The organism is Pseudomonas sp. MWU16-30322 (assembly GCF_020515535.1).
GTDB classification, from domain to species: Bacteria; Pseudomonadota; Gammaproteobacteria; order Pseudomonadales; family Pseudomonadaceae; genus Aquipseudomonas; species Aquipseudomonas fluorescens_H.
The window spans coordinates 171,880-229,550 of the sequence record NZ_JAIWYL010000011.1; the positions used below are offsets into that span (position 1 = coordinate 171,880).

Annotated in this window: 48 protein-coding genes (2 of these 48 only partly in view); 16 read left to right on the forward strand and 32 right to left on the reverse strand. The window is 60.0% G+C overall.

From position 1 onward, the window contains the following. On the reverse strand, positions 1–1,490 hold the 5' portion of the coding sequence (locus LCH64_RS22700) for a sigma-54-dependent Fis family transcriptional regulator (protein ID WP_226501312.1). It extends 358 nt beyond the left edge of the window; only the first 1,490 of its 1,848 coding nucleotides appear in the window; the start codon lies at positions 1,488–1,490; its stop codon lies off the left edge, out of view. A gap of 383 nt (positions 1,491–1,873) precedes the next feature. On the opposite strand from LCH64_RS22700, the gene LCH64_RS22705 reads away from it, so the two are divergent. The 6 genes from LCH64_RS22705 to LCH64_RS22730 are packed head-to-tail and all read left to right on the forward strand — an operon-like array spanning position 1,874 to position 7,828. Further along, entirely contained in the window at positions 1,874–2,968 is a 1,095-nt protein-coding gene (locus LCH64_RS22705) for an ABC transporter ATP-binding protein (protein WP_226501313.1), read from the forward strand. Then, a complete protein-coding gene (locus LCH64_RS22710) occupies positions 2,968–4,083 on the forward strand; it encodes an ABC transporter ATP-binding protein (protein WP_226501314.1) in 1,116 nt (371 codons plus the stop codon). The genes LCH64_RS22705 and LCH64_RS22710 overlap by 1 nt, the downstream gene beginning before the upstream one ends. After that, positions 4,080–4,946, forward strand: coding sequence for a sugar ABC transporter permease (locus LCH64_RS22715; RefSeq protein WP_003223756.1), 867 nt, complete (start codon positions 4,080–4,082; stop codon positions 4,944–4,946). The genes LCH64_RS22710 and LCH64_RS22715 overlap by 4 nt, the downstream gene beginning before the upstream one ends. 10 nt (positions 4,947–4,956) lie before the next feature. Further along, a complete protein-coding gene (locus LCH64_RS22720; protein WP_103485335.1) occupies positions 4,957–5,757 on the forward strand; it encodes a carbohydrate ABC transporter permease in 801 nt (266 codons plus the stop codon). Between the two features lie 10 nt (positions 5,758–5,767). Next, complete coding sequence (locus tag LCH64_RS22725) at positions 5,768–6,040, forward strand: DUF2160 domain-containing protein (protein ID WP_103485334.1); 273 nt, start codon at positions 5,768–5,770, stop codon at positions 6,038–6,040. Positions 6,041–6,085: 45 nt separating this feature from the next. Continuing rightward, a complete protein-coding gene (locus LCH64_RS22730; protein WP_103485333.1) occupies positions 6,086–7,828 on the forward strand; it encodes an ABC transporter substrate-binding protein in 1,743 nt (580 codons plus the stop codon). A gap of 777 nt (positions 7,829–8,605) precedes the next feature. Here LCH64_RS22730 and LCH64_RS22735 read toward each other — a convergent pair. Both LCH64_RS22735 and LCH64_RS22740 read right to left on the reverse strand, forming a co-directional pair. After that, a complete protein-coding gene (locus LCH64_RS22735) occupies positions 8,606–10,039 on the reverse strand; it encodes a heavy metal sensor histidine kinase (protein ID WP_226501315.1) in 1,434 nt (477 codons plus the stop codon). Continuing rightward, positions 10,036–10,710 carry a heavy metal response regulator transcription factor gene (locus LCH64_RS22740; RefSeq protein WP_003223767.1) on the reverse strand — a complete coding sequence of 225 codons (675 nt, stop codon included), beginning with the start codon at positions 10,708–10,710 and terminating at the stop codon, positions 10,036–10,038. Before LCH64_RS22740 ends, LCH64_RS22735 begins: the two co-directional genes overlap by 4 nt. Positions 10,711–11,122: 412 nt before the next feature. Here LCH64_RS22740 and LCH64_RS22745 point away from each other — a divergent pair, with 412 nt between their 5' ends. From LCH64_RS22745 to LCH64_RS22765, 5 genes are all read left to right on the forward strand, one after another. After that, positions 11,123–12,370, forward strand: a complete 1,248-nt coding sequence (locus LCH64_RS22745; protein ID WP_226501316.1) for a TolC family protein — start codon at positions 11,123–11,125, stop codon at positions 12,368–12,370. A 47-nt stretch (positions 12,371–12,417) separates the two neighbouring features. Then, positions 12,418–13,611 (forward strand): efflux RND transporter periplasmic adaptor subunit, encoded by a 1,194-nt coding sequence (locus LCH64_RS22750; protein WP_226501317.1) that lies wholly within the window; start codon positions 12,418–12,420, stop codon positions 13,609–13,611. Between the two features lie 15 nt (positions 13,612–13,626). Then, on the forward strand, positions 13,627–16,776 hold the full coding sequence (locus LCH64_RS22755; RefSeq protein ID WP_226501318.1) for a CusA/CzcA family heavy metal efflux RND transporter: 3,150 nt from the start codon (positions 13,627–13,629) through the stop codon (positions 16,774–16,776). Positions 16,777–16,988: 212 nt separating this feature from the next. Continuing rightward, a complete protein-coding gene (locus tag LCH64_RS22760; RefSeq protein ID WP_003223774.1) occupies positions 16,989–17,192 on the forward strand; it encodes a co-regulatory protein PtrA N-terminal domain-containing protein in 204 nt (67 codons plus the stop codon). 80 nt (positions 17,193–17,272) lie between these two features. Next, positions 17,273–17,605: a DUF2790 domain-containing protein gene (locus tag LCH64_RS22765; RefSeq protein ID WP_003223776.1), complete on the forward strand. Its 333-nt coding sequence runs from the start codon at positions 17,273–17,275 to the stop codon at positions 17,603–17,605. 118 nt (positions 17,606–17,723) lie between these two features. Here LCH64_RS22765 and LCH64_RS22770 read toward each other — a convergent pair whose 3' ends face one another. Both LCH64_RS22770 and LCH64_RS22775 read right to left on the reverse strand, forming a co-directional pair. Then, positions 17,724–18,908, reverse strand: coding sequence for an acyltransferase (locus tag LCH64_RS22770; protein ID WP_226501319.1), 1,185 nt, complete (start codon positions 18,906–18,908; stop codon positions 17,724–17,726). Between the two features lie 179 nt (positions 18,909–19,087). After that, positions 19,088–20,413 carry an OprD family porin gene (locus tag LCH64_RS22775; RefSeq protein ID WP_226501320.1) on the reverse strand — a complete coding sequence of 442 codons (1,326 nt, stop codon included), beginning with the start codon at positions 20,411–20,413 and terminating at the stop codon, positions 19,088–19,090. Positions 20,414–21,331: 918 nt separating this feature from the next. On the opposite strand from LCH64_RS22775, the gene LCH64_RS22780 reads away from it, so the two are divergent. Next, complete coding sequence (locus LCH64_RS22780) at positions 21,332–21,796, forward strand: GNAT family N-acetyltransferase (RefSeq protein ID WP_226501321.1); 465 nt, start codon at positions 21,332–21,334, stop codon at positions 21,794–21,796. Positions 21,797–21,986: 190 nt separating this feature from the next. On the opposite strand, the gene nuoN is transcribed toward LCH64_RS22780, so the two are convergent. The 22 genes from nuoN to LCH64_RS22895 form a co-directional block, all read right to left on the reverse strand. Further along, positions 21,987–23,450, reverse strand: coding sequence for an NADH-quinone oxidoreductase subunit NuoN (nuoN, locus tag LCH64_RS22785; protein WP_103486072.1), 1,464 nt, complete (start codon positions 23,448–23,450; stop codon positions 21,987–21,989). Between the two features lie 7 nt (positions 23,451–23,457). Next, complete coding sequence (gene nuoM, locus LCH64_RS22790; protein WP_003223785.1) at positions 23,458–24,990, reverse strand: NADH-quinone oxidoreductase subunit M; 1,533 nt, start codon at positions 24,988–24,990, stop codon at positions 23,458–23,460. A 39-nt stretch (positions 24,991–25,029) separates the two neighbouring features. Continuing rightward, positions 25,030–26,883, reverse strand: coding sequence for an NADH-quinone oxidoreductase subunit L (nuoL, locus tag LCH64_RS22795; RefSeq protein WP_083366307.1), 1,854 nt, complete (start codon positions 26,881–26,883; stop codon positions 25,030–25,032). Further along, the gene (gene nuoK / locus LCH64_RS22800; protein ID WP_226501322.1) at positions 26,880–27,188 is read right to left on the reverse strand and encodes an NADH-quinone oxidoreductase subunit NuoK; all 309 of its coding nucleotides are present in this window, start codon (positions 27,186–27,188) and stop codon (positions 26,880–26,882) included. Before nuoK ends, nuoL begins: the two co-directional genes overlap by 4 nt. A 3-nt stretch (positions 27,189–27,191) precedes the next feature. Next, positions 27,192–27,692: an NADH-quinone oxidoreductase subunit J gene (gene nuoJ / locus LCH64_RS22805; protein WP_003223793.1), complete on the reverse strand. Its 501-nt coding sequence runs from the start codon at positions 27,690–27,692 to the stop codon at positions 27,192–27,194. A 9-nt stretch (positions 27,693–27,701) separates the two neighbouring features. Continuing rightward, entirely contained in the window at positions 27,702–28,250 is a 549-nt protein-coding gene (gene nuoI / locus LCH64_RS22810) for an NADH-quinone oxidoreductase subunit NuoI (protein ID WP_003223795.1), read from the reverse strand. Positions 28,251–28,261: 11 nt separating this feature from the next. Beyond that, positions 28,262–29,269 carry an NADH-quinone oxidoreductase subunit NuoH gene (gene nuoH, locus LCH64_RS22815; protein WP_003223797.1) on the reverse strand — a complete coding sequence of 336 codons (1,008 nt, stop codon included), beginning with the start codon at positions 29,267–29,269 and terminating at the stop codon, positions 28,262–28,264. Continuing rightward, complete coding sequence (nuoG, locus tag LCH64_RS22820) at positions 29,266–31,980, reverse strand: NADH-quinone oxidoreductase subunit NuoG (RefSeq protein ID WP_226501323.1); 2,715 nt, start codon at positions 31,978–31,980, stop codon at positions 29,266–29,268. The genes nuoH and nuoG overlap by 4 nt, the downstream gene beginning before the upstream one ends. Positions 31,981–32,115: 135 nt before the next feature. Then, positions 32,116–33,471: an NADH-quinone oxidoreductase subunit NuoF gene (gene nuoF / locus LCH64_RS22825; RefSeq protein ID WP_103520971.1), complete on the reverse strand. Its 1,356-nt coding sequence runs from the start codon at positions 33,469–33,471 to the stop codon at positions 32,116–32,118. Continuing rightward, positions 33,468–33,965: an NADH-quinone oxidoreductase subunit NuoE gene (gene nuoE, locus LCH64_RS22830; protein ID WP_003223804.1), complete on the reverse strand. Its 498-nt coding sequence runs from the start codon at positions 33,963–33,965 to the stop codon at positions 33,468–33,470. Before nuoE ends, nuoF begins: the two co-directional genes overlap by 4 nt. A gap of 2 nt (positions 33,966–33,967) precedes the next feature. Continuing rightward, complete coding sequence (gene nuoC, locus LCH64_RS22835) at positions 33,968–35,752, reverse strand: NADH-quinone oxidoreductase subunit C/D (RefSeq protein WP_003223807.1); 1,785 nt, start codon at positions 35,750–35,752, stop codon at positions 33,968–33,970. Between the two features lie 69 nt (positions 35,753–35,821). Then, positions 35,822–36,496 carry an NADH-quinone oxidoreductase subunit B gene (locus tag LCH64_RS22840; protein ID WP_003223809.1) on the reverse strand — a complete coding sequence of 225 codons (675 nt, stop codon included), beginning with the start codon at positions 36,494–36,496 and terminating at the stop codon, positions 35,822–35,824. A 10-nt stretch (positions 36,497–36,506) separates the two neighbouring features. Continuing rightward, entirely contained in the window at positions 36,507–36,920 is a 414-nt protein-coding gene (locus LCH64_RS22845) for an NADH-quinone oxidoreductase subunit A (protein WP_003223812.1), read from the reverse strand. Between the two features lie 646 nt (positions 36,921–37,566). Continuing rightward, on the reverse strand, positions 37,567–38,892 hold the full coding sequence (gene aceA, locus LCH64_RS22850) for an isocitrate lyase (protein WP_003223815.1): 1,326 nt from the start codon (positions 38,890–38,892) through the stop codon (positions 37,567–37,569). A gap of 473 nt (positions 38,893–39,365) precedes the next feature. Further along, positions 39,366–40,103, reverse strand: a complete 738-nt coding sequence (locus tag LCH64_RS22855) for a secretin N-terminal domain-containing protein (RefSeq protein ID WP_226501324.1) — start codon at positions 40,101–40,103, stop codon at positions 39,366–39,368. Positions 40,104–40,365: 262 nt separating this feature from the next. After that, complete coding sequence (locus tag LCH64_RS22860; protein WP_003223818.1) at positions 40,366–40,791, reverse strand: GNAT family N-acetyltransferase; 426 nt, start codon at positions 40,789–40,791, stop codon at positions 40,366–40,368. After that, positions 40,784–41,956 carry a cupin domain-containing protein gene (locus tag LCH64_RS22865; RefSeq protein ID WP_003223820.1) on the reverse strand — a complete coding sequence of 391 codons (1,173 nt, stop codon included), beginning with the start codon at positions 41,954–41,956 and terminating at the stop codon, positions 40,784–40,786. The genes LCH64_RS22860 and LCH64_RS22865 overlap by 8 nt, the downstream gene beginning before the upstream one ends. A gap of 86 nt (positions 41,957–42,042) precedes the next feature. Continuing rightward, complete coding sequence (gene purB, locus LCH64_RS22870) at positions 42,043–43,413, reverse strand: adenylosuccinate lyase (RefSeq protein ID WP_003223822.1); 1,371 nt, start codon at positions 43,411–43,413, stop codon at positions 42,043–42,045. A gap of 127 nt (positions 43,414–43,540) precedes the next feature. Beyond that, a complete protein-coding gene (gene hflD / locus LCH64_RS22875; RefSeq protein ID WP_003223824.1) occupies positions 43,541–44,164 on the reverse strand; it encodes a high frequency lysogenization protein HflD in 624 nt (207 codons plus the stop codon). Further along, positions 44,161–45,285 carry a tRNA 2-thiouridine(34) synthase MnmA gene (mnmA, locus tag LCH64_RS22880; protein WP_003223826.1) on the reverse strand — a complete coding sequence of 375 codons (1,125 nt, stop codon included), beginning with the start codon at positions 45,283–45,285 and terminating at the stop codon, positions 44,161–44,163. The genes hflD and mnmA overlap by 4 nt, the downstream gene beginning before the upstream one ends. Positions 45,286–45,344: 59 nt before the next feature. Then, complete coding sequence (locus LCH64_RS22885; protein ID WP_003223828.1) at positions 45,345–45,791, reverse strand: NUDIX hydrolase; 447 nt, start codon at positions 45,789–45,791, stop codon at positions 45,345–45,347. 196 nt (positions 45,792–45,987) lie between these two features. After that, the gene (locus tag LCH64_RS22895; RefSeq protein WP_103521215.1) at positions 45,988–48,213 is read right to left on the reverse strand and encodes an NADP-dependent isocitrate dehydrogenase; all 2,226 of its coding nucleotides are present in this window, start codon (positions 48,211–48,213) and stop codon (positions 45,988–45,990) included. Positions 48,214–48,694: 481 nt separating this feature from the next. Between LCH64_RS22895 and icd the strand changes: the two genes are divergently transcribed. Next, positions 48,695–49,951: an NADP-dependent isocitrate dehydrogenase gene (gene icd, locus LCH64_RS22900; RefSeq protein WP_003223831.1), complete on the forward strand. Its 1,257-nt coding sequence runs from the start codon at positions 48,695–48,697 to the stop codon at positions 49,949–49,951. 61 nt (positions 49,952–50,012) lie between these two features. Here icd and LCH64_RS22905 read toward each other — a convergent pair whose 3' ends face one another. Then, positions 50,013–50,294 carry a cold shock domain-containing protein gene (locus LCH64_RS22905; RefSeq protein WP_226501326.1) on the reverse strand — a complete coding sequence of 94 codons (282 nt, stop codon included), beginning with the start codon at positions 50,292–50,294 and terminating at the stop codon, positions 50,013–50,015. A 224-nt stretch (positions 50,295–50,518) separates the two neighbouring features. Here LCH64_RS22905 and clpS point away from each other — a divergent pair, with 224 nt between their 5' ends. Next, positions 50,519–50,902 carry an ATP-dependent Clp protease adapter ClpS gene (gene clpS, locus LCH64_RS22910; protein WP_027614670.1) on the forward strand — a complete coding sequence of 128 codons (384 nt, stop codon included), beginning with the start codon at positions 50,519–50,521 and terminating at the stop codon, positions 50,900–50,902. Between the two features lie 30 nt (positions 50,903–50,932). Further along, positions 50,933–53,203 carry an ATP-dependent Clp protease ATP-binding subunit ClpA gene (gene clpA, locus LCH64_RS22915; RefSeq protein WP_003223837.1) on the forward strand — a complete coding sequence of 757 codons (2,271 nt, stop codon included), beginning with the start codon at positions 50,933–50,935 and terminating at the stop codon, positions 53,201–53,203. Between the two features lie 993 nt (positions 53,204–54,196). Here the strand turns inward: clpA and infA are convergent. The 4 genes from infA to trxB all read right to left on the reverse strand — a co-directional run bounded on the left by infA (position 54,197) and on the right by trxB (position 56,995). Continuing rightward, positions 54,197–54,415: a translation initiation factor IF-1 gene (gene infA / locus LCH64_RS22920; RefSeq protein WP_002553999.1), complete on the reverse strand. Its 219-nt coding sequence runs from the start codon at positions 54,413–54,415 to the stop codon at positions 54,197–54,199. Between the two features lie 112 nt (positions 54,416–54,527). Then, positions 54,528–55,235, reverse strand: coding sequence for an arginyltransferase (locus tag LCH64_RS22925; RefSeq protein WP_226501327.1), 708 nt, complete (start codon positions 55,233–55,235; stop codon positions 54,528–54,530). Between the two features lie 57 nt (positions 55,236–55,292). Further along, positions 55,293–55,973, reverse strand: a complete 681-nt coding sequence (gene aat / locus LCH64_RS22930) for a leucyl/phenylalanyl-tRNA--protein transferase (protein WP_045122387.1) — start codon at positions 55,971–55,973, stop codon at positions 55,293–55,295. A gap of 62 nt (positions 55,974–56,035) precedes the next feature. Then, positions 56,036–56,995 carry a thioredoxin-disulfide reductase gene (gene trxB, locus LCH64_RS22935; protein ID WP_226501328.1) on the reverse strand — a complete coding sequence of 320 codons (960 nt, stop codon included), beginning with the start codon at positions 56,993–56,995 and terminating at the stop codon, positions 56,036–56,038. Between the two features lie 309 nt (positions 56,996–57,304). Between trxB and LCH64_RS22940 the strand changes: the two genes are divergently transcribed. After that, on the forward strand, positions 57,305–57,671 hold the beginning of the coding sequence (locus LCH64_RS22940; RefSeq protein ID WP_103486101.1) for a DNA translocase FtsK. Its footprint extends 2,042 nt past the window's final position; the window shows 367 of its 2,409 coding nt (coding positions 1–367); its start codon is at positions 57,305–57,307; the stop codon falls past the right edge of the window.

A 57,671-nucleotide genomic window follows, 5' to 3' on the forward strand; every position in this document is an offset into this window, starting at 1 on the left:
TTGAACAGCGCCTCCTTATCGCTGCGCTCGCGCAACGGTGGCAGTTCCAGGGTCAGCCCACCGATACGGTAATAAAGATCTTCGCGGAACCGCCCCAGCTGCACCTGCTCCCTGAGCGAACGGTTAGTCGCCGAGATAATTCGCAAGTCCACCGCGAACAACTCGCTGCTGCCCACCGGTTGCACGCAGCGCTCCTGCAATACCCGCAGCAACCGCGCCTGAGTGGGCAATGGCATGTCGCCGATTTCATCGAGGAACAGGGTGCCTTTGTCAGCCTTGCGGATCAGGCCGATGCTGCCTTTCTGATTGGCGCCGGTGAACGCACCTTTTTCATAGCCGAACAGTTCCGACTCCACCAGTTCGGCCGGGATCGCCGCGCAGTTGACGGCGATGAATGCTTGTTTGCTGCGTGAGCTGGCCTGATGCAGGGCTTTGACGAAGACTTCCTTGCCGACCCCGGTTTCGCCGTGGATCAGCAACGGGATGTCTTTCTCCAGCAAGCGTTCGGCCTGGCGCACGGCTTTCTCGACGCGGCTGTCACCAAAATGCAGAGAGTTGAGGCTGATCGTTCCCGGCACTTTGATCGGCGCTGCGGCGGGCTTGGGTTCGGCAAATACCCGAGGCTGAATCGGTGCCTGTTGCGGTCGCTTCAGCAAGCACTGGAAGCGGTTGCGCCCGGTGGTCTGCAGGGCGAACGGCAAGCCGTCAGGCTGATTCAACAGCTCCAATAGCGACACGTTGAACAGGCTCTCGACACTGACCCGCGACAGGCGCACGCCGAGCAGATTGTCCGCCCGCCGGTTGGCCGACAGTACCTGGCCGCTCTCATCGAAGATCAGCAAACCGGCCCACTGACTGTCGAGGTTGCTCAACCCGGTGTTGAAGGTCAGTTGAAAGTGCTGGCCGTGGAACAGGTTGAGGATCAGCCGGTTCTCCACGGTCTGGCTCATCATCTTGACCATGCCCAGGGTGTGCGAGGGCGGCAGGTAGCTGTCGCTGGACACATCGAGCACGGCGATGACCTTGCGCTCGGCGTCGAAAATCGGCGCGGCGGAGCCGGTCATGAAGCGATTGGCCTTAAGGAAGTGTTCATCGTGTTCGATGTGCACCGCTTGTTCGCAGGCCAGCGCGGTGCCGATCGCATTGGTGCCGCTTGAACGCTCCATCCAGCTCGCTCCGGCGCTAAACCCACGGGCGAGGTTTGGCTCGATAAAGCGCTGAGTGCCCCACGATGTCAGCACTTGGCCCTGATGGTCGGCGAGCATGATCAGGCAATTGGAGTTGCTGAGGATGTTTTCGTAATAGGGCAGGACTTCCTGGTGGGTGGTCTGCACCAGTGAATGATGACGGTCGAGTAAATGCGCGATGCCGGAGGCGGGCAATTGATCGAACGCCGGGCTGCTTTGGTGGCTGAGGCCGAACGCGCGGCACCGTTGCCAGGAGCTCTGGACGATCGCGTCGTGGGACAGTGGCGGGGTAGGTGCGGCCATGGTGGTGGGCCTCTGAAGGGCATTTTTATTGTTGTTATGGCACTGCTTTCAAAACCAACACAGATCAAAACTGTGGGAGCGGGCTTGCTCGCGAAAGCGGTATATCAGACACATTTACATCGACTGACACACCGCCTTCGCGAGCAAGCCCGCTCCCACATTGGAGCTCCGGTGTTCACGAAATCTGGGCAAAAAGCGTTCACAGAGTGTTGTTCACGATTGTTCATTGTCAATCGCCAGACTGTTCAAATCTGTTCAGTCATGAACACCCATTTCCCACGTTTTCGGTGCTTTTCACGACAAATCAACCACTTGCCATTTCTGGCACGAATGTCGCTCTGCTGCACAGGTCGCTTGACTCCAATAATAAAAAAGGCCGAGCCATGTCACTCACCCTGGAGCACGTCTGCCGTACCGTCGAGGGCCAGACCTGGATCGACGATGCCAGCCTGACATTCGAACCCGGATCCTTCAACGTTCTGCTCGGCCGCACGCTGTCCGGCAAAACCAGTCTGATGCGCCTGATGGCCGGTCTGGACAAGCCTGACAGCGGCCGGATCCTGATGAACGGCGTCGATGTCACCCAGCGCCCGGTGCGCCTGCGCAATGTGTCGATGGTCTATCAGCAGTTCATCAACTACCCGACCATGACCGTGTTCGAGAACATTGCCTCGCCGTTGCGTCAGGCCGGTGTTGCCAAGGACATCATCCACAGTAAGGTGCAGGAAACCGCACGGATGCTGCGCATCGAGAAGTTTCTGCAGCGCTATCCGCTGGAGCTGTCCGGCGGCCAGCAGCAGCGCACGGCGATGGCCCGGGCGCTGGTCAAGGATGCCGAGTTGATCCTGTTCGACGAGCCGCTGGTCAACCTTGATTACAAGCTGCGCGAAGAGCTGCGCCAGGAAATGCGCGAGCTGTTCAAGCTACGCCACACCATCGCGATCTACGCCACCACTGAACCCAACGAAGCGTTGGCGCTGGGCGGCACCGCGACGATTTTGCACGAGGGCCGGGTGATCCAGAGCGGCCCATCGACCTCGGTCTACCACCAGCCGCAAACCGTGCTGGCGGCGGAGTTGTTCTCCGAGCCGCCGATCAACCTGATGCCCGGGCGCATCGCCGGCAACGAAGTCAGCTTCGCCAACTTCGTGCACTTCCCGTTGAACGTCGACCTGCGCCCGGTGGGTGAGGGCGAGTTCCGCTTTGGCGTGCGCCCCAGCCATATCTCGCTGGTGCCGAGCAATGATGACGACCTGGAACTGGCGGTCACCGTCGAAGTGGCGGAGATCAGCGGCTCGGAAACCTTCCTCCACGTGCGCAACGAGCATTTCCTGCTGGTGCTGCACCTGCCGGGGGTTCACGAATACGACGTCGATGCGCCGATCCGCATTTACATCCCGACCCACAAACTGTTCGTGTTCGATGCGCAGGGCCGTCTGGTGCAGGCACCGGGCCGGCGTGTCGCGAGGGTAGCGTGATGGCCGAAATCCGTTTGCAGTACCTCGCCCACAGCTACAGCAAAACCCCGAGCGGGCCAGAGGACTACGCGATCCGCGAGATGGATCACATCTGGGCGCAGGGCGGCGCCTATGCCTTGCTCGGCCCTTCGGGTTGCGGCAAATCGACCTTGCTCAACATCATTTCCGGCCTGCTCAGCCCCTCGCAGGGGCATGTGTTGTTCGACGGCAAAGCGGTCAACGACCTGACCCCGGAGAAGCGCAACATCGCCCAGGTGTTCCAGTTCCCGGTGGTCTACGACACCATGACCGTGTTCGACAACCTCGCCTTCCCCCTGCGAAATCAGGGCATGGCCGAGGCGAAAGTGCACAGCAAGGTGCAGGAAATCGCCGAAGTCCTCGACCTGCAAAACCTGCTGGGCAAGAAGGCGCGTAACCTCACCGCCGACGAAAAACAGAAAGTCTCCATGGGCCGTGGCCTGGTGCGCGACGACGTCTCGGCGATTCTCTTCGACGAGCCGCTGACGGTGATCGACCCGCACCTGAAGTGGAAGCTGCGACGCAAGCTCAAGCAGATCCACGAGCAGTTCAACATCACCATGGTCTATGTGACCCACGATCAGCTCGAAGCCTCAACCTTCGCCGACAAGATCGCGGTGATGTACGGCGGGCAGATCGTGCAGTTCGGCACGCCCCGGGAATTGTTCGAGCGGCCGAGCCACACCTTCGTCGGCTACTTCATCGGCAGCCCGGGGATGAACCTGATCGAGGTGCAGCCGCAACCGGGCGGGGTCGGTTTCGCCTCGACGCACCTGCCGTTGTCCGACGCCTTGCAACGACATATCGAACACGGTCAGTGGAAAAATCTGAAGGTCGGCATCCGCCCCGAGTTCATCCATGTCTGGGACGAGCCGTTTGACGAGGCGCTGCAGGCGCGGGTGGTCCACGTCGAAGACCTCGGCACCTACAAGATCCTCACCCTCGACCTCGATGGCGCGCCGTTGAAGGTGCGTCTGGCCGAAGACAAACCGGTGCCCCAGGGCACGGCATACATCAGTTTTCCGGCGCAGTGGCTGATGGTCTACGCCGACGAATTCCTCCTGGACGACACCGACCTTACCGAGGTGCAGCCATGAACAAGGTGCAGAACAACAAGGCCTGGTGGCTGGTGTTGCCGGTGTTTCTGCTGGTGGCGTTCAGTGCGGTGATCCCGATGATGACCGTGGTCAACTACTCGGTGCAGGACATCTTCGACCAGTCCAGCCGCTACTTCGTCGGTGCCGACTGGTATCGCCAGGTGCTGCTCGATCCACGTCTGCACGACTCATTGCTGCGTCAGTTCATCTACTCGGCCTGCGTGCTGCTGATCGAAATCCCGCTGGGCATCGCCATCGCCCTGACCATGCCGACCAAGGGTCGCTGGTCGTCGGTGGTGCTGATCATTCTGGCGATTCCACTGCTGATTCCGTGGAACGTGGTCGGCACCATCTGGCAGATCTTCGGCCGCGCCGACATTGGCTTGCTCGGGTCGAGCCTGAACGCGCTGGGCATCAGCTACAACTACGCGGCCAACACCATGGACGCCTGGGTCACGGTGCTGGTGATGGACGTCTGGCACTGGACCTCGCTGGTGGCGCTGTTGTGTTTCTCCGGGTTGCGGGCGATTCCCGACGTGTATTACCAGGCGGCGCGGATCGATCGGGCTTCGGCGTGGGCAGTGTTCCGCCACATCCAGTTGCCCAAGCTGAAAAGCGTACTGCTGATCGCGGTGATGCTGCGCTTCATGGACAGTTTCATGATTTACACCGAGCCGTTCGTGCTCACCGGCGGCGGGCCGGGCAATGCCACGACTTTCTTGAGTCAGACCTTGACCCAGATGGCCGTAGGCCAATTCGATCTGGGGCCGGCGGCGGCGTTTTCGCTGGTGTACTTCCTGATCATCCTGCTGGTCTCGTGGCTGTTCTACACCGCCATGACCCATTCCGACGCCAACCGCTGAGGGCCCGGCCATGAGCAAGACAAAGCTTGTTCCGCTGCTGATCTACATCCTGTTCGTGCTGGTGCCGATCTACTGGCTGCTGAACATGTCCTTCAAGAGCAACACCGAAATACTCGGTGGCCTGACGCTTTTCCCACAGAACTTCACGCTGGCGAACTACAAGGTGATTTTCACCGATCCGAGCTGGTACAGCGGTTACATCAACTCGGCGTACTACGTGACACTCAACACCGTCATCTCCCTGAGTGTGGCGTTGCCGGCGGCGTACGCGTTTTCGCGCTATCGCTTTCTGGGCGACAAGCACTTGTTTTTCTGGCTGCTGACCAACCGCATGGCGCCGCCGGCGGTATTCCTGTTGCCGTTCTTCCAGCTGTATTCGTCGATCGGGCTGTTCGATACGCACATCGCCGTGGCGCTGGCGCACTGCCTGTTCAACGTGCCATTGGCGGTGTGGATTCTCGAAGGCTTCATGTCCGGTGTGCCCAAGGAAATCGACGAAACCGCCTATATCGACGGCTACAGCTTTCCCAAATTCTTCGTGAAGATTTTCATCCCGCTGATCGGCTCCGGCATCGGCGTCACCGCGTTTTTCTGCTTCATGTTTTCCTGGGTCGAACTGCTGCTGGCGCGCACGCTGACCTCGGTGAACGCCAAGCCGATAGCTGCGGTGATGACCCGCACCGTGTCGGCCTCGGGCATCGACTGGGGCGTACTGGCGGCGGCGGGGGTGTTGACCATCCTGCCGGGCATGCTGGTGATCTGGTTCGTGCGCAATCATGTGGCCAAGGGCTTTGCTCTGGGTCGTGTATGAGGAACGAATGATGGAATGGATGAGCTGGACGGCCCCTACGGCGGGTTTCTTCATCGCCATTGGCTTGCTGCTGGTCGGCATGACCGCTTGGGAGTTGCGTTCGCCGAGCATTCTGCGGCGAGGTTTTCTGCCGATTGCCACCACCCGTGGCGATCGCTTGTTCATCGGTCTTCTCGGCAGCGCCTACCTGCATCTGCTGGTCATTGGCGTCACCGACTGGAGCATCTGGGCGGCGTCCGCGCTGTCTTTGGTGTGGCTGTTGCTTGTGATGCGTTGGGGCTAGTCGACTCTCGGCAATCGTGCTCCGAAAATCAAACAGGAGGTCTCTATGTTCGACAAAAACAATAAGCTGCGACATAGCATTTCATTGGCGGCCGTGCTGGCACTCAGCGGTTTGAGCGCATCGGCCTGGGCCGATGCCTATGAGGACGCTGCGAAAAAATGGATCGGCAGCGAATTCAAGCCATCGACCCTGACGCCCGAACAGCAACTCGATGAATTGAAGTGGTTCATCAAGGCCGCCGAGCCGTTTCGCGGGATGGACATCAAGGTCGTTTCGGAGACCCTGACCACCCACGAATACGAGTCCAAAGTGCTGGCCAAGGCCTTCACCGAAATCACCGGGATCAAGTTGACCCACGACCTGCTGCAGGAAGGCGACGTGGTGGAAAAACTGCAGACGGTGATGCAGTCGGACAAGAGCATCTACGACGGCTGGGTCAACGACTCGGACCTGATCGGTACGCACTTTCGCTACGGCAAGACCGAGGCGATCACCGACCTGATGGCCAACGAAGGCAAGAACTTCACCTCGCCGACCCTCGACATCAAGGACTTCATCGGCATCTCGTTCACCACGGCGCCGGACGGCAAGATCTATCAACTGCCCGACCAGCAGTTCGCCAACCTGTACTGGTTCCGCGCCGACTGGTTCGAACGGGCCGATCTGAAAGCCAAGTTCAAGGAAAAGTACGGCTACGAATTGGGCGTGCCGGTGAACTGGTCAGCCTATGAAGACATCGCCAAATTCTTCAGCGAAGACGTCAAGGAAATCGACGGCAAACGTGTCTACGGGCACATGGATTACGGCAAGAAAGACCCATCGCTGGGCTGGCGTTTCACCGATGCCTGGTTCTCCATGGCCGGTGGCGGCGACAAGGGTATTCCCAATGGTTTACCGGTGGACGAGTGGGGGATTCGCGTCGAGGATTGCCACCCGGTTGGTTCCAGCGTGACCCGCGGCGGCGACACCAATGGCCCGGCGGCAGTGTTCGCCACCCAGAAATACGTCGACTGGCTCAAGGCCTACGCGCCACCGGAAGCGGCGGGCATGACCTTCTCCGAGTCCGGCCCGGTGCCGTCGCAGGGCAACATCGCCCAGCAGATCTTCTGGTACACCGCGTTCACCGCCGACATGACCAAGCAGGGCCTGCCGGTGATGAATGCCGATGGCACACCGAAGTGGCGCATGGCGCCGTCGCCGCGCGGGCCGTATTGGGAGGAGGGCATGAAGCTTGGTTATCAGGACGTGGGTTCGTGGACGTTCATGAAATCCACGCCTGAGAAACAGAAACTGGCGGCGTGGCTGTACGCGCAGTTCGTCACCTCGAAAACCGTGTCGCTGAAGAAAACCATCGTCGGCCTGACGCCGATCCGCGAGTCGGACATCAACTCGCAGGCGATGACCGATCTGGCACCGAAACTCGGTGGCCTGGTCGAGTTCTACCGCAGCCCGGCCCGCGTGCAATGGACCCCGACCGGGACCAACGTGCCGGACTATCCGCGTCTGGCGCAATTGTGGTGGAGCCACATCGCCGAAGCGGCCAGCGGCGAGAAGACTCCGCAACAAGCATTGGATGGCCTGGCCAAGGATCAGGACGCGATCATGTCGCGCCTCGAACGCTCCAAGGCGCAAGCAGTGTGCGCCCCGAAAATGAACCCGGAACGCGACGCGCAATATTGGTTCGACCAGCCGGGCGCACCGAAACCGAAACTGGCCAACGAGAAGCCGCAGGGCGAGACCGTGAGCTACAACGAACTGCTGAAATCGTGGGCGGATGCGCGTAAGTAAAAGCTGAAATGTGCAAGGCGAACGGCACCGCAAGGTGCCGTTTTTTTTGTTGCCTGTGCCATTGCTATCGCGAGCAGGCTCACTCCCACAGATTTAGTGCCGTTCACAGACGCGTTGTATGCCGCAAACTTCTGTAGGAGTGAGTCTGCTCGCGATAGCGGAGTGTCAGACAACAAAGATGTGACTGAGCCGCCGCCATCGCTTGCAGGCAAGCTCCCACAGGTTTTGTATTGCCATCAAAATTCGGGTTCACCTCGATTCACTGTAGGAGTGAGCCTGCTCGCGATAGCGGAGTGTCAGACAACAAAGATGTGACTGAGCCGCCATCGCTTGCAGGCAAGCTCCCACAGGTTTTGTATTGCCATCAAAATTCGGGTTCACCGCGATTCACTGTAGGAGTGAGCCTGCTCGCGATAGCGGAGTGTCAGACAACAAAGATGTGACTGAGCCGCCGCCATCGCTTGCAGGCAAGCTCCCACAGGTTTTGTATTGCCATCAAAATTCGGGTTCACCACGATTCACTGTGGGAGTGAGCCTGCTCGCGATAGCGGAGTGTCAGACAACAAAGATGTGACTGAGCCGCCATCGCTTGCAGGCAAGCTCCCACAGGTTTTGTATTGCCATCAAAATTCGGGTTCACCGCGATTCACTGTAGGAGTGAGCCTGCTCGCGATAGCGGAGTGTCAGACAACAAAGATGTGACTGAGCCGCCGCCATCGCTTGCAGGCAAGCTCCCACAGGTTTTGTGACGCCATCAAAATTCGGGTTCACCACGACTCACTGTGAGAGCTTGCCTGCAAGCGATGGGGCCGTGGATGTCGCAGCAGGAAAACCGAGGCGGAATACGGTCATGACACCGGGTAAGCTCTTCACCTCCGCCACGCCCTGATGCAGGCTCATGATCGAACGCACGATCGCCAGTCCCAGCCCGGTGCTGCCCTGCGAGCGCGAGCGGGCGCTGTCGACGCGGTAGAAGCGGTCGAACAGATGCGGCAGGTGTTGCGCCTCGATGCCAGCGCCGGGATTGCTGACCAGCAGTGAAGCCTGCGTCGCGCCTTGCTCGATCAGCAAGGTGATGGTTTTGCCGTTCGGGCAATGACGCAGCGCATTCGACAGCAGATTGGAAATCGCCCGCTGGATCATCAACCGATCGCCCAGCACCGATGCGCAACCAACAACATTCAAATGAATCTGCTTGTCCTGCGCCGACAGCGAAAACATCTCCGCGACCTTCGCCGCTTCATCCTCCAGCGCCACCGATTCAAACGGCGCCAGCGCCGACGGATGACTGACCTGTGCGAGAAACAACATGTCCGAGACAATCCGCGCCACGCGCTCCAGCTCCTCGGTGCAGGACACCAACACGTCCTGGTATTCCTCGGTCGTACGCTCACGAGACAGCGTCACCTGTGCCTTGCCCATCAAGTTGTTGATCGGCGTGCGCAGCTCATGCGCCAGGTCATCGGAGAACTGCGACAACTGCTGCACCCCGGCATCCAGCCGATGCAGCATGAAGTTGATGCCCTGCGCCAGTTCGCTCAGCTCCTGCGGCATGTTCACCACCGACAGCCGATGATCCAGATCTTGAGTCGAGACCATCGCCGCCACCTTGCGAAACTCGCGCAGCGGCGCCAATCCGCGCTGCACCGCGCCCCACGCCGTCAGGCCGATGAACACCAGCAACAGCGGCAAGGCAATCAGCGTCGAGCGCAGGTAGGCGCTGAGTAGCGCCTGATCATGTGCGTTGTCCATCGACAGCAGCACCGGCACGCGGCTGCCATCCTTGAGGCGAATCAGCTTTGACGCGGTAAGGAATTTCGCGCCTTCGCCGTCGCTGCTGTCGCTATAGGTCAATTGCTCGGTGGCGGCTCGCACCGCGCGTAACTCGGCGCGCGGATCCTTCAGTCCTGAGCCGGACTTGAGCAGCGGCGAACGCAGGTTCGAACGGTCATAAATCGTTAGCGTCAGGTTGTCATGGCCCATGACCTGATCGAGCAGAATGTGCGGCTTGCCACTGACTTCATTGGCGTCGACGTACAGCGACAGGCTGTGTTCCACCTGCGCCATCTTCTTGTCCAGGCTGTCGCGGGACAGCGCATTCAGCTCATGGGTCAGGGCGAAATAGGCAAGGATCGCCAGAAACACCACCAACAGCGCGCCGAGAATACTCACGGTCAAACCGAGGCGCATCGACAGGCTGGCCGGCTTCATTCGCGCGCCTCCAGCACGTAGCCGACACCGCGCAGGGTGTGGATCAGCTTGTTGTCGAACGGGTCATCGATCTTCGCCCGCAAGCGCCGGATCGACACTTCGACCACGTTGGTGTCGCAGTCGAAATTCATGTCCCACACCAGCGAGATGATCTGCGTGCGGGTCAGCACCTCGCCGGACTGACGCATCAACAAGTGCAGCAGGGCGAATTCCTTGGTGGTCAGGTCGATGCGCTGCTCGCCACGAAACGCCCGATGCCGGCCCGGATCAAGCTCCAGATCAGCGACTTTCAACACTTGCGGCACCGGTATGTTTTCGCTGCGGCGCATCAGGGTGCGCACCCGCGCGAGCAATTCGGGAAACTCGAACGGCTTGACCAGATAGTCGTCGGCGCCCAGATCCAGACCACGAATCTTGTCTGCCAGCCGCCCGCGCGCGGTGAGCATCATCACCCGCGTCGAGTGGGTACGACGCAGTTGTTCCAGCACGCCCCAGCCGTCGAGTTCCGGCAAGTTCACGTCGAGAATGATCAGGTCATAGGCCTGCTGTTGCGCCAGATGCAATCCATCGGCACCGGTGGCGGCGTGGTCAACGATATAACCACTTTCGGTCAAACCCTGATGCAAGTATTCGGCAGCTTTAAGCTCGTCCTCGACGACAAGGATTCGCATGATCTATCACCACTTTTATTTAAGGGATATTTAATTAAGGTGGCCGGGAAAATTATGGTTTTTGTAAGTTCTTCCGGACGCAGTTCAATAACTGAATGACGAACACGGTAAAGGCTGTAGTCGCTACAGGGTCAATCTCGGAGGCCTTTAAAACGGCTATCCGCGACAGCCTGTCGCAGCTTGAATGCGCCAGCAGACATGTATTGCATTCAGGCAAGTGCTGTTCGGCAGATAACTACCGAGTATTTGTTTCCATGTATTACGGCAAAGCCGTTTGCACTTCGCATCCTAGAACAAAACAACTTTGCCAAACCGTGGATAACGGATTTGTAATGTTTCAGTCACCTTGTCGATAAGTTCAAAACCCTAACGTGGCGGCATCGAAAAATCCCGTATTAAAGGAAGTCCTCCATTGCCCGGTTTAATCGAACTGACGGCGCGATCACGCCTGAACAAAACCGCCAGCGGCCTCTTGTTGTTGGCGTGTAGCAGCCTGACCAGCGCATCGACCCTGACGCTGGATCAGGCGCTGCAAAGTGCCTTCGCCGGCAACCCCGATCTCGCCGCCGCGCAGTGGGAAATCGGCATAGCCGAGGGCGACCGCCAACAGGCTGGGCTGATCCCCAATCCCGAGGTGTCGTGGGAAGCCGAAGACACCCGACGCGACTCGCGCACTACCACGGTGATGCTCAGCCAGTCGATCGAACTGGGCGGCAAACGCGGTGCGCGCATCGATGTCGCCAGCCGTGCGCAGGACGCCGCCGGTATCGAACTGGAGCGCAAACGCAATGCCTTGCGCGCCGATGTGATCCAGGCGTTCAACAGCGCGCAAACCGCGCAGCAACGCTTGCAGCTGTCGCGCCAGTCACTGCAACTGGCCGAGCACGGTGTGCGCGTTGCTCAAGGGCGGATCGAGGCCGGCAAATCGTCGCCGGTCGAAGGCACGCGAGCGCAGGTGCAGCTCTCGGAAGTGCGCCTGGAGGTCAGCCGCGCCGAGCGCGATCAGGCCAACGCCTATCAGCAACTGGCGCAAGTCATGGGCGCACCGTTGCCGACTTCGACCAATGTGCAAGCCGCGACGCAAAACCTCGCCACGCTGCCGCCGCCCAGTCGTTTGCTCGAGCGTCTGAACCAGACCGCCGAGCTGCGTCTGGCGAAACTGCAGATTGATCAACGCGAAGCATCGTTGGGCCTGGAAAAGTCGCAGCGCATTCCCGACCTGACCGTGAGCATTGGCAGCCAGTACAGCGAAACCGAGCGTGAGCGGGTCAACGTGGTCGGGCTGTCGATGCCGATTCCGCTGTTCAACCGCAATCAGGGCAACGTGCTCGCCGCGGCACGGCGCACCGATCAGGCGCGGGATCTGCGCAACGCCACCGAGCTGCGCTTGCGCACCGAAGTCCAGACCAGCCTTGAGCAATGGCAGACCGCCAATGGCGAAGTCAACGCGTTCAACCAGAGCATCCTGCCCGCCGCACAAAGTGCAGTGGACAGCGCCACCCGTGGTTTCGAAATGGGCAAATTCGGCTTCCTCGATGTGCTCGACGCCCATCGCACCCTGATTGCCGCGCGCAGCCAATACATCCAGGCCGTCAGCGAGGCGACCGACGCCCGCGTGCGCCTCGAACGGATCTTCGGCGACCTCAGCGTCAGCCCTTGAATTTCATTTTCAGACAACTGCGCGAAGCACGGCGCAGAGGAGTTTCCATGGATAAAAAACTGATGGTGGTCGCGATGGCGACCTTGGCGTTGGGCATTGGCCTCGGTTCGATGTGGCCAGCCAATTCAAATATCGACGCGCATGCCGATGACGCCTCCGAACACGCCGATCACGCCGAGGAGGGCGCGGCCGCCGAAGGCGAACATGCCGACGAAGGCCACATCGAATTGAGTACCGAGCAGATCGCGGCGGCAGGCATTCAACTGGCCGAGGCGCGGGCGCAGAGCATCAGTCTCGGCCTGTCGTTCCCCGGCGAAGTGCGCTTCGACGAGGACCGCACGGCGCACGTCGTGCCGCGTGTGCCGGGGGTGGTCGAGTCGGTGGCGGTCAACCTCGGGCAAGCGGTGAAGAAGGGCCAGTTGCTGGCAGTGATCGCCAGTCAGCAGATATCCGATCAGCGCAGCGAGCAGGCCGCCGCGCAACGTCGCTTGGCGTTGGCGCGCACCACCTACGAACGCGAGAAAAAGCTCTGGCAGGACAAGATCTCCGCCGAACAGGATTTCCTCCAGGCGAAGCAAGCGTTGGAAGAGGCGGAAATCGCCATGAACAACGCCCGGCAGAAAATCAGTGTGCTCAGCGGCAGCGTGGTCGCTACCGGCGGCAATCGCTACGAACTGCGCGCACCGTTCGACGGAGTGGTGGTGGAAAAACACCTGACACCGGGCGAGGTGGTCGATGAAACCACGGCCGCGTTTACCCTTTCGGACTTGTCCCGGGTGTGGGTCACGTTCGGCGTCTCGCCCAAGGATCTGACCAGGGTGCAGGTGGGTAAACCGGTGACCGTCAGCGCGCCGGAATTGGACGCGCAAGTCACCGGCAGCGTGGCTTACGTCGGCAGTCTGCTCGGCGAACAAACCCGCACCGCGACCGTGCGCGTCACCTTGGAAAACCCGCAGGGCTCGTGGCGCCCCGGGCTGTTCGTCAGCGCGCGGGTGGCGACCGACAGCCGCGAAGCGCAAGTCGCCGTGCCGGAAACCGCGATCCAGACCGTCGAGGACAAACCCACGGTGTTCGTGCGCACCGCTGACGGTTTCAAGGCGCAGGCCGTCGAGCTGGGCAGCCGCGCAGCCGGCCACGTGGAAGTCACCCAAGGGCTGGAAGCAGGCGTGCAAGTCGCCAGCGTCGGCAGCTTTGTCCTCAAGTCGGAGCTGGGCAAAGCCTCAGCCGAGCACAGCCATTAATCCTGGAAGGTCCTCATGTTCGAACGCCTGATCCAGTTTGCCATCGAGCAGCGCATCATCGTATTGCTCGCCGTTCTGCTCATGGCCGGCCTCGGCATCGCCAGTTATCAAAAGCTGCCGATCGACGCCGTGCCCGACATCACCAATGTCCAGGTGCAGATCAACACCGGTGCCGCCGGGTTCTCGCCGCTGGAGACCGAGCAGCGCATTACTTTCCCGATTGAAACCGCGATGGCCGGGTTGCCGGCGCTGGAGCAGACCCGTTCGCTGTCGCGCTCGGGCCTGTCGCAAGTGACGGTGATCTTCAAGGACGGCACCGACCTGTTCTTCGCTCGCCAACTGGTCAACGAGCGTCTGCAGATCGCCAGGGAGCAATTGCCTGAAGGCGCGGAAGCAGTGATGGGGCCAATCTCTACCGGCCTCGGTGAGATCTTTTTATGGACGGTGGAAGCCCAGGAGGGCGCGCTGAAGGAAGACGGCAGCGCCTACACGCCGACCGATCTGCGAGTGATTCAGGACTGGATCATCAAGCCGCAATTGCGCAACGTGCCGGGTGTCGCCGAGATCAACACCATCGGCGGGTTTGCCAAGGAATACCAGATCGCGCCGGACCCGAAACGCCTCGCCGCGTACAAGCTCACGCTCACCGATCTGATCACCGCGCTGGAGCGTAACAACGCCAACGTCGGCGCCGGGTACATCGAGCGCAGCGGCGAGCAATTGCTGATTCGCGCACCGGGGCAGGTGGCGAGTACCGAAGACATCGCCAACATCGTCATGGCCAACGTCGACGGCACGCCGATCCGGGTGAAGAACGTCGCCAGCGTGGAAATCGGCCGCGAATTGCGCAGCGGTGCGGCCACCGAAAATGGCCGCGAAGTGGTGCTGGGCACGGTGTTCATGTTGATCGGCGAGAACAGCCGCACCGTCTCGCAAGCGGTGGCCAGCAAGCTGGAACAGATCAACAAATCCTTGCCCAAAGGCGTGATCGCCGTGCCGGTGTATGACCGCACGCACCTGGTCGACAAAGCCATCGCCACGGTGAAAAAGAACCTGATCGAAGGCGCGATTCTGGTGATCGCGATTCTGTTCCTGTTCCTCGGCAACATCCGCGCCGCGTTGATCACCGCGATGGTGATTCCGCTGTCGATGCTGTTCACCTTCACCGGGATGTTCAGCAACAAGGTCAGCGCCAACCTGATGAGCCTCGGTGCGCTGGACTTCGGGATCATCGTCGACGGTGCGGTGGTGATCGTCGAAAACACCCTGCGCCGCCTGGCCCACGCGCAGCAGCATCACGGCCGCTTGCTGACCCGTGCCGAGCGTTTCAAGGAAGTCTTTGCGGCAGCGAAAGAGGCGCGGCGACCGCTGATTTTCGGCCAGTTGATCATCATGGTGGTGTATCTGCCGATCTTCGCGTTGAGCGGCGTCGAAGGGAAAATGTTCCACCCGATGGCGTTCACCGTGGTCATCGCGCTGCTCGGTGCGATGCTGCTGTCGGTGACCTTTGTGCCGGCAGCGATTGCGCTGTTCGTCACCGGCAAGGTCAAGGAAGAGGAGGGTGCGGTGATGCGCGGCGCCCGTCGTATTTATGCGCCGGCGCTGGCCTGGGTCATGGCGCATCGCGCGGTGGCCGTGGGCGCGGCGTTGGCGGTGATCGTGCTCAGCGGCGTGCTCACCAGCCGCATGGGCAGCGAGTTTGTGCCGAGCCTCAGTGAGGGGGATTTCGCCCTGCAAGCGCTGCGCGTGCCGGGCACCAGCCTGACGCAATCGGTGGACATGCAGCAGCGTCTGGAGACCTTGATTCTCAACAAAGTGCCGGAGGTTGAACGGGTGTTCGCCCGCACCGGTACGGCGGAAATCGCTTCCGACCCGATGCCGCCGAACATCTCCGACAGCTACGTGATGCTCAAGCCCAAGGACCAATGGCCAGACCCGAAAAAGTCCCGCGAAACCCTGATGGCCGAGTTGCAACAAGCCGCCGCGACGTTGCCGGGCAGCAACTATGAGCTGTCGCAGCCGATCCAGTTGCGCTTCAACGAACTGATCTCCGGCGTGCGCAGCGATGTCGCGGTCAAGGTGTTCGGCGATGACATGGACGTGCTCAACGCTACGGCGGCGAAGATCGCGGCGGCGATGCAGAAGGTCAACGGCGCCTCTGAAGTGAAGGTCGAGCAGACCACCGGGCTGCCGGTGCTGACCATCAATATCGATCGCGACAAGGCGGCGCGTTATGGCCTCAACGTTGGCGATGTGCAGGACACCATCGCCGTCGCAGTGGGGGGACGGCAGGCTGGCACTTTGTACGAGGGTGATCGGCGCTTCGACATGGTGGTGCGCTTGTCCGACGCGATGCGCAAGGACATCGACGGCTTGTCGGCGCTGCTGATTCCGGTGCCGGCGCTGAGTGGTGCGGCGAACCAGATCGGTTTTATCGCCCTGAAGGACGTCGCCAGCCTCGATCTGGTGCTCGGGCCAAACCAGGTCAGTCGCGAGAACGGCAAGCGTCTGGTGATCGTCAGCGCCAACGTGCGCGGGCGGGATATCGGCTCGTTCGTCAGCGACGCGGGTGCGCTGATCGAGCGCGAGGTGCAGGTGCCGGCCGGTTACTGGACTAGCTGGGGCGGGCAGTTCGAGCAACTGCAATCGGCGGCCAAGCGCTTGCAGATCGTGGTGCCGGTGGCGTTGCTGCTGGTGTTCGGGTTGCTGTTCATGATGTTCAACAATTTGAAGGACGGCTTGCTGGTGTTTACCGGGATTCCGTTTGCCTTGACCGGCGGGGTGATGGCGCTGTGGCTGCGGGATATTCCGTTGTCGATTTCCGCTGGCGTGGGGTTTATCGCGTTGTCCGGGGTGGCGGTGCTCAACGGTTTGGTGATGATCGCGTTCATTCGCAATTTGCGCGAGGAAGGGCGCTCACTGACGGACGCAATCAACGTCGGCGCGCTGACGCGCTTGCGGCCGGTGTTGATGACCGCACTGGTGGCGTCGCTGGGGTTTATTCCGATGGCGCTGGCGACCGGCACCGGCGCCGAGGTGCAGCGGCCACTGGCAACCGTGGTGATCGGCGGAATTCTGTCCTCAACGATCCTCACGTTGCTGATCTTGCCCGCGCTGTACCAGATCGCCCATCGCCGGGATGAGGACACCGTACCGTCTGAGTAGGTGATCTCCAGTGGGAGCGGGCTTGCTCGCGAAGAGGCCGTGTCAGTCGACATCAATGTTGGATGACACACCGCTTTCGCGAGCAAGCCCGCTCCCACATGGGTTCCGTGCACTGATCCGGCAGATAACGGATATGTAATTCCCCCGCCACCGTCACGAAAGGTTCACCTTGTTACCTTGATCCCGTCAGTTACTTAAACGAGGAATCAACCATGAAATTCGCCCAACTGAGTGCCTTCGCAACCGCCCTGATGCTGTCGTCACTGGCTATGGCCGAAGGCGGTGGTGACCGCACCTTCGACCGGATGATGACCGCCAACGACCGCGCCGTGGAGCTGTTCGTGGCCAAGGAAAAAGCCGCTGCCAACCCGGTGGTGGTCAATGAAAAGAACGACCAGAAAACTCAGGATCTTTAACGCTGCCTGAACCTGCGCAAGCCCGTCATCGCGCATCGATGCCGGGCTTTTTTTCGGGCCTGGAAGGGAAGGAAATGAAGATGAAAATGCTTAAGTCGATCGTGTTCGCCAGCGTCATGGCGATGTCCGTGAATGCATTGGCCGAGGGCGGCGGTGATCGCACCTTCGAGCGCGCGTTCAGCGCCAACGCCAAAGCCATGGAGCAATACGCGGCTGAGCGCGGCAAAGCGGCGCCGGTGGTCAAGGAATACGAATACGGCATGCAGCTCGACGTGGTGAAAATCGTCAGCGTGGTGAAGCCGCAGCCTGCCTGCTCGGTGGTCCCTACCGCTATGACCTACGAAGATTCGCAAGGGCAACTCAACACCCTCAGATACAGCGTGGCCGGCGTGTGCCGCAACAGTGGTGGCTAACCAACACCTGATCCCCGGAGCTGCATTTAAAAGTTGTGTGGGAAAAGCAGAACCTTCCCACAATGTTTTCAGATTGTCCTTCGGACGTCAGCTCTCTAGCCTTTGTGTTCAAGGAGGGTTACTTGGTTGGCAAGGGCTCGACGTCGACAGTGGCCGGGAGCGGAGACGCTTCCTGGTTCAACTTGCGTCGGGCAATCTCGGCGCCGCGCAGACGCAGAGGGGTTTCGATAAAGCGGTAGTTGAGTTCGCTCAGCAGCACCAGCAGACCCACCGACGTCAGTAACAGCTCAAGGGTGAAACGCCCATCCAGCGGCACGCCTTGGTTGGCGGCAACACGCGTCCAGATCTCTGTACTCAGGTGGTTGGTGAACACGTGGATCACGTAGAGCCCATACGACCGTGAGCCAAGCCACTGCATGAGACCGCGCATGAACGCCGGGCAGTAGATGTAGCCTTTCTGATAACTCGCCAGCCAGACAATCAATACCGCGACCATCGCGACGATGCCGACAGCAATGGGCATGGCAATCAGCTGGATGGCGACAGAACCCAGCATGTACAGCAGGAACAGCGTGCAAAGCAGCGGTTTGATCGTCCCCTGACCCAGCCCGACCGGTTCTATCTGCCGATAGAGGCGGGTACGGGTGAACAGGCACAAGAGAATTCCCCAGAGCATTGCATCCAGACGGAAGTGCGTGAGGATGCTTGTGGGTTGGCCGTAGGGGTTTCGATCAATACCGAACTGCAACGCAATCAGTGCGAACAGGGCAATGATCCGCCAACGCGGGGCCGTGACAAACAGCAGAAAAAAAGGAAACACGAAGTAAAACTGCTCTTCGAGCGCCAGGCTCCAGTATTGAGGGCTAGGGCCCAGCAGCGAGTTGTAATGCATCGCCAGATTGCCGCTGAAGGTCGCGACGGCGGTGAAACTGCGCAGATTGTCGTACCACGAACCAAAGGCGTTCGATTGGTTGAAAACAATGGAAAACAACAGCGGAATCAGTATCCAGAGCCATGCTGTGGGCAGCAGGCGATAGGCGCGGCGCAGCCAGAAACAGGCCGTTGCCAGACCGAACTGACCTTGGGCGCGCTGTTGGTCGAAATGGTCCAGATAGGCCTTGCTGACCACGAAACCGGAAATGCAGAAGAACAGGTCGACACCGGTCCAGGGCATGAAAATCGAGAATATTCTCAGCAGCGTATCGGTATGGAACGGCAGCATCATGGTGACATGGCACAAGAAGGTCATGGCCACAGCAGCCCCTCGCAAGTACTCGATTTCCAGGTTCTTACGGCTACTCATCGGTCCCTCGTTATTCTTGTTGGTCAGCGCAGGCGAAGATGGCAGGTGGCTTGCGGTTCGGTCAAGAAAACGATGATTTTTCCCAGGGCAAAAAAAGGCGCCCCGAAGGACGCCAAAAGATTCACCTCTGACCAAAGGAGCAAGGAGCTTCTAAAGGTGAATTTGCATCAGCCGCGCAATCAAAGAATCGCCAGCGGATACTCGACAATCACCCGCACTTCATCCAGATCCGACTCGAACGCCGTGGCGCGGGTGGTGGCCTGGCGCAAACGCAGCGACAGGTCTTTCATCGAACCGCTCTGCACCACGTATTTGACTTCGACATCGCGCTCCCAGCGCTTCTGGTCGGTCAGCGGATTGCCTTCGGCATCGCGGCGCATGTACACGGCGTTGGCGTTGGAATAGTCGGCGTCGGTGCCGCGTGCGTAACGGGTCATGAACGACAGACCGGGTACGCCGTAAGGGCTCATGTCGAGGTCGTAGCGCACCATCCACGAACGTTCCTTCGGCGAGTTGAAGTCGCTGTACTGGATCGAGTTATCGAGGAAGATCGAGTCGGACTGGCGCAGGTAATCGAAATCATCGTTGCCGTTGTTGCGCTGGTGGGAGAGGGCGACGGAGTGCGCGCCGAGTTTCACCCCGACGCGGCCGCTCCAGATGTTGTTGTCGAATTGGCCGAGCAGTTGCTTGCCTTCGTCGACCGCCTTGTAATAGTTCAGGCCGCCGAACAGCGACAGGTCGTCCGCCAGCGGATAGGTCCAGGCGGTGCCGGCGTAATACTGATTCCAGGCATCCTTGAGGCGACTGGAGTACAGGCTGAAAGTGAGGTTCTTGTTCAGCACGTAGTCGCCCCCGCCATAAGCGATCCATGGCGAATTGACCGGGCCGGCGTAGAACGTGGCGAAATTTTCGCGCATGTCGCTGGACACCGGTTGGCTCATCGCATGCAGGCGACCGCCCTGAATCGACAGACCGTCGATACTGGTGTTGGACGCCGTCACACCGCGAAAGCTTTCCGGCAGCAGGCGCGAATCACCTGCGGCCACCACCGGGTTGGCCGGGAACACATCACCGACCTTGACCACGGTATCGAAGGCCCGCACTTTGGCGGCGCCACCGATCTTGGTGTATTCATCCCGCGCCTGGCCGTCACTGTTGACCGGCAGCACATCGAACGAACTGCGCCCGCCGTTGCGGCCGTCACCGGTGTCGAGTTTCAAGCCGAGCATGGCAAATGCATCGACACCGACCCCGACGGTGCCTTGGGTAAAACCGGATTCGAACTTGCTGACCACCGCATGCGCCCAGGCTTCGGAATAACCGTTGCCGGTGGGGCTGGACTGGCCGTCGCGATGATCACGATTGAAGTAGAAGTTGCGGTTGAGCACCGTCAGGCTGCTGCCTTCGACAAAGCCTTCGGGCTTGTCTTCTGCAAACACCATGGACGGCCCGGAGCCGACCACCACCGCTAAAGCGGCCATCGACATTTTTGTATTGTTAACCATCAAACACTCCTTGGGTTCGGCAGAACGGGAACGTGCGTCGGCGTGGTTTTATTGTTCGACGGGCAAAGGCCCGCCGGCATTGGTCGCCGGGTCACATCGTTGCAAGCTGCGGATAACGCCAAGGTGATGGGGGAATTACAATTTCGTCATGTGGTTATATGGATTGAACGCCACATAAACCTGTGGGAGCGAGCCTGCTCGCGAAAGCGGAGTGTCAGGCACTGAAGATATTGAATGTGCCGACGCCTTCGCGGGCAAGCCACGCTCCCACGGTAATCGGGGTGCCATAAGGGCTGTGAACGACACGTAACCTGTGGGAGCGGGCTTGCTCGCGAAAGCGGAGTGTCAGGCACTGAAGATATTGAATGTGCCGACGCCTTCGCGGGCAAGCCACGCTCCCACGGTAATCGGGGTGCCATAAGGGCTGTGAACGCCACGCAAACCTGTGGGAGCGGGCTTGCTCGCGAAAGCGGAGTGTCAGTCAATGAAGATATTGAATGTGCCGACGCCTTCGCGGGCAAGCCACGCTCCCACGGTAATCGGGGTTGCCATAAGGGCTGTGAACGACACGTAACCTGTGGGAGCGGGCTTGCTCGCGAAAGCGGAGTGTCAGTCAATGAAGATATTGAAGGTGCCGACGCCTTCGCGGGCAAGCCACGCTCCCACGGTAATCGGGGTTGCCATAAGGGCTGTGAACGACACGTAACCTGTGGGAGCGGGCTTGCTCGCGAAAGCGGAGTGTCGGGCAATGAAGATATTGAAGGTGCCGACGCCTTCGCGGGCGAGCCACACTCCCACAATGATCCGGGTTTGCCACGGCATCTGTGGAAATGTGGACTGATTGATCCACATTTGTGCAGAAATGGCTGTTACCTTCGCAGGTTCATTCCCGTCCGTACATACCTCATGGAGAGAGAAATGTTCGATATCAGAAGAGCTACCCCGGACGATGCGCGGATCGCGTTCGACATTCGGCGCCTGGCCATCCGGCACCAATGCATCGGTGCCTACAGCCAGCAGCAAATGCTCGACTGGACCAAAGGGGCGGCCGAAGACGGCTACGACACGCTGATGGAAAAACACTTTTATCTGGGCTGCATTCAGGGTGAGGCTGTAGCGACCGGCATGCTCGATCTGGATTTCCGTGAAATCGGTGCGATCTTCATTCGCCCGGATTTCATGCAGCGTGGGCTGGGCAAGCGTGTTCTGTTCTTTCTTGAAGATCTGGCGCGGAATCTCGGGCTGACCGAGGTGTGTCTGGACGCGAAGTTGAATGCGGTCGACTTTTACCGGCGCTGCGGTTACATCGGGGAGGGGAGTGCAATTTATCAATCGCCTTCTGGTCTGCAACTGGCCTGCGTGCCAATGGTGAAGAAACTGTGATGCCATTGTGGCGAGGGAGCTTGCTCCCGCTGGACTGCGTAGCAGGCCCCGCTTCTCAGCTGAACAGCGGGGCCGCTTCGCGTCCCAGCGGGAGCAAGCTCCCTCGCCACAGGTAATTTGTTGCTACATAGAATCCGTAAAACAAAAACGGCACCCGAAGGTGCCGTTTCCGTTTCCAGCCAGCCGAATATCAGCCCGCCAGACCCGCCTGCTGAACCAGGGTCAGCAATGGTTGCGGGTACACACCCAGGAAGAACGCGACCAGGGCGATGGCCAGCAGCATTACGCCGCCTGCCTTCTGTTCCCAGTGCAGCTGGGCGTCGTGGCGGCGCAGGTTCGGTTCGATCAGGTACAGGGTGACCATCACGCGCAGGTAGTAGAACACGCCGATGGCGCTGCCCAGTACCAGCGAACCGACCAGCCACCATTGGTGCGACTCGACGCCGGTAGCGATGATGTAGAACTTGCCGATGAAGCCGGCAGTCAGCGGGATACCGGCCAGGGACAGCATCATCACGGTCAGAACGGCGGTCAGGTACGGACGGCGCCAGAACAGGCCGCGGTACTCGTACAGCGCGTCGGCGTCACGGCCGTTGTACGGCGACGACATCAGGGTGATCACGCCGAACGCGCCGAGGCTGGTGATCACGTAGGTGACCAGGTACACGCCGATGGCTTCCACCGCCAGACCCTTGCTCGCCACCAGGGCAATCAGCAGGTAGCCGAAGTGCGCAATGGACGAGTAACCGAGCAGACGCTTGAGGTTGCTCTGGGTCAGGGCCAGCAGGTTACCGAACAGGATCGAGGCGATGGCGATCACGCTCAGCACGTCGCTCAGCACGCCACTGCTCGCGGCAGGGGAGATCTGGAACAGACGCACCATCACCGCGAACACGGCAACCTTCGACGCGGTGGCGAGGAACGCGGCGACTGGTGCCGGAGCACCTTCGTAGACGTCCGGGGTCCACAGGTGGAACGGTACCAGCGACAGCTTGAATGCCAGACCGATCAGCATCATGCCCAGACCCAACTGCGCCAGTGAGCTCGGCAGGTTGGTGGTGGCCAGGGCCTGACCGATACCGTTGAAGCTCAGGGTGCCGGCGTCAGCGTAGAGCAGGGCCATACCGAACAACAGGAACGCGGAACCGGCCGCGGACAGCACCATGTACTTGATGCCGGCTTCCAGCGAACGCTTGTTGAAGAAGGCATAAGCCACCAGACCGTAGACCGGTACCGACAGCAGTTCCAGACCGATGAACAGGCCGGCCAGGTGCTGCGCGCTGACCAGAACCAGGCCACCGGCGGCGGCCATCAGGATCAGCAGGTACAGTTCTTCACGGTTGCCCGGGTAACCCGAACCGCCATCGCCGAGGTAGGCGTGGGCGAGGGTCACACAGGCGAGGGTGGCGACCAGGATCAGCGCCATGTACAGGCAGGCGAAGGTGTCGACTTGCAGCAGTGGCGTCACGGCCAGAGGCGCGACTTTCAGGGCTGGCAGGATCGACAGCAAGGCCAGGTTCAGACCGGCGACCGAGATCAGGAAGGTCTGCGAGTGGTTGCGGCGCCAGGCGATTGCCAGCATCACCACGATAATGGTGAGGCTGGTGATCAACAGTGGCGCAAGCGCAATAAAGTGTTGAATCGTGAATTCCATAGCGCTCTTACCGGGCCGAAGCGAGTTGAGTGAAGGCGGTGCCGAGCCACTGCTGCACGCCATGCATCGTGGCGGCGGAAGTGTCGAGGAACGGTTGCGGGTAAACGCCGAGGTAAATCAGCAGCACCGCAAGGCCCAGCACCATGATCAGTTCGCGACCGTCCATGCCGTGCAGGATCGAATCCGATTTCGACGGACCGAAGTAGGCACGGTGGATCATGATCAGCGAGTAGACCGAACCGAACACCAGACCGGAGGTGGCAATCGCCGTGATCCATGGCGCACTGGCGAACGTACCGATCAGGATCAGGAACTCGCCGACGAAGTTACCGGTACCCGGCAGACCCAGCGAGGCGGCGGCAAAGAACAGGCTGATCGCCGGCAGGTAAGCGATACGCGACCACAGACCGCCCATCTCACGCATGTCACGGGTGTGCAGACGCTCGTACAGCTGACCGCTGAGGATAAACAGTGCCGCGGCCGACAGACCGTGCGCGAGCATCTGGATCACTGCACCTTGCAGTGCCAGTTGGCTGCCGGAGTAGATGCCGATCAGTACGAAGCCCATGTGGGAAACGGACGAGAAGGCGATCAGACGCTTGATGTCGGTTTGCGCGAATGCCAGGAACGCACCGTAGAAGATCCCGATCAGACCGAGGGTCATGGCGATCGGCGCGAACTCGGCCGAAGCGTTCGGGAACAGCGGCAGGGCGAAACGCAGCAGACCGTAGGCAGCGGTTTTCAGCAGGATACCGGCGAGGTCGACGGAACCGGCAGTCGGCGCCTGGGCGTGGGCATCAGGCAGCCAGGAGTGGAACGGCACCACGGGCAGCTTGACCGCGAAGGCGATGAAGAAGCCGAGCATCAGGATGTACTCGGTGGTCATCGACATCTTGGTCTTCAACAGGTCGGCGTAGTTGAAGGTAATCACGCCAGTGTTGTTGAAGTTGACCAGCACCAGACCGAGGATCGCCACCAGCATGATCAGGCCGGAAGCCTGAGTGAAGATGAAGAACTTGGTCGCCGCGTAGATCCGGGTTTTCTTGCCGTCCGAAGAACTGTGACCCCAGAGCGCGATGAGGAAGTACATCGGCACCAGCATCATTTCCCAGAAGAAGAAGAACATGAACAGGTCGAGGGCGAGGAACACGCCGACCACGCCGCCCAGGATCCACATCAGGTTCAGGTGGAAGAAGCCAACGTGACGTTGAATCTCTTTCCACGAGCAGAGTACCGAGAGGATACCCAGCAGACCGGTCAGCAGGATCATCAACAGCGACAGGCCGTCGAGGGCCAGGTGCACGTTGATGCCGAAGCGCTGGATCCAGACGTGCTTGAACTCAAGCGCCCAGGTCGGATCGGCGCCAGGCGCCGGAGCAAATGAATAGTCACCGTGGGCCCACAGCCAGAGGCCGAGGGCGAGTTCCAGGGTCATGGTCAACAGCGCAATCCAGCGGGGGAGGGTAGCGCCGAAGCGCTCACCCATCCAGCACAGCAGGCCGCCGATGAAGGGGATCAGGATTAGCCAAGGCAGAATCATGACGGGCTCGTTTCCTTTCGCAAATTCGCAAGGTTCATATCAGACCGCTACCAGCACGATGGCGCCGATTACCAGCACGGCACCAGCAGCCATCGAGGCGGCATACCAACGCAGTTGACCGGTCTCGGTGCGGCTCAGGGCGGTGTGACCGCCTTTGGCCATACGCGGGATCAGACCGATGGTCTGGTCGAGCGGGTCTCTGCGCAGTACATGGCTGATCGCAAGGTACGGCTTGACGAACAGTTTGTCGTAGATCCAGTCGAAGCCCCAGGCAGCGAACCACCAGGCCGAAAGGAAACGGCCGATGCCGCTGTTGGCGATTGCCGTCACGAAGCGACGCTTGCCGAGGAACAGCAGGGCCGCCAGCAGGATACCGGCCAGGGCGATGGCGCCCGAAGCGATTTCCAGACTGTGCTTGGCTTCGCCACCGGCATGGCCAACGCTTTCCGGCAGTACGCCGTGCAGCGGTGGAACGATCATCGCGCCGATGAAGGTCGACAGCACGATCAGTACCGACAGTGGCAGCCAGTGAGCGATGCCGTGACCGGCGTGGGCTTCGGTCTTGGCTTCACCGTGGAACGTGATGAAGATCAGGCGGAAGGTGTACAGCGAAGTCATGAACGCACCGACCAGACCTGCGTAGAGCAGACCGTGGTTGCCGCTGGCGAACGCTTCCCAGAGGATTTCGTCCTTGGAGTAGAAGCCTGCGGTGACCAGTGGCAGGGCGGCCAGTGCAGCACCACCGACGATGAAGCTGGCGTAGGCCAGTGGCAGTTTTTTCCACAGACCGCCCATCTTGAAGATGTTCTGCTCGTGGTGGCAGGCAACGATCACCGCACCGGACGCAAGGAACAGCAGGGCCTTGAAGAAGGCGTGGGTCATCAGGTGGAAAATCGCGCCATCCCAGGCACCAACGCCCAGCGCCAGGAACATGTAGCCGATCTGGCTCATGGTCGAGTAGGCGAGGATGCGCTTGATGTCGGTTTGTACCAGTGCGGCGAAACCCGCCAGAACCAGCGTCACACCACCGACGATGCCGACCAGGTGCAGGATTTCCGGCGCCAGGGTGAACAGACCGTGGGTACGGGCGATCAGGTAGACACCGGCGGTCACCATGGTTGCAGCGTGGATCAGTGCCGACACCGGGGTCGGACCGGCCATTGCGTCCGCAAGCCAGGTTTGCAGTGGCAGTTGCGCCGATTTACCGACCGCACCACCCAGCAGCATCAAGGTCGCCAGGGTGATCCAGAAGTCGCCGACCTGGAATTTCTGCGGTGCCAGCACCAGCAGTTCCTGGATGTTCAACGTGCCCACTTGCTGGAACAGGATGAACAGGCCGATGGCCATGAACACGTCACCGATCCGGGTCACGATGAAAGCCTTGAGTGCGGCGTTACCGTTGTTGCGGTTGCTGTAGTAGAAACCGATCAACAGGTACGAGCACAGACCCACGCCTTCCCAGCCGAAGTACAGGAACAACAGGTTATCGCCGAGCACCAGAAACAGCATGCTGGCGATAAACAGGTTGGTGTACGAGAAGAAGCGCGAGTAACCCGCTTCGCCGCGCATGTACCAGGACGCGAACAGGTGGATCAGGAAACCGACACCCACCACCACGCCGAGCATGGTGATCGACAGGCCGTCGACGTAGAGGGCGAAGTCAGGCTTGAAGCCTTCGACCGCCATCCACTTCCACAACACCAGGGTGTAGTGACCGCCTTCGGGCGGCGCGACGTTGAATTGCCAGATGACGTAGGCGGCGACAATCGCCGACAAGCCAATGGAACCCACGCCGATCAGCGCCGAGAGGTTTTCCGACCAGCGTCCACGGGAGAACGACAGCAGCAGGAAACCGATCAGAGGGAATACAAAAGTCAGAAAGATTAGGTTCATCCGCGCATCTCACTGGCAGCGTCGATATCGAGCGTGTGGAAGCGGCGATACAGTTGCAGCAAGATCGCCAGGCCAATACTGGCTTCGGCGGCTGCCAGGCTGATCACCAGGATGAACATGATCTGTCCATCCGGTTGGCCCCAACGGGCGCCTGCAACGATGAAGGCCAGTGCAGAGGCGTTCATCATCACTTCCAGACTCATCAACACGAACAAAACGTTGCGGCGGACCATCAGGCCGACCAGACCAAGGCAGAACAGGATGCCGGCAACGGCCAATCCATGTTCGAGAGGGATAGCAGGCATGTCTTACTCCTTCGCCTCGTTACGGCCCAAATGGAACGCCGTGACGGCTGCGGCGAGCAGCAGCATCGAGGCGAGTTCGACCACCAGCAGATACGGACCGAACAGGCTGACGCCCACGGCTTTTGCATCGACGGTGGTGTGGCCGATGGCCTGGCCGCTCTGGTGAGCGAACAGCACATACAGCAGTTCGGCCAGCAGCAGGGCGGCGAGAATCACCGGCCCGGCCCAGATACCGGGCTTGAGCCAGGTGCGTTCCTGCTGAACCGAGGCGGGACCCAGGTTCAGCATCATCACCACGAACACGAACAGCACCATGATGGCGCCGGCGTAGGCGATCACTTCCAGTACGCCGGCGAACGGTGCGCCGAGTGCGAAGAAGGTCATGGCCACGGCGATCAACGAGATGATCAGGTAGAGCAGGGCGTGCACAGGGTTGGTGTTGGTGACCACACGAAGCGTGGACACCACCGCGATACCCGATGCGAAATAGAAAGCGAATTCCATCGTTCTTCCTTAAGGCAGCAAGCTCTTCACGTTGATCGGTTCGGCTTCGTTCTGCGCAGAGCCTTTCGGCTTGCCAGCGATTGCCATACCTGCAACACGATAGAAGTTGTAATCAGGGTTTTTGCCGGGGCCGGAGATCAGCAGATCTTCTTTCTCGTACACCAGGTCCTGACGTTTGAACTCGGCCATCTCGAAATCCGGGGTCAACTGGATTGCGGTGGTCGGACAGGCTTCCTCGCAGAGACCGCAGAAAATGCAGCGCGAGAAGTTGATACGGAAGAAGTCCGGGTACCAGCGACCGTCTTCGGTTTCAGCTTTCTGCAGCGAGATGCAACCTACCGGGCAAGCCACGGCGCACAGGTTGCAGGCTACGCAACGCTCTTCGCCATCGGGGTCACGGGTCAGAACGATGCGACCACGGTAGCGTGGCGGCAGGTAGACCGGCTCTTCCGGGTATTGCAGGGTGTCGCGCTTGCGGAAGCCATGGCCGAAGACCATGACCAGGCTGCGCAACTGGGTACCGGTACCCTTAACGATGTCGCCAATATATTTGAACATGGGTCAAATCCTCACTGAACCGCAACCGCAGGTGTGTTCCACAACACAACCGCAGCGGTTATCAGCAAATTGATCAGGGTCAGTGGCAGGCAGAATTTCCAGCTGAAATCCATCACCTGGTCATAACGCGGACGCGGGATGGAAGCGCGCAGCAGGATGAACAGCATGATGAAGAACGCGGTCTTCAGTGCGAACCAGACGAAGGACAGTTGCGGCAGGATGCCGAACGGACCGTGCCAGCCACCGAAGAACAGGGTGACCAGCAGCGCCGAGATCAGGATGATGCCGATGTATTCACCGACGAAGAACATGCCCCATTTCATACCGGCGTATTCAATGTGGTAACCGTCGGCCAGTTCCTGTTCCGCTTCCGGCTGGTCGAACGGGTGACGGTGAGTCACGGCCACGCCAGCGATGAAGAAGGTACAGAAGCCGAAGAACTGCGGAATGATGAACCACAGGTTCTGCGCCTGGTACTCGACGATGTCGCGCATGTTGAACGAGCCGACCTGCACCACGATGCCCATCAGGGACAGGCCCATGAACACTTCGTAGGACACGGTCTGCGCCGAGGCACGCAAGCTGCCGAGCAGGGCGAACTTGTTGTTGCTCGACCAGCCGGCGAACAGCACCGCGTAGACCGACAGACCGGCCATGGCGAAGAAGAACAGCAGGCCGATGTTCAGATCCGCCACGCCCCAGGTCGGGGTGATCGGGATGATCGCAAAGGCGATCAGCAGGGCGGACATGGCCACCACCGGTGCCAGGGTGAAGATCACCTTGTCGGCAAACGGCGGGGTCCAGTCTTCCTTGAAGAACATCTTCAGCATGTCGGCGGCGATCTGGAACATGCCGAACGGACCAACGCGGTTCGGACCGTAACGGTCCTGCCACCAGCCCAGCAGGCGACGTTCGACAAAGCTGAGCAACGCGCCCGCGACCACGACGGCCAGCAGAATCACGATGGCTTTGATGACCGTCAGGATCACATCGATCACTTCAGGGGTGAACCAGGTCATTGCGCTGCCTCCTGCAGACCGTCGACGGACAGGCCGGCGAATGCCGGTGGAATGCCGGCGATGCCCGCAGGCAAGGCCACCAGACCAGCGCCCAGTTCTTCATTGATGCGCAGCGGCAGACGCAGGGTCTGGCCGGCCACGTTCAGGCTCAGCAGAGCACCGTCGTTGACGCCCAGGCGATCCGCTTCGGATTTGGCCAGAGCGACGTATGGCGCCGGGATGCGTTCCTGCACCGGCGCGGCTTTCGACGAGTTTTCGTCGCTGCCGAACAGGTGGTAGAACGGCACGGCCTGCCAGGTGCCCGGCGCCGGGTTGAATGCGCGCGGAGCAGCGGCGAACCAGTTCAGCGAATCGCCGGTGCTTTCGATCAGACGGGTGCCCGGGTCGCCAGCACGCAGGTGACCACCGACTTCGTCCTGGAACTTGTTCCAGGCTTGCGGCGAGTTCCAGCCCGGCGACCAGGCAAACGGCACCTGCTGACGCGGCTCGGCCGAACCCGAGTAACCTTCCATGGAGAAGGCGAACGCGGTGTCTTTGTCTTGCGGGGTGCGTGGTTCGTGAACGCTGATGTCGGCGCGCATCGCGGTGCGACCGGAATAACGCAGCGGCTCACGCGCCAGTTTCAGACCCTTGATACGGAACGCGGCAGACGGAGCAGCATCAACGATGGGCGCCAGTTGCTCGGTGCTCGAAGCCACGGCAGCAGTGACGTGGTCGAGTTGCGTCCAGTCGATCGGCTGGTTCAGCAGGGTCGAGCGCAGGGCGTGCAGCCAGCGCCAGCCTTCGTGAACCAGGATACTTGCATCCATGTATTGCGGATCGAAAACCTGGAAGAAGCGCTGGGCGCGACCTTCCTGGCTGACCAGCGTACCGTCGCCTTCAGCGAAGCTCGCCGCTGGCAGCACCAGTTGCGCGCGGTCAGTGGTGGCGGTCTTCTGGTGGTCGGCAACGATCACGACTTTCGCAGCGTTCAGCGCGGCATCGACCTTGGCTTTCGAGGTGCGGGTGTACAGATCGTTTTCCAGCACGACGATGGCGTCGGCCTTGCCATCGATCACGGCTTGCAGCGCCGCGTCGACCGATTCGCCACCGAGCATGGCCAGGCCAAGGCTGTTGGCTTCCGGCACGATCAGGCTGATCGAACCGTTCTTCTCGCGCAGCTTCAGGGCTTTGGCGATGTTCGCCGCCGCTTCGATCAAGGCTTTGGAGCCCAGCGAAGTACCGGCGATGATCAGCGGACGTTTGGCCGCGAGCAGGGCATCAGCAATGCGCTTGGCCAGTTCCTGGGCTTCCGCGTCCAGACCTTCAACGGCCGGGGCGCTGGCGTCCAGCGCGTGGGCCACGGCGAAACCGATACGCGCCAGATCGTCGGGAGCGGCGTGAACGCATTCTTCAGCGATGTCGTCGAGCTTGGTTTCGGCCAGGCTGGCGATGAACAGCGGGTTCAGTTCGTGCTGACCGATGTTCTTCACCGCAGCGTCGAGCCACGGCTGAACGCGCATGGCTTCGGCCATGTCTTCAGCTTTGCCTTTAACCGACTGACGCAGGGACAGCGCCATACGGGCGGCGGTCTGGGTCAGGTCTTCACCGAGGACGAACACAGCGTCGTGGTCTTCGATGTCGCGCATGTTCGGCACGGGCAGCGGGCTGTCTTTGAGCACTTGCAGGACCAGACGGATGCGCTCCAGCTCGGAGGCTTCGATACCGGAGTAGAAGTGCTCGGCGCCGACCAGCTCACGCAGCGCGTAGTTGCTTTCGAGGCTGGCGCGTGGCGAACCGATACCGACGATGTTGCGCCCGCGCAGCAGATCGGCCGCCTTGTCCAGCGCCTGATCCAGACCCAGCTTGGTGCCGTCGGCCAGCATTGGCTGACGTGGACGGTCGGTGCGGTTGACGTAGCCATAACCGAAACGGCCACGGTCGCACAGGAAGTACTGGTTCACCGAACCGTTGAAGCGGTTTTCGATGCGACGCAGTTCGCCATAACGCTCGCCCGGGGAGATGTTGCAACCGCTGGAGCAGCCATGGCAGATGCTCGGCGAGAACTGCATGTCCCATTTACGGTTGTAGCGCTCGGAGTGAGTCTTGTCGGTGAACACACCGGTCGGGCAGACCTCGGTGAGGTTGCCGGAGAATTCGCTTTCGAGGGTGCCGTCTTCAACGCGACCGAAGTACACGTTGTCGTGGGCGCCGAATACACCGAGGTCGGTGCCGCCGGCGTAGTCCTTGTAGAAACGCACACAGCGGTAGCAGGCGATGCAGCGGTTCATTTCGTGGGAAATGAACGGGCCCAGTTGCTGGTTCTGGTGGGTGCGCTTGGTGAAGCGATAACGGCGCTCGTTGTGGCCGGTCATCACCGTCATGTCTTGCAGGTGGCAGTGACCGCCTTCTTCGCACACCGGGCAGTCGTGCGGGTGGTTGGTCATCAGCCATTCGACAACACTGGCGCGGAACGCCTTGGATTCTTCATCGTCGATGGAGATCCAGGTGTTGTCGGTGGCAGGCGTCATGCAGGACATGACGATGCGACCACGGGTGTCGTTCTCGTCGGTGTACTGCTTGACTGCGCACTGGCGGCAGGCCCCGACGCTACCAAGCGCGGGGTGCCAGCAGAAATAAGGGATGTCGAGGCCCAGCGACAGACATGCCTGTAACAGGTTGTCTGCCCCGTCGACTTCGAGCGCTTTGCCGTCTACGTGGATAGTGGCCATGGTTCAAAGGTCTTCGTTGGCCCGGTGTCAGCGGGCGTGGCTAATGGAATCTTGTTATCCGTCCGAATCCAGTCAGCCCCGAAAGGCGTCATCGGACGAAAGGCGAAGGGCACGGACCCTTCGCCTTTTAAGCGTTTACGCGCCGACTGTGATCGGCCTTGCCAGAGGCGGGACGGCAGCGCTTGCAGGCGCGATACCGGCTTCGAACTCTGGACGGAAGTATTTGATGGCACTGCCCAACGGCTCCACGGCACCCGGTGCGTGAGCACAGAAGGTCTTGCCTGGGCCGAGGAAGCCGACCAGACCCAGCAGGGTCTCGATATCGCCTGGCTGACCGCGGCCTTCTTCGATGGCCATCAAGAGCTTGACGCTCCATGGCAGGCCATCACGGCACGGGGTGCAGAAGCCGCAGGACTCGCGGGCGAAGAACTGCTCCATGTTGCGCAGCAGGGAGACCATGTTGACGCTGTCGTCCACCGCCATCGCCAGGCCGGTACCCATCCGGGTGCCCACCTTGGCGATGCCGCCGGCGTACATCTGTGCGTCGAGGTGTTCCGGCAACAGGAAACCGGTACCGGCGCCACCTGGCTGCCAGGCCTTGAGCTTGTAACCGTCGCGCATGCCGCCGGCGTAGTCTTCGAACAGCTCGCGAGCGGTGACGCCGAATGGCAGCTCCCACAGGCCCGGATTCTTGACCTTGCCGGAGAAGCCCATGAGCTTGGTGCCCATGTCTTCGCTACCTTCGCGGGCCAACGATTTGTACCAGTCAACGCCGTCGGCAATGATCGCCGGCACGTTGCACAGGGTTTCAACGTTGTTCACGCAGGTCGGCTTGCCCCACACGCCAACGGCGGCAGGGAAGGGCGGCTTGGAGCGCGGGTTGGCGCGGCGGCCTTCGAGGGAGTTGATCAGCGCGGTTTCTTCACCGCAGATATAACGTCCGGCGCCGGTGTGAACGAACAGCTCGAAATCGAAGCCGCTGCCCAGAATGTTCTTGCCCAGCAGGCCCGCAGCCTTGGCTTCTTCCACGGCACGGTTGAGGTGCTTGGCGGCGGTGGTGTACTCGCCACGCAGGAAGATGTAGCCACGGTAGGTTTTCAGCGCGCGGGCACTGATCAGCATGCCTTCGATCAGCAGATGGGGCAGTTGCTCCATCAGCATGCGGTCTTTCCAGGTGTTCGGTTCCATTTCGTCCGCGTTGCACAGCAGGTAGCGGATGTTGATGGATTCGTCCTTGGGCATCAGGCCCCACTTCACGCCAGTGGGGAAGCCCGCACCGCCACGGCCTTTCAAGCCGGCGTCTTTCACGGTCTGGACGATGTCGTCCTGAGCCATGTCGGCGAAGGCTTTGCGCGCAGCGGCGTAACCGTTCTTGGCCTGGTATTCGTCGAGCCACACGGCTTCGCCGTCGTCACGCAGACGCCAGGTCAGCGGGTGAGTTTCGGCCGAACGCTTGATGCGGTTGGCAGGACCGAAAGATGTCAGGGTCATACGTAGCCCTCGAGCAGTTTGGCCACGCCGGCAGGCTGCACGTCGCCAAAGGTGTCGTCGTCGATCATCAGCGCCGGTGCCTTGTCGCAGTTGCCGAGGCAGCAGACAGGCAGCAGGGTGAAACGACCGTCGGCGGTGGTCTGACCCAGGCCGATGCCCAGATTGTTCTGGATTTCGCTGACCACCGACTCGTGGCCGCCGATGTAGCAGACCATGCTGTCGCAGACGCGAATGATGTGGCGGCCGACCGGCTGACGGAAGATCTGGCTGTAGAACGTCGCCACGCCTTCAACGTCGCTGGCCGGGATGCCGAGGATTTCGCCGATCGCGTACAGGGCGCCATCCGGCACCCAGCCGCGTTCTTTCTGAACGATCTTCAGGGCTTCGATCGACGCCGCGCGCGGGTCTTCGTAGTGATGCAGCTCGTGCTCGATGGCCGAGCGCTCGGTTTCACTCAAGGTGAAACGGTCTGTCTGGATAAGCGTGCTGTTCATGCTTAGCGGTCCACGTCGGCCATAACGAAGTCGATACTACCCAGGTACGCAATCAAGTCCGCGACCATGCTGCCTTTGATCACCGAAGGGATCTGTTGCAGGTGCGGGAAGCTCGGAGTGCGGATCCGGGTACGGTAGCTCATGGTGCCGCCGTCGCTCGTCAGGTAATAACTGTTGATGCCCTTGGTCGCTTCGATCATCTGGAAGGATTCGTTGGCCGGCATGACCGGACCCCACGAAACTTGCAGGAAGTGCGTGATCAGGGTTTCGATGTGCTGCAGCGTGCGTTCTTTCGGCGGCGGCGTGGTCAGCGGGTGATCCGCCTTGTACGGGCCTTCCGGCATGTTGCGCATGCACTGGTCGATGATCTTGATGCTCTGGCGCATCTCTTCGACGCGGACCATGCAGCGATCGTAGGCATCGCCATTGGCGGCCAGCGGTACTTCGAACTCGAAGTTCTCGTAGCCGGAGTATGGGCGCGCTTTACGCAGGTCGAAGTCGCAACCGGTCGAACGCAGGCCGGCACCGGTGACGCCCCATTCCAGGGCTTCTTTGGTGTTGTACTGCGCGACGCCGATGGTCCGGCCTTTGAGGATGCTGTTCTGCAGGGCAGCCTTGGTGTATTCGTCGAGGCGTTTTGGCAGCCATTCAACGAAGTCTTTCACCAGTTTGTCCCAGCCGCGCGGCAGGTCGTGGGCGACGCCACCGATGCGGTACCAGGCCGGGTGCAGACGGAAACCGGTAATGGCTTCGATCACCGTGTACGCCTTCTGGCGGTCGGTGAAGGTGAAGAACACCGGGGTCATGGCGCCGACGTCCTGGATGTAGGTCCCCAGGAACAGCAGGTGGCTGGTGATCCGGAAGAACTCGGCCATCATGATGCGGATGACGTCGACCTTCTCCGGGACCTTGATGCCGGCCAGCTTCTCGACCGAGAGCACGTACGGCAGGTTGTTCATCACGCCGCCGAGGTAGTCGATACGGTCGGTGTACGGGATGAAGCTGTGCCAGGACTGACGCTCGGCCATCTTCTCGGCACCACGGTGGTGGTAACCGATGTCCGGTACGCAGTCGACGATCTCTTCACCGTCCAGTTGCAGAATGATGCGGAACGCACCGTGCGCAGAAGGGTGGTTCGGGCCCAGGTTGAGGAACATGTAGTCCTCGTTGGCCCCGGAACGCTTCATGCCCCAGTCTTCAGGACGGAAGCGCGCGGCTTCTTCCTCAAGCTGCTGCTTGGCGAGGTTGAGGCTGAACGGATCGAATTCGGTGGCGCGCGCCGGGAAGTCCTTGCGCAGCGGGTGACCTTCCCAGGTCGGCGGCATCATGATGCGCGACAGGTGCGGGTGGCCTTTGAAGTCGATGCCGAACATGTCCCAGACTTCACGCTCGTACCAGTTGGCGTTCGGCCAGATGCTGGTGACGGTCGGCAAGCTCAGGTCGCTTTCGGACAAGGCGACTTTGATCATCACGTCACTATTACGCTCAAGCGACATGAGGTGATAGAACACGGTGAAGTCGGCGCCCGATGGCAGCCCTTGACGCTTGGTGCGCAGACGCTCGTCCACGCCGTGCAGGTCATAGAGCATGACGTACGGCTTGGGCAGGTTGCGCAGGAAGGTCAGGACTTCGACAAGTCTGGCGCGCGCCACCCACAGCACCGGCATGCCGGTGCGGGTCGACTGAGCGGTGAACGCTTCGGCGCCAAAACGGTTGTTCAATTCGACGACCACATCCTGGTCGTCTGCCTTATAAGGCGGGATGTACAGAGCGCTGCCTGTAGTCATGGTTATTTTTTCGCTTTCGGTCAACGTAAAGAATGAAGCCAGCTTCTCGTTTCTTTGAAACAGACTGGATCAGACTTCGTCAGGGCTGCGCAGGTTGGTGACTGCGATTCGCTGTTCGCGGCGCTGTTCCTTTTGCGAAGGCATGTCGGCGCGATAAACGCCTTGGTCGCCAACGACCCAGGAAAGCGGACGACGCTCCTGTCCAATCGATTCCTGCAACAGCATCAAGCCTTGAAGGAATGCTTCTGGACGAGGCGGGCAGCCAGGTACGTAGACGTCCACGGGCAGGAACTTGTCCACCCCTTGAACCACGGAGTAGATGTCGTACATGCCACCGGAGTTGGCGCACGAACCCATGGAGATAACCCACTTCGGCTCGAGCATTTGCTCGTAGAGACGCTGAATGATCGGCGCCATCTTGATGAAGCAGGTACCGGCGATAACCATGAAGTCGGCCTGACGCGGTGATGCCCGGATCACTTCGGCGCCAAAGCGCGCGATGTCGTGGGGCGCCGTGAAGGCGGTGGTCATTTCCACGTAGCAGCACGAAAGGCCGAAGTTGTACGGCCACAGGGAGTTTTTCCGCCCCCAGTTGACCGCGCCACTCAGCACGTCTTCGAGCTTGCCCATGAAAATGTTTTTGTGAACTTGATCCTCTAACGGATCGGAAACGGTTTCCCGTTCGCCAATCGGATACTGCTCGTTAGGAGCATCTGGGTCGATTCTGGTGAGATTGTATTGCATTGCCAAAGCCTCATTGTTTCAGCTTCGCCTGCCGCTTGCGACGAGCTTCCGGAGCCCAGTCAAGGGCGCCCACTCGGAACAGGTAGACAAGACCTGCCAACAGAATTGCTATGAAAACGAGAGCTTCGACGAATCCGGTCCAGCCGCTTTCGCGGACGGACACAGACCATGCAAAGAGAAAGAGGGCTTCGATATCGAAGATCACGAACAGCATCGCGACCAGATAGAATTTGGCTGAGAGCCGCAAGCGGGCGCCACCGGTAGGTAGCATGCCGGACTCGAACGGTTCGTTTTTGCTGCGGCCCCAGGCTTTTGACCCGAGGAGGCTGGAGACGCCGAGCATGAAGGCACACAGGCCGACTACACCCAGAAGGAAAATGGCAAAGCCCCAGTTGTGGGCCATGAGTCCTGTCGCTTCGGGCATGCTGGTAATCCTTAACAGAGAGCAAAGGTCTCTGAGCTTGATAAAGAAATAAGGCAGTGACGATATGTCGCAGCAATCAATCGCGCTGATTTTATGGCTAAACACCCGGCAAGTAAAATTCCTATAGCGAAATTATTTATTGGAATAAGGACATAGCGCACCTCCAATGCCCTGTAGCCCATGCAGTGCGGGCATTAGCCGGGTTTCCGCGAATTATGTTTTGTAGGAAATGTAACGAACATAGTTGCTGCTAAATGATAATTGATATCGTTTGGAGTGGTTTTGTAACTGTTTAGCGGTGCAGTAATCAGGAAGTTGTCTTATATGCCTGTTACTGCAAGTAGCGGTGGCACCAGTTTTAGCTGATTTTTCTGCCATCTGTACCGCTCTGGATCAATGTTTTTGTCCGAGCGACGTCGATCCCTGTAGGAGTGAGCCTGCTCGCGATAGCGGTGGGTCAGTCAATGCATGTGCTAGCTGACAAACCGCTATCGCGAGCAGGCTCACTCCTACAGGGGGGGGGGTTGTGGTCTTTGGGAAATCGGCGGGCAAAAAAACGCCCCGAACCAGTCGGGGCGTCAGTCTTGCGGCTTTGCGGTTAGCTTTCCATCCGATCCGCAAAGGCCGTTTGCTCAGCGAAGCCGAGTCAGTGGAACTGTTCTTCTTCGGTCGAACCGGTCAGCGCGGTCACCGAGGACGAGCCACCCTGAATCACGGTGGTCATGTCGTCGAAGTAGCCGGTGCCCACTTCCTGCTGGTGAGCCACGAAGGTGTAACCCTTGGCGGCGTCAGCGAATTCCTGCTCTTGCAGCTTCACGTAGGCAGTCATGTCGTTGCGGGCGTAGTCGTGCGCCAGGTTGAACATGCTGTGCCACATGTTGTGAATGCCGGCCAGGGTGATGAACTGGTGCTTGTAACCCATGGCGGACAGTTCGCGCTGGAACTTGGCGATGGTCGCGTCGTCCAGGTTTTTCTTCCAGTTGAAGGAAGGCGAGCAGTTGTACGATAGCAGTTGGTCCGGGTATTCCTTCTTGATCGCTTCAGCGAAGCGACGGGCTTCTTCCAGATCCGGTTTGGCGGTTTCGCACCAGATCAGGTCGGCGTAAGGCGCGTAAGCCAGGCCGCGGGCGATGGCTTGATCCAGGCCGGCACGAACCTTGTAGAAACCTTCCTGAGTACGCTCGCCAGTCACGAACGGCTGGTCGTACGGGTCGCAATCGGAAGTCAGCAGGTCAGCCGCGTTGGCGTCGGTGCGGGCCAGGATGATGGTCGGCGTACCGGCAACGTCAGCCGCCAGACGTGCAGCGGTCAGCTTTTGTACCGCTTCCTGAGTCGGAACCAGTACCTTGCCGCCCATGTGGCCGCATTTCTTAACGGAAGCCAGTTGGTCTTCGAAGTGAACGCCGGCGGCGCCTGCTTCGATCATGCTTTTCATCAGTTCGTAGGCGTTCAGCACGCCGCCGAAACCGGCTTCAGCGTCAGCCACGATTGGTGCGAAGTAGTCAATGTAGCCTTCGTCGCCCGGGTTCTTGCCGGCTTTCCACTGGATCTGGTCGGCACGACGGAACGAGTTGTTGATGCGCTTGACCACGGTTGGCACCGAGTCCACCGGGTACAGCGACTGGTCCGGGTACATCGATTCTGCGGAGTTGTTGTCCGCAGCCACCTGCCAGCCCGACAGGTAGATCGCCTGGATACCGGCCTTGACCTGCTGAACAGCCTGGCCGCCGGTCAGGGCGCCCATGCAGTTGACGAAATCTTTCTCTGGGCGGAAGGACGGCTTGGCACCCTGGGTCACCAGGTTCCACAGCTTCTCGGCGCCCATTTTCGCAAAGGTGTGCTCAGGTTGAACTGAGCCACGCAGACGGACGACGTCAGCAGCGGAGTAAGTGCGAGTCACGCCTTTCCAGCGCGGGTTTTCAGCCCAGTCTTTTTCAAGGGCTGCAATTTGCTGTTCGCGTGTCAGTGCCATGGAGATAAACCTCGTCGCGTCTTTATGAAAAGTTGTTCTGCGGTGGAAAATTCCTGCGCTCGCTGACCAGAAGCTTAGGTGGTCAAGTCGGATTCGGCGGGGGAGGCGACGGGATGAACGATGGGCTCGAGGGGAAGTGAGCAGGTAAAGGCGGACTGCGGGCGCATTCAGGCGTCGTGGGCCTTGGTACGAACATCAGTGTGGTGCCGGGTTACCTAATAACGCTTCCGTCCCTCGGGACAACTTCGTTCCAGTCGACAACCTCGTCAAACACACCTTGTGGGCGGTACAGACACGAAGCGGTTCGCGGGGTAGGTGCGAACATCGCTTCGAAGGCCCTTGCCAGGGCCTCTGATTAGCGGGAGCGAGGCCATCATGCCTTCGCTTTTTTGGCCCGTCAAACGTTTTGTAGTGCTTTTTTTCAAGCACTACATCTTTCGTCTAATACGACTAATCAGTCAGTTTTCGGTGCTTTAGTCCAGGGAATCGACTTTGACCCGCAGCGTCATGTCATCCCGGCCTTGAGTCGAGTAGCTGCGGGTCGCGCCCTGTTTGTCGGCCTGGGTTTCGCGGTTCACCCCGGCCAGGGTGATCCACTCGCCCAAGCGTCCGCTGACGGTTGTGTCGGTACTTTGCACGTTCACTACATCGGGACGTTCCTGGCTCATTCGGTCACGATTGGTGCTGATCGCCAGATGAACGATGTCGCCGGTGACGCTGGCTGTCACGTAGAAACCCTGGGTGACGTTGCGATATTGCGTCTGGCTGCTGTAATCGCCGTAGGAATTGCTCTGGCTGCTGGTGATCGGCACGCTCTGGCCGACCTGGATCAGCGCCGGCACGCCCTCGCTGGCCTGAATCTGCTGGATGCCGCCGTCACGGCTGGCGGTGCTGTAGTTGATGATTCGGGTCTGTTGGTCGCCAGTGTTCTGCTGGTTGTTTTCGTTGGTGTCGACCGTGATCAGCAGGCGCTTGGGCGCAGTGTCGAGCTGGGTGATCAGCGCTTTGACTTCCTGGATCTTGTCAGGCTCAGCCTTGATGATCAGTTGGTTGCCGTAGGCGCTGACCTGGCCGTCCTTGCCGATGAAGTCCTGCGCCATCGGCAGCATGTCGGCGCTGGTGCGGTACTTGAGAGGCACGATTTCTGTGGCTGCCATCACCGACAGGCTGCAGCCGAGCAGCAGGGTGGTGAGCAGGGTGCGTAGGGACATGTCCGTTATCTCCGCTTTCGAAAGGCTTGATATTGCCAGTTTGTCGGCCCGGGGTGGGGCAAGTTGAATCGTAGACAGCAAAACGCCCCGGCATCCGAAAATGGCGGGGCGTTTTGAGGGTGCTCACATACCGCTTTTTGTGGCGAGGGAGCTTGCTCCCGCTGGGCTGCGTAGCAGACCCCGGATTTTCAGGGCCGCTTCGCGCCCCAGCGGGAGCAAGCTCCCTCGCCAAAGGGTTTCACAGGCATTGGATCTCTGCCGGTCAGGCCGAATGGCGAACCATATCGACATGCGGAATCCCGGCTTCAAGGAATTCCTCGCTGACCAGGCTGAAACCCAGGCGCTCATAGAACGCCGTGGCCTGTACCTGGGCGCTGAGCATCTGCTGCTGCAGGCCACGGGCTTCGGCTTCAGCGATGACCGCTTGCATCAGCGCATCGCCTACCTTCATGCCTCGCCAGTCCTTCAGCACCGAAACCCGGCCAATGTGCCCGTCGGGCAAGAGGCGAGCGGTGCCGATCGGAAAGTCGCCTTCGAACGCCAGAAAATGCACGGCGGTCGCGTCATCGGCGTCCCATTCAAGCTCGGGTGGCACCGATTGTTCGGCGATGAACACCGTTTCACGAATGCGCCGGATCTCGGCGTTGTCCTTTTGCCAGTCTGCGACACGTACGCGAATCTTATTCATCGGCAAATCCCAGGCTGCCTTGTTTGACCAGCTCGCACAGCAGGCCGCGACCGTCTTCGTCGTTCAGCCACTCGCCGAGGTTGTCGACGTGCAGCGCATCGGCGGCGCAGATCATCTTCAGCAGCTCGCGCAGCTTGCCCGGCAGGTAACGGCTCTGGCCGCTGGCGAACAGCAGCAGGTCGTCATCGACTTCCGACCAGGCCAGGCGCGCACTCGGGTTGCGGATCAGCACCGCGCCGTCTTGCAGGGCGTTGAGGAAGTCATCTTCTTCAACGTCTTCCGGGCCGACCACCAGTTCCGGGTAGCGCGGCTCGGTCATGTACTGGCCGAACCAGGTCAGCAGCAGGCGCTCGTCGCTCATGTGCTCGGCGAGCAGGCTTTTCAGGCGGCCGAGTGCGTCGTGCTGGATCTGATGTGGATCATCGCTGACCGGTTTCGCATCGGCGTCGGTGTAGCGTTCTTCGTCGGTCAGGAACTGGCTGAGGAAGTCGGTGAAGTGGGTCAGCACTTCAGAGGCGCTTGGCGCACGGAAACCAACCGAGTAGGTCATGCAGTTGTCCACGGCGACACCACAGTGAGCCAGGCGCGGCGGCAGGTAGAGCATGTCGCCCGGTTCTAGCACCCACTCTTCGGTCTCGTGGAATTCGGCGAGGATGCGCAGATCCGCGTGTTGCAGCAGCGGGCTCTCGGAGTCGCACATCTGGCCGATCTTCCAGTTGCGCTGGCCGTGGCCTTGCAGCAGGAACACGTCGTAGTTGTCGAAGTGCGGACCAACGCTGCCACCCGGGGCGGCGAAGCTGATCATCACGTCATCGACGCGCCAGCTCGGCAGGAAGCGGAAGTTTTCCAGCAGCTCGCTGACTTCCGGAACGAATTGATCAACGGCCTGAACCAGCAGGGTCCACTCTTTTTCCGGCAGTTTGCTGAATTCGTCTTCGGCGAACGGGCCGCGACGCAGCTCCCACGGGCGCTCGCCGTGCTCGATCACCAGGCGCGACTCGACCTCTTCTTCCAGGGCCAGGCCGGCCAGTTCATCGGCGTCGATCGGGCTTTCGAAGTCAGGAATGGCCTGACGGATCAGCAGCGGCTTTTTCTGCCAGTAATCGCGCATGAATTCGCGCGCCGTGAGACCGCCCAGAAGTTGAAGAGGAGTATCAGGATTCATGTGTAACCTATTGAAAAAAAGCATTTTTCAGACGGGAATAAAAACGCCCGGCGCGGCCGGGCGTCTCAAACGGGTCAAGCGGTGAATCAGATGCGTTTGGCTTGCGCTACAGCGTTGCCGATGTAGTTGGCCGGAGTCAGCTGTTTCAGCTCGGCTTTCGCTTCGGCTGGCATGTCCAGGCCGTCGATGAAAGTCTGCAGCGCTTCCGGGCTGATGCCCTTGCCGCGGGTCAGTTCTTTCAGCTTTTCGTACGGGTTTTCGATGTTGTAGCGGCGCATCACAGTCTGGATCGGCTCGGCCAGCACTTCCCAGCAGGCGTCGAGGTCAGCGGCAATCTTCTGCTCGTTGAGCTCCAGTTTGCTGATGCCTTTGAGGCTGGCTTCGTAGGCGATCACGCTGTGAGCGAAGCCCACACCGAGGTTGCGCAGTACGGTGGAGTCGGTCAGGTCACGCTGCCAGCGGGAGATCGGCAGTTTGCTCGCCAGGTGCTGGAACAGTGCGTTGGCGATGCCCAGGTTGCCTTCGGAGTTTTCGAAGTCGATCGGGTTGACCTTGTGCGGCATGGTCGACGAACCGATTTCGCCAGCGATGGTGCGCTGCTTGAAATAACCCAGGGAGATGTAGCCCCAGATGTCGCGGTCGAAGTCGATCAGGATGGTGTTGAAGCGTGCGATCGCGTCGAACAGCTCGGCGATGTAGTCGTGCGGTTCGATCTGCGTGGTGTACGGGTTGAAGCCCAGACCCAGCTCGTCTTCGATGAAGGCGCGGGCGTTGGCTTCCCAGTCGATCTGCGGGTAGGCCGACAGGTGCGCGTTGTAGTTGCCCACGGCGCCGTTGATCTTGCCCAGCAGCGGCACGGCAGCGACTTGAGCGATCTGACGCTCGAGACGGTAAACCACGTTCGCCAGTTCTTTGCCCAAGGTGGTCGGCGAGGCCGGCTGACCGTGGGTGCGCGACAGCATCGGCACGTCGGCGAAACGGATCGCCAGTTCGCGGATGGCGTTGGCGGTCTGGCGCATCAGCGGCAGCATCACGTCGTCACGGCCTTCGCGCAGCATCAGGGCGTGGGACAGGTTGTTGATGTCTTCGCTGGTGCAGGCAAAGTGGATGAACTCGCTGACCTTGGCCAGCTCCGGCAGCTTGGCCGCCTGCTCCTTGAGCAGGTATTCGATCGCCTTGACGTCGTGGTTGGTGGTGCGCTCGATCTCTTTGACGCGCTCGGCGTGCTCCAGCGAGAAGTTTTCAGCCAGTTCATTGAGAACGGCGTTGGCCTCGGCGGAGAAGGCTGGCACTTCCGGGATACCGGCGTGGGCGGCCAGGCGCTGGAGCCAGCGCACTTCAACCAGGACGCGGGCACGGATCAGGCCGTACTCGCTGAAAATCGGGCGCAGGGCCTGGGTTTTGCCGGCGTAGCGGCCGTCAACAGGGGAAACCGCAGTGAGCGAAGAGAGCTGCATGGGGTGTTCTCGGACAGTCGGGCAACGAAATGGGGCGCGTATCATACATGAAAAAATCCGCCGGTCCGTTGCCAACTGACCGGCGTATTACGCGCTACAGACTACAAAACTTTTATTGCGCGACGATTTACTCGCTGCGCATCAACGGATACAGCTCTTTGAGCAGCTTGCGCCGGCTGATCACCAACTGCCAGCGGTGCCCGCCGAGCTGTCGCCACAGGCGTGCCGAACGGATACCGGCCAGCAGCAGGGCGCGGATCTTCGAGGCGTTGCTCGGTTGCTGCAGGTTGCGCATGTCGCCATGTACCTGAATCCGCTGGCGCAGGGTGCTCAGGGTGTCCTGATACAGCGCACCGCAGGCGGCGATCACGTTTTCGTGGGCCGGGCCGAAGTGTTCGACCTGTGACTGGATCTGCGGCAGGCGCTTGCCAATGGTGTCGAGCATGTCGTCACGTTTGGCCAGTTGGCGTTCCAGGCCGAGCATCGACAGGGCGTAGCGCAGCGGCTCGCGCTGCAGGGTGCTCGGGTCGCGCTCGAGAGCGCCGATCAATGCGCGATAACCCTCGCGCAGATTGAGGTCGTCGCCACCGTACACATCCAGTGTGTCCTTCGGGTCGCGCACCAGCAGGCTGCCGAGCATGCAGCTCAGGCCGGCCTCGCTGGTCTGCCCGGTCTTGGCAATGCGGTCGACCAGCACGGCGGCGAGAAACACGCCGCCCAGCGCCGTCAGTTGCTCCTGAGTCGGGCTCATGCCTGGCCGCTCCACGGCTCGGCGACTTCGATCACGCCACCACCGAGGCAGATTTCACCGTCGTAGAACACCACGGACTGGCCCGGGGTCACCGCGCGTTGCGGTTCGTCGAACACGGCGCGGTAGCCGCTGGCGGTTTTTTCCAGGGTGCAGGCCTGATCGCTCTGGCGATAACGCACTTTGGCGGTGAGGCGCAGCGGCTGGCTCAGGTCGATCGGGTTGACCCAATAGATTTCCGAAGCGAGCAGGGCGCTGGAGAACAGCCACGGATGGTTGTTGCCCTGGCCGACGATCAGCTCGTTGGTGTCCAGATCCTTGCGCAGCACGTACCACGGCTCGTCGCCGGCATCTTTCAGGCCGCCGATGCCCAGGCCCTGACGCTGGCCGATGGTGTGGTACATCAAACCGTGGTGACGGCCGATGACTTCGCCTTCGGTGGTCTTGATCTCGCCCGGTTGCGCCGGCAGGTATTGCTTGAGGAAGTCGCTGAAACGTCGCTCGCCGATGAAGCAGATCCCGGTGGAATCCTTCTTCTTGGCGGTCGCCAGCTCGTATTTCTCGGCAATGGCGCGAACTTCGGGCTTTTCCAGTTCGCCGACCGGGAACAGGGTCTTGGCGATCTGTTCGCCGCCGACAGCGTGCAAGAAATAGCTCTGGTCTTTGTTCGGATCGAGGCCCTTGAGCAGTTCGGTGCGGCCATCGATGTCGCGACGGCGCACATAGTGGCCGGTGGCGATCAGGTCGGCGCCAAGCATCATGGCGTAGTCGAGGAACGCCTTGAACTTGATCTCGCGGTTGCACAGGATGTCCGGGTTCGGCGTGCGACCGGCCTTGTATTCGGCCAGGAAGTGCTCGAACACGTTGTCCCAGTACTCGGCGGCGAAGTTGGCGGTGTGCAGCTTGATGCCGATCTTGTCGCACACGGCCTGGGCATCCGCCAGGTCGTCCATGGCGGTGCAGTATTCCGTTCCGTCGTCTTCTTCCCAGTTCTTCATGAACAGGCCTTCCACCTCGTAACCCTGCTCGATCAGCAGGAGAGCGGAAACGGAAGAGTCCACGCCGCCGGACATGCCGACAATGACGCGCTTCTTGGATGTGTCAGAAGGGGCTGGATCACGCATAGGGATTCAATGAGTGTCTTGAAAAAGGACGCGATTCTATCAGGCTCACGGCCTCAAGGCTAAAGAGAAGGGCGGATCAGTTCGAGACTGAAGTGATGGCCGGCCAGATAGTCGTCGATGCAGCGGATGATCAGCTCGCTGCGCCAGTTGTCGCGCTGGGCGATTAATTCGCTGCGGGTCAACCACTTGGCGCCGACGATGCCATCGTCGAGTTGATAGTCCGGGTGGTGTTTTACCGCTTTGGCGCTGAAGCACACGCGTTGATAAGTCACGCCGTTGCTCGGCGCGGTGTACAGGTAAATGCCGACCACGCCGGTGGGTTCGACGTCCCAGCCGGTTTCCTCGAGGGTTTCGCGGACGGCAGCTTCGATCAGGGTTTCGTTCGGATCCAGGTGGCCGGCCGGCTGATTGAGCACGTTACGCCCGGCCTTGTGTTCTTCGACCATCAGGAAGCGGCCGTTGTCTTCGACGATGGTGGCGACGGTGATGTGGGGGAGCCATTCCATAGGGTGTCCTCGAATATTGAATTGAAACCCAATCCCTGTAGGAGTGAGCCTGCTCGCGATAGCGCAATGTCAGCCACCATAATCGTTGAATGGTATACCGCTATCGCGAGCAGGCTCACTCCTACAAGGGGCTTGTGTTGTGTTCGGAAATAGAAACCCCGGCACTGGGCCGGGGCTTCTTTACAGCATTACAACCTTAAACCAGCGCAGCAATCGCCGCGTTGAAGGTTGCGCTTGGGCGCATGGCCTTGCTGATCAGCTCGGCATCGGCGTGGTAGTAACCGCCGATGTCCACTGGCTTGCCCTGCACGGCGTTGAGCTCGGCAACGATGGTCGCCTCGTTCTCGGTCAGGGTTTTGGCCAGGGGCGCGAACTGCGCTTGCAGTGCAGCGTCTTCGGTCTGGGCGGCCAGGGCCTGAGCCCAGTACATCGCCAGATAGAAGTGGCTGCCGCGGTTGTCGATGTTGCCGACTTTGCGCGATGGCGACTTGTTGTTGTCGAGGAACTGACCGGTGGCCTGATCCAGGGTTTTCGACAGAACCAGCGCTTTCGGGTTGTTGTAGTTCACACCCAAATGCTCGAGGGACGCTGCCAGCGCCAGGAATTCGCCCAGCGAATCCCAGCGCAGGAAGTTCTCTTCAACCAGTTGCTGCACGTGCTTCGGCGCCGAACCGCCGGCGCCGGTTTCGAACAGGCCACCGCCGTTCATCAGCGGCACGATCGACAGCATCTTGGCGCTGGTGCCCAGTTCCATGATCGGGAACAGGTCAGTCAGGTAGTCGCGCAGTACGTTGCCGGTCACCGAGATGGTGTCCTTGCCTTCGCGGGTGCGCTGCAGGGTGTACTTCATGGCATCGACCGGCGCCATGATCTGGATGTCCAGACCGCTGGTGTCGTGATCCTTCAGGTAAGCCTGAACCTTCTCGATGACCACGCCGTCGTGGGCGCGCATCGGGTCCAGCCAGAAGATCGCCGGGGTGCTGCTGGCGCGAGCACGGTTGACGGCCAGTTTGACCCAGTCCTGGATCGGCGCGTCTTTGGTCTGGCACATGCGGAAGATGTCGCCGGCTTCAACAGTCTGTTCCATCAGCAGGTTGCCCTTGCTGTCGGTGACGCGAACCACGCCGTCAGCCTTGATCTGGAAGGTCTTGTCGTGCGAGCCGTACTCTTCGGCTTTCTTCGCCATCAGGCCAACGTTCGGCACGCTGCCCATGGTGGTTGGATCGAACGCGCCGTTGGCTTTGCAATCTTCGATCACGGCCTGGTAGATGGTTGCGTAGCAACGATCCGGGATCACGGCCTTGGTGTCGTGCAGCTGGCCGTCGGTGCCCCACATCTTGCCGGAGTCACGGATCATCGCCGGCATCGAGGCGTCGACGATGACGTCGCTCGGCACGTGCAGGTTGGTGATGCCCTTGTCGGAGTTGACCATCGCCAGCGACGGACGCGCGGCGTAGACCGCTGCGATGTCCGCTTCGATCTGCGCTTGCTGCTCAGCTGGCAGGGCCTTGATGCGAGCGTACAGGTCGCCGATGCCGTTGTTCAGGTTGAAGCCGATCTGGGCCAGCACGTCAGCGTGCTTGGTCAGGGCGTCTTTATAGAACTCGGCAACGATCTGGCCGAACATGATCGGGTCGGAGACCTTCATCATGGTCGCTTTCAGGTGAACCGAGAGCAGCACGCCCTGGGCCTTGGCGCTTTCGATTTCAGCGGCGATGAACGCGCGCAGGGCGTTTTTGCTCATCACGGCGCAGTCGAGGATCTCGCCAGCCTGAACGCTGGTTTTTTCTTTCAGGACGGTCGCGGTGCCGTCTTTGGCGATCAGCTCGATTTTCACAGCGTCAGCGGCGTCGATCAGGGCAGCTTTTTCACTGCCGTAGAAATCGCCGGTGCTCATGTGAGCCACGTGGGACTTGGAGTCTTTGGCCCAGGCGCCCATTTTGTGCGGGTGCTTGCGCGCGTAGTTTTTTACCGACAGCGGGGCGCGGCGGTCGGAGTTGCCTTCACGCAGAACCGGGTTCACGGCGCTGCCCTTGACCTTGTCGTAACGCGCCTTGGCTTCTTTTTCGGCGTCGTTGGTCACGGTTTCCGGGTAGTCCGGCAGGTTGTAACCCTGGGCTTGCAGCTCTTTGATTGCTGCTTGCAGCTGAGGCACCGAAGCACTGATGTTCGGCAGCTTGATGATGTTGGCTTCAGGCGTAACGGCCAGGTCGCCCAGTTCGGCGAGGTGGTCGGCTACGGCTTTGTCGCCCAGTTGCTCGGGGAAGCTGGCCAGGATACGCGCTGCAAGAGAGATATCGCGGGTTTCCACGGCGATATCGGCCGAGGCGGTGTAAGCCTCGATGATCGGCAGCAGGGAATAGGTGGCGAGGGCTGGGGCTTCGTCGGTGAAGGTATAGATGATCTTCGAGCGGGTGGGCATATTCGGATTAACTCTCTCTTCTTTGCTAAAGCGTGCGCAGAAACTCGAGGGGCGCCGGGTAAGCGCGTTCGTTCAAAGTCATCCATGAACCGAATGTCGAGATTCTTCGCGGTGATGTTGGGTGCATCAGTAGAGCGTCAAGCAGTCGGACTGCGGTAACAACCCGACCAATCAGGCGGAAAGTCTCGTGCTAGAGAGGCCAGCCGTCGTGACCCTTTGGTCAGCGGGCGGCATTATACATAGGTAGCTGGCAATCTGCCGATGGTTCATATGCAACGATTCTCGTCCATTGGTCTAAAGGTCGCAGGGGCGGGTGGGGCGTAGAGTCGCTGCGAATGCTTGAGTTTGGCGCTTTTCCCTTTGCTTTCAGGCTTGTAGGAAACCAGATGTAGCCGCGCCGTGAACAGAGGGTTTGCGTGTTGATTTAACTGGGTTACGCTCGAACCAAGCCAGATGTTCAATCCAAACAATGGAGTTCAGCATGGGTTACAAGAAGATTCAGGTTCCAGCCGTCGGCGACAAAATCACCGTCAATGCAGACCATTCTCTCAATGTTCCTGATAACCCGATCATCCCCTTCATCGAAGGTGACGGCATTGGCGTCGACGTCAGCCCGGTGATGATCAAAGTGGTTGATGCTGCCGTGGCCAAGGCCTACGGGGGCAAGCGCAAGATTTCCTGGATGGAGGTTTATGCTGGCGAAAAAGCGACCCAGGTCTATGATCAGGACACCTGGCTGCCCCAGGAAACCCTGGACGCCGTCAAAGATTACGTGGTCTCCATCAAGGGCCCGCTGACCACCCCGGTCGGTGGTGGCATCCGCTCCCTCAACGTAGCCCTGCGCCAGCAACTCGATCTGTATGTATGCCTGCGCCCCGTGGTGTGGTTCGAAGGTGTGCCGAGCCCGGTGAAAAAGCCTGGCGACGTCGACATGGTGATCTTCCGCGAGAACTCCGAAGACATTTATGCCGGTATCGAATGGAAGGCCGGCTCCCCTGAGGCCACCAAGGTCATCAAGTTTCTGAAAGAAGAAATGGGCGTCACCAAGATCCGTTTCGACCAGGATTGCGGGATCGGCATCAAGCCTGTTTCCAAGGAAGGCACCAAGCGTCTGGTGCGCAAGGCCCTGCAATACGTGGTGGACAACGACCGCAAGTCGCTGACCATCGTGCACAAGGGCAACATCATGAAATTCACCGAAGGTGCCTTCAAGGACTGGGGTTACGAGGTGGCGAAGGAAGAATTCGGCGCCGAGCTGCTCGATGGCGGCCCATGGATGAAATTCAAGAACCCGAAAACCGGCCGTGAAGTCATCGTCAAGGATGCCATCGCCGACGCCATGCTCCAGCAGATCCTGTTGCGTCCGGCCGAGTATGACGTAATCGCCACGCTGAACCTCAATGGTGACTACCTCTCCGACGCCCTGGCGGCGGAAGTGGGCGGTATCGGTATCGCGCCGGGTGCCAACCTGTCCGACACCGTGGCCATGTTCGAGGCGACCCACGGTACCGCGCCGAAGTACGCCGGCAAGGACCAGGTCAACCCGGGTTCGGTGATTCTGTCGGCCGAGATGATGTTGCGTCATCTGGGCTGGACCGAAGCGGCGGATCTCATCATCAAGGGCACTAACGGCGCCATCAAGGCCAAGACCGTGACCTATGACTTCGAACGTCTGATGGAAGGGGCCACGCTGGTGTCGTCTTCGGGCTTCGGTGAGGCGATCATCAAGCACATGTAAGCCGTGCAGGTACAAAAAAACCGCCTTCGGGCGGTTTTTTCATGACCGGGTGACGGTTATGTCAGCCCGACACCTTTTCTGTATGAGGGGCATGCATAGCCGCTTCGTTTGACGCGGGCGCCGCTGCGATCTTTACCGCATGCAGGCCTTTGGGTCCCTGGACGATGTCGAAACTCACGACCTGCCCGGCCTTGAGGGTTTTATACCCATCCATCTCAATGGCCGAGTAGTGCACAAAGAAATCGATCTCTTTGCCGTCCTCGTCACGTCCTTCCCGGGCATCGGTAACGATGAAGCCGAATCCCTTGGCATTGTTGAACCACTTGACCTTGCCGACAGCCATGCTCAAATCCCTCTGCAACAGACTCCATCGCTGGAGTATCATCCAGGACATCCGCAATCTAATCCGTTAAAAGGATTGACTCCGCGGATCTTTTTTACCCACTGTGGGCTCTATTGGTTGTAACACCGTTTTCCCGATAGTCAAGGTGACCGGGCAGTCGGAGTTGAAAAGGTGTACAGCCGCCCCCACCACTGTATTTGCACAACTGACGAACCTTTCTTTCCATGCATGCAATCAGCCAGATTCGACTAACATTCAATCAGGATCGCCCGCTTCTCCAAAAGGATCATCCAGAGGAGCACGACGACGATTCGGCAGGCGTTGCTGTTCAGGAAGCAAAGCCTGCGTTACAGGCGCCGCCGATGTACAAGGTGGTTTTGTTCAATGATGACTACACACCGATGGATTTCGTCGTCGAAGTGCTCGAGGTGTTTTTTAACCTGAATCGCGAGCTGGCGACCAAGGTCATGCTGGCCGTTCACACAGAAGGACGGGCAGTATGTGGAGTGTTTACCCGCGACATCGCCGAGACAAAGGCCATGCAGGTCAACCAGTACGCCAGGGAAAGCCAGCATCCGCTACTCTGTGAAATCGAGAAGGACGGTTAATCGCCGACCACTTGGGTATGAGGTGAAGCTATGTTAAACCGCGAGCTCGAAGTCACCCTCAATCTTGCCTTCAAGGAGGCTCGTTCGAAGCGTCATGAATTCATGACCGTCGAACACCTGCTGCTGGCCCTATTGGACAATGAGGCTGCCGCCACCGTATTGCGTGCCTGCGGCGCAAACCTCGACAAACTCAAGCACGACCTGCAGGAGTTCATCGACTCCACCACGCCACTGATCCCCGTCCATGACGAAGATCGCGAGACCCAGCCAACCCTGGGCTTCCAGCGTGTACTGCAACGTGCTGTCTTTCATGTACAGAGCTCGGGCAAACGCGAAGTAACCGGCGCCAACGTGCTGGTTGCCATCTTCAGTGAGCAAGAGAGTCAGGCCGTATTCCTGCTGAAACAGCAGAGCGTTGCGCGCATTGATGTCGTCAATTACATCGCTCACGGCATTTCCAAAGTGCCGGGGCATGGCGATCACTCTGAAGGTGAACAAGATATGCAGGACGACGAGGGCGGTGAGTCTTCTTCTTCAGGCAATCCGCTGGATGCTTATGCCAGCAATCTCAACGAACTCGCGCGCCAGGGGCGGATCGACCCGTTGGTCGGCCGCGAGATGGAAGTCGAGCGTGTCGCGCAGATTCTGGCGCGTCGGCGCAAGAACAATCCGCTGCTGGTCGGCGAGGCAGGCGTGGGTAAAACCGCGATTGCCGAAGGCCTGGCCAAGCGCATTGTCGACAACCAGGTGCCGGATCTGCTGGCCAACAGCGTCGTCTATTCGCTCGATCTCGGTGCCCTGCTGGCAGGCACCAAGTATCGCGGTGATTTCGAGAAGCGCTTCAAGGCGCTGCTCAATGAACTGAAAAAACGTCCGCAGGCGATCCTGTTCATCGACGAAATTCACACCATCATCGGTGCGGGTGCTGCGTCCGGTGGCGTGATGGATGCCTCGAACCTGCTCAAGCCGCTTCTGTCGTCTGGCGACATTCGCTGCATCGGCTCGACCACGTTCCAGGAATTTCGCGGCATCTTCGAGAAGGATCGGGCCTTGGCTCGACGCTTCCAGAAGGTCGATGTCGTCGAGCCGTCGGTGGAAGACACCATCGGTATCCTGCGCGGCCTGAAAGGGCGTTTCGAGCAGCACCACAACATCGAATACAGCGATGAGTCGTTGCGCGCCGCTGCTGAACTGGCATCGCGCTACATCAATGACCGGCATATGCCGGACAAGGCCATCGACGTGATCGACGAAGCGGGTGCCTATCAGCGCCTGCAACCGGCCGATAAACGCGTGAAGCGCATTGACGTGCCGCAGGTTGAAGACATCGTGGCGAAGATCGCGCGGATTCCGCCGAAACACGTCACCAGCTCCGACAAGGAACTGCTGCGTAACCTGGAGCGTGACCTGAAGCTGACGGTGTTTGGTCAGGACGCAGCCATCGATTCGCTGTCGACTGCGATCAAGCTGTCCCGCGCCGGCCTAAAGTCGCCTGACAAACCAGTCGGTTCGTTCCTGTTCGCCGGTCCGACCGGTGTCGGTAAAACCGAAGCTGCGCGGCAATTGGCCAAGGCACTGGGGATCGAACTGGTGCGCTTCGACATGTCCGAGTACATGGAGCGTCACACCGTATCGCGTCTGATCGGTGCGCCTCCAGGCTATGTCGGGTTCGATCAGGGAGGTCTGTTGACCGAAGCGATCACCAAGCAACCGCACTGCGTATTGCTGCTCGATGAAATCGAGAAGGCGCATCCGGAAGTCTTCAACCTGCTGCTGCAGGTGATGGACCACGGTACGCTTACCGACAACAACGGGCGCAAGGCGGACTTCCGCAATGTGATCATCATCATGACCACCAACGCCGGCGCCGAAACCGCGGCGCGTGCTTCGATCGGTTTCACCCATCAGGACCACTCGTCTGATGCGATGGAAGTGATCAAGAAGAGCTTCACGCCGGAATTCCGTAACCGTCTGGACACCATTATCCAGTTTGGTCGCCTCAGCCATGAGGTCATCAAAAGTGTGGTGGACAAGTTCCTTACCGAACTGCAGGCGCAGCTGGAAGACAAGCGTGTGTTGCTGGAGGTTACCGACGCGGCGCGCAGTTGGCTGGCGGCCGGTGGTTACGATTCGGCCATGGGTGCGCGTCCGATGGCGCGTCTGATCCAGGACAAGATCAAGCGTCCGTTGGCGGAGGAGATTCTGTTTGGCGAGCTGGCCGAGCATGGCGGTGTGGTGCACATCGACATCAAGGATGGTGAGTTGACGTTTGACTTCGAGACTACGGCGGAGATGGCCTGACGGCTTGGTTGTTGGTTTGGAAGGCGCCTTCGGGCGCCTTTTTGTTGGCTGATGTTTTTGGGTGTATATCCGTTGCTGCGGTTATGGCTGCTTAGGGTTCCGCCCTTACGGCGGGTCACTTTTGGCAAACGCCCCAAAAGTAACCAAAAGGTCTATGCCCTGACGTTCGGCCCTCGCTTAGGCTCGGGTTCCTTCGCTGCGGGATTCATCCGTGGGGCAGCGCCTACGGTTTGCTTCGCTGCACCTCCTCTCGCTGTGTTTGGCTGCGCCAAACGGTCGCTGCGCTCCCACCCCCGGATAAACCCCTCCACTCAGCCTGCCGACGGGCCCTGAGATCAAAAGCTTTACTCGAGCTAACGCTCATTGTGTTGAGTGGGGCGGCTTCGCCGCAGGGGGTGCACGCTCTCTAAATTGTAGGAGCCAGCCTGCTGGCGATGGCGGCCTGACAGCCGACCAATTTCTTGCTGATGCACCCGGCCCAACTGTGGGAGCGGGCTTGCTCGCGAAGGCGGCCTGCCAGCCGACCAATCTTCAACTGAATACACCCAATCCCATGTAGGAACTGCCGAAGGCTGTGATCTTTTGATCTGCTTTGGCTTTGGCTCTGGCTTTTGATGTGGCTTTTGATCTTCAGCCCCTTCGGCAGGCCGAGCGAAGGTGTCCATCAGGGGTAGGCGCGCAGCGCCATGCGGCGAAGCCGCATACATCGAGAGGAGGTGCAGCGCAGCAAACCGTAGGCGATGCCCCCGGATGGACACCGTAGCGAGGGAACACTGAGCCTCAGCGAAGTGCCGTACGCCGGGGCAAAGCCTTTTGGGTTACCTTTTCGGCGTTTGGAAAAGGTGACTCGCTGTAAGAGCGAAACCATAGGAGGCCGTTACCGCAGCAACGGATATACACCCAAAACCCAGGCCCAAACCAAACCCAAACTCAAACCCAAATCGCAGACAAACAAAAACGCCCGGCAAAGCCGGGCGTCTTGTATTGACTTGATTAGCGAGCGCGGTAAGTGATGCGCCCTTTGCTCAAGTCATAGGGCGTCAGCTCGACGCGCACTTTGTCACCGGTAAGAATACGAATGTAGTTCTTGCGCATCTTGCCGGAGATATGCGCGGTTACGACGTGCCCATTTTCCAACTCCACACGAAACATGGTGTTGGGCAGGGTGTCGACGACAGTGCCTTCCATTTCGAAGCTGTCTTCTTTCGACATGCAGTAAAGCCCTCGGTGTCCAATGAATGGCCCGGTGCAACTGCGCCAGGCAAAAGCGGCGTGCATTGTGCCCGAAAAAGGGGGTTCAAGCCAAGGGGTTTACGGCTTGCGATTAGTTCAGGATCACCCAGCGCTGATTAATCAGCAATTCGATGGGGCGATATTGGGTCTTGTAGTTCATCTTTTTGCAGTTCTTGATCCAATAACCGAGATACACCGCCTCAAGTCCCAGGCGCTGACTTTCAGCGATTTGCCACAGGATTGCGAAACGCCCCAGACTGCGGCGCTCTTCGTCAGGCTCGTAAAACGTATAGACCGCCGACAAGCCGTTGGGCAGCAAGTCGGTGACGGCGACGGCGAGTAACCGTCCGTCGAGACGAAATTCGTAGAAGCGCGAAAAGGGCAGGTCACGTACCAGGAAGGTTGAAAACTGGTCGCGGCTCGGCGGGTACATGTCGCCATCGGCATGTCGCTGCTCGATATAGCGCTGGTAGAGATCGAAATATTCTTCGCTGAAGTGCGGTTTTACCGGGCGCACCTGCAGGTCGGCATTGCGTTTGAAAATGCGTTTCTGCTGGCGGTTGGGGCTGAACTGCGCCACCGGGATGCGCGCAGGCACGCACGCATTGCAATTCTGGCAATGAGGTCGATACAGATGATCGCCGCTGCGACGAAAACCCATTTCCGACAGGTCTGCGTAGACATGCACATCCATGGGCTGACTAGGGTCGAGGAACAGCGTCGTCGCCTGCTCCTCGGGCAGATAACTGCAGGAATGAGGCTGAGTGGCATAGAACTTCAAGCGCGCCAACTCGGTCATGATCAACCCTCGGGATAAGCTGGTGAATTAAGTGTAAGCCACGCGCGCAAAAGTCGCTCAGCAAACCCAGGTGGCACGACTGGGTTGATCCAGGTGGCGAGCCAGATAGTCGGCGAATTCGCGACGGGGGATCGCCCGCGCGCCAAGGCTGTGCAGATGATCGGTCGGCATCTGGCAATCAATCAGGACGAATCCGGCTTCTTTTAGATGCTGCACCAGCGTTGCAAAGCCAAATTTGGAGGCATTGTCGGCGCGACTGAACATCGATTCGCCGAAAAACAGCTGACCCATCGCCAGGCCATACAGGCCGCCGACCAGTTGGCCCTGATCCCAGACCTCGACCGAATGGGCGAAGCCGCGGCGGTGCAGTTCGAGGTAGGCGTCCTGCATGGCTTCGGTGATCCAGGTACCGTCGGCGTAGTCCCGTGGTGCAGCGCAGGCGCGAATGACGGCTGCGAAATCCTGATCGAAGGTCACCTGATAGCGTTGCTGGCGCAGCAGTTTGCCAAGGCTGCGCGAGACGTGCAGTTCGTCGGGAAACAGAACGGTGCGCGGATCCGGAGACCACCAGAGAATCGGCTGGCCTTCGGAGAACCACGGAAAACAGCCATGCCGGTAAGCCTGCACCAGGCGATCGGCGGACAGGTCGCCACCGGCAGCCAGCAATCCATTGGGATCGCGCATGGCCTTTTCCAGAGGTGGGAAAGTCAGGGAATTGCGTTGTAACCAAGTCAGCATGGCGTCCAGGCTTGCAGAAGGGGAGGGCGGTGCGGGCATCAGGCCCGCGATAAAGTGTGCCGTTAAATGACAGGAATGTCGTCCAGATACTTCTCCGCGTCCAGTGCCGCCATGCAGCCGGCTCCTGCCGAGGTCACGGCCTGGCGATAAACGTGGTCGGCCACGTCGCCGGCAGCGAAGACGCCGGGGATCTCGGTGGCGGTGGCGTCACCGTCATTGCCGCCCCTGACCAACAGATAGCCGTCGCGCATCGGCAACTGGCCCTGGAACAGGTCGGTGTTGGGTTTGTGGCCGATGGCAATGAACACGCCGGCCAGCGGCAACTCACGGGTTTCGCCTGTGTGGCTGTCACGCAGGCGTGCACCTGTCACGCCGCTGGTGTCGCCCAGCACTTCATCCAGATTCTGGTTCCAGTGCAGGCGAACGTTGCCGTTGGCGGCTTTTTCGAACAGTTTGTCCTGAAGGATTTTCTCCGAGCGCAATTTGTCGCGACGGTGGATCAAGTGCACCTCTTTGGCGATGTTCGACAGGTACAGAGCTTCCTCGACGGCGGTGTTGCCGCCGCCCACCACCGCGACTACCTGATTGCGGTAGAAGAAGCCGTCACAGGTCGCGCAGGCCGACACGCCTTTGCCGGCAAAGGCTTCTTCCGAGGGTAGTCCCAGATACTGCGCCGAAGCGCCGGTGGCAATGATCAAAGCGTCGCAGGTGTAGGTGCCGCTGTCGCCGATGAGTTCGATCGGGCGCTGCTGCAACTTGGCGGTGTGGATGTGGTCGTAAACGATCTCTGTGGCGAAGCGCTCGGCGTGTTTCTGCATGCGCTCCATCAGTACCGGGCCGGTCAGGCCTTCGACGTCGCCGGGCCAGTTGTCGACTTCGACTGTGGTGGTGAGCTGGCCACCGGCCTGCAGGCCAGTAATCACCACGGGTTTGAGGTTGGCGCGGGCGGCGTATACGGCGGCGCTGTAACCGGCAGGGCCGGAGCCAAGAATGATCAGGCGTGAATGCTTCGCTGCGTTCATCAAATACACCTCATAAGCCTTTGTCACAAAAGACAATGCATGCTCAAATTGAACCGCAGGGTTTGTGGGATTGGCTATGCTCAGCTAAGGGTTTTGAAGCATGGCATCATCCGCACAAACCCGTACAATGCCGGACTGTTACAGAATATTCGCCGTGCGCAGTGTTTATAGCTGTGTTTATAAAAGCAGCGGCACAGTGTTAAAAGTAGTCTCAGTTGCGCCGGTTCACTTTTTTACCTGCCTGGATTGGGCAGTTTTTTATCGTCATTCAATAGATGGACGCGCCCCGGGCGCAGGAAAAGAAGCGTTTTGAAGAAATCCACCGCAGCACCAAAAACAGTCGTTCCGCTCTGGCGCCAGCAATTGCACTACCGGCTCAAGGAAGGTGCATTGATCGCCATCGGTGCCTTGTGCCTGTTCCTGATGATGGCCTTGCTGACCTACGGCAAGGACGATCCGGGCTGGAGCCACAACAGCAAGATCGACGACGTGCAGAACTTCGGCGGCCCGGCCGGTTCCTACAGCGCCGACATCCTGTTCATGGTGCTGGGTTACTTCGCGTACATCTTCCCGTTGCTGCTGGCGGTCAAGGCGTATCAGATCTTCCGTCAACGTCACGAACCGTGGCAGTGGAGCGGCTGGCTGTTCTCCTGGCGTCTGATCGGTCTGGTGTTCC

Excerpts from the sequence above, each read along its gene's own strand:
- LCH64_RS22705 (WP_226501313.1), top strand. The coding sequence starts at position 1,874 with ATGTCACTCACCCTGGAGCACGTCTGCCGTACCGTCGAGGGCCAGACC.
- LCH64_RS22710 (WP_226501314.1), top strand. The coding sequence starts at position 2,968 with ATGGCCGAAATCCGTTTGCAGTACCTCGCCCACAGCTACAGCAAAACC.
- LCH64_RS22715 (WP_003223756.1), top strand. The coding sequence starts at position 4,080 with ATGAACAAGGTGCAGAACAACAAGGCCTGGTGGCTGGTGTTGCCGGTG.
- LCH64_RS22720 (WP_103485335.1), top strand. The coding sequence starts at position 4,957 with ATGAGCAAGACAAAGCTTGTTCCGCTGCTGATCTACATCCTGTTCGTG.
- LCH64_RS22725 (WP_103485334.1), top strand. The coding sequence starts at position 5,768 with ATGGAATGGATGAGCTGGACGGCCCCTACGGCGGGTTTCTTCATCGCC.
- LCH64_RS22730 (WP_103485333.1), top strand. The coding sequence starts at position 6,086 with ATGTTCGACAAAAACAATAAGCTGCGACATAGCATTTCATTGGCGGCC.
- LCH64_RS22735 (WP_226501315.1), bottom strand. The coding sequence starts at position 10,039 with ATGAAGCCGGCCAGCCTGTCGATGCGCCTCGGTTTGACCGTGAGTATT.
- LCH64_RS22740 (WP_003223767.1), bottom strand. The coding sequence starts at position 10,710 with ATGCGAATCCTTGTCGTCGAGGACGAGCTTAAAGCTGCCGAATACTTG.
- LCH64_RS22750 (WP_226501317.1), top strand. The coding sequence starts at position 12,418 with ATGGATAAAAAACTGATGGTGGTCGCGATGGCGACCTTGGCGTTGGGC.
- LCH64_RS22755 (WP_226501318.1), top strand. The coding sequence starts at position 13,627 with ATGTTCGAACGCCTGATCCAGTTTGCCATCGAGCAGCGCATCATCGTA.
- LCH64_RS22760 (WP_003223774.1), top strand. The coding sequence starts at position 16,989 with ATGAAATTCGCCCAACTGAGTGCCTTCGCAACCGCCCTGATGCTGTCG.
- LCH64_RS22765 (WP_003223776.1), top strand. The coding sequence starts at position 17,273 with ATGAAAATGCTTAAGTCGATCGTGTTCGCCAGCGTCATGGCGATGTCC.
- LCH64_RS22770 (WP_226501319.1), bottom strand. The coding sequence starts at position 18,908 with ATGAGTAGCCGTAAGAACCTGGAAATCGAGTACTTGCGAGGGGCTGCT.
- LCH64_RS22775 (WP_226501320.1), bottom strand. The coding sequence starts at position 20,413 with ATGGTTAACAATACAAAAATGTCGATGGCCGCTTTAGCGGTGGTGGTC.
- LCH64_RS22780 (WP_226501321.1), top strand. The coding sequence starts at position 21,332 with ATGTTCGATATCAGAAGAGCTACCCCGGACGATGCGCGGATCGCGTTC.
- nuoN (WP_103486072.1), bottom strand. The coding sequence starts at position 23,450 with ATGGAATTCACGATTCAACACTTTATTGCGCTTGCGCCACTGTTGATC.
- nuoM (WP_003223785.1), bottom strand. The coding sequence starts at position 24,990 with ATGATTCTGCCTTGGCTAATCCTGATCCCCTTCATCGGCGGCCTGCTG.
- nuoL (WP_083366307.1), bottom strand. The coding sequence starts at position 26,883 with ATGAACCTAATCTTTCTGACTTTTGTATTCCCTCTGATCGGTTTCCTG.
- nuoK (WP_226501322.1), bottom strand. The coding sequence starts at position 27,188 with ATGCCTGCTATCCCTCTCGAACATGGATTGGCCGTTGCCGGCATCCTG.
- nuoJ (WP_003223793.1), bottom strand. The coding sequence starts at position 27,692 with ATGGAATTCGCTTTCTATTTCGCATCGGGTATCGCGGTGGTGTCCACG.
- nuoI (WP_003223795.1), bottom strand. The coding sequence starts at position 28,250 with ATGTTCAAATATATTGGCGACATCGTTAAGGGTACCGGTACCCAGTTG.
- nuoH (WP_003223797.1), bottom strand. The coding sequence starts at position 29,269 with ATGACCTGGTTCACCCCTGAAGTGATCGATGTGATCCTGACGGTCATC.
- nuoG (WP_226501323.1), bottom strand. The coding sequence starts at position 31,980 with ATGGCCACTATCCACGTAGACGGCAAAGCGCTCGAAGTCGACGGGGCA.
- nuoF (WP_103520971.1), bottom strand. The coding sequence starts at position 33,471 with ATGACCCTGACATCTTTCGGTCCTGCCAACCGCATCAAGCGTTCGGCC.
- nuoE (WP_003223804.1), bottom strand. The coding sequence starts at position 33,965 with ATGAACAGCACGCTTATCCAGACAGACCGTTTCACCTTGAGTGAAACC.
- nuoC (WP_003223807.1), bottom strand. The coding sequence starts at position 35,752 with ATGACTACAGGCAGCGCTCTGTACATCCCGCCTTATAAGGCAGACGAC.
- LCH64_RS22840 (WP_003223809.1), bottom strand. The coding sequence starts at position 36,496 with ATGCAATACAATCTCACCAGAATCGACCCAGATGCTCCTAACGAGCAG.
- LCH64_RS22845 (WP_003223812.1), bottom strand. The coding sequence starts at position 36,920 with ATGCCCGAAGCGACAGGACTCATGGCCCACAACTGGGGCTTTGCCATT.
- aceA (WP_003223815.1), bottom strand. The coding sequence starts at position 38,892 with ATGGCACTGACACGCGAACAGCAAATTGCAGCCCTTGAAAAAGACTGG.
- LCH64_RS22855 (WP_226501324.1), bottom strand. The coding sequence starts at position 40,103 with ATGTCCCTACGCACCCTGCTCACCACCCTGCTGCTCGGCTGCAGCCTG.
- LCH64_RS22860 (WP_003223818.1), bottom strand. The coding sequence starts at position 40,791 with ATGAATAAGATTCGCGTACGTGTCGCAGACTGGCAAAAGGACAACGCC.
- LCH64_RS22865 (WP_003223820.1), bottom strand. The coding sequence starts at position 41,956 with ATGAATCCTGATACTCCTCTTCAACTTCTGGGCGGTCTCACGGCGCGC.
- purB (WP_003223822.1), bottom strand. The coding sequence starts at position 43,413 with ATGCAGCTCTCTTCGCTCACTGCGGTTTCCCCTGTTGACGGCCGCTAC.
- hflD (WP_003223824.1), bottom strand. The coding sequence starts at position 44,164 with ATGAGCCCGACTCAGGAGCAACTGACGGCGCTGGGCGGCGTGTTTCTC.
- mnmA (WP_003223826.1), bottom strand. The coding sequence starts at position 45,285 with ATGCGTGATCCAGCCCCTTCTGACACATCCAAGAAGCGCGTCATTGTC.
- LCH64_RS22885 (WP_003223828.1), bottom strand. The coding sequence starts at position 45,791 with ATGGAATGGCTCCCCCACATCACCGTCGCCACCATCGTCGAAGACAAC.
- LCH64_RS22895 (WP_103521215.1), bottom strand. The coding sequence starts at position 48,213 with ATGCCCACCCGCTCGAAGATCATCTATACCTTCACCGACGAAGCCCCA.
- icd (WP_003223831.1), top strand. The coding sequence starts at position 48,695 with ATGGGTTACAAGAAGATTCAGGTTCCAGCCGTCGGCGACAAAATCACC.
- LCH64_RS22905 (WP_226501326.1), bottom strand. The coding sequence starts at position 50,294 with ATGGCTGTCGGCAAGGTCAAGTGGTTCAACAATGCCAAGGGATTCGGC.
- clpS (WP_027614670.1), top strand. The coding sequence starts at position 50,519 with ATGCATGCAATCAGCCAGATTCGACTAACATTCAATCAGGATCGCCCG.
- clpA (WP_003223837.1), top strand. The coding sequence starts at position 50,933 with ATGTTAAACCGCGAGCTCGAAGTCACCCTCAATCTTGCCTTCAAGGAG.
- infA (WP_002553999.1), bottom strand. The coding sequence starts at position 54,415 with ATGTCGAAAGAAGACAGCTTCGAAATGGAAGGCACTGTCGTCGACACC.
- LCH64_RS22925 (WP_226501327.1), bottom strand. The coding sequence starts at position 55,235 with ATGACCGAGTTGGCGCGCTTGAAGTTCTATGCCACTCAGCCTCATTCC.
- aat (WP_045122387.1), bottom strand. The coding sequence starts at position 55,973 with ATGCTGACTTGGTTACAACGCAATTCCCTGACTTTCCCACCTCTGGAA.
- trxB (WP_226501328.1), bottom strand. The coding sequence starts at position 56,995 with ATGAACGCAGCGAAGCATTCACGCCTGATCATTCTTGGCTCCGGCCCT.